Genomic DNA, 57,671 nt, shown 5'->3' with positions numbered 1-57,671 from the left:
GAATGGCGTTGATCAATGTTTTGATTGGATTTTTATTGGTTTTCTTTTTTGAAATCAGATCAAAGTTCAATCTAAAAAAGATTGTTTTGGCAGCAATTACAATTGTGGTTTTATTAGGTGGAATTTTATATTTATTTGTTCAGAAAGATCCTTACATGAAAGAAAAATATTCAACCGTAAGTTTTGCTTATATGGATAAAGTGGGAAAATTAGACGAGATTGATCATCCTGAAGCTAAGGTTTTCAATTCATTAGTAACACGAGTTTCAATCTGGAAATCGGCTTGGGAATTGTCTTTAAAAAATCTTCCTTTTGGAGTTGGAGCTTCTGATGGGAAACCGGAGTTGAATAAATATTATAAAGCTACCAATCAGAAATTTTTAGCTAAATATGAATTTCCAACACACAATCAGTTTCTTGATTTTTTATTAAAATTCGGAATTCTAGGACCTTTGGTGGTAGTTCTTTATATTTTTATGATTGGATATTTAGGTTATGATTTAAAAAATGCCATTATACTTTCGTTTTTTCTGATCTTTTTCACTTCAAATTTAATAGATGATTTTTTACTGCGCTTTGACGGAATTGCTTTTAGCGGGTTTTGGTTTTCCGTTTTCGGAAGTTATTGGTTACAACAAAAATTATTGGTTGTAAATAGCTAATAATTCTTTGAAGTTTTTGTCTTTGTCAAATAAGTCCTGACATCTCATAAAAGCGTTTTCTCCAAAAACAGCCCTTGTAGCCGGATCTTTTAAAATTTCAAAATAGTGATTTAATTCGCTAATGTCATCAAAAAGGAAACCGGTTTTATTGTGTAAAACTGCGTCTTTATTGCCAATAATGTTGGTCGCAATTACAGGTTTTTGCAATGTCATTGCTTCTAGAACAGCAATTGGCAAACCTTCCCAAAGCGATATTTGCATATAAATATCAATACCATTTAATTCTTGCAAAACCATTTTTCGATCTAGAATCCAACCCGTAATTCTTATGTTTGGTGCTGTAATTAATGATTTTAAATCGCCATCGCCAATCCATACAAAATTAAAATCCGGAAATTTGAGAGCAATTTTATTAAATAATTTTGGGTTTCTGGCAGCTGTAATTCTAGCCATAATGCCTATGGTTAATTTTTTGTTTTCATGTTGTGAAAAATGTTCATGGACAGCATTAATATCAATACCATTTCGAACAAGTTCTGAATTGCCAATTTCTTTTGCTATTTCAAATTCACTATCTCCACAAGCAACAATTGTACTACCAAATAATTGTTGAAAAAGTTTTTCAATCGTCGAATATAATTTTCGAGTAGTATTTGAAATATCAGTTCTAAGGAACGAATAGCCGTGTGGTGTGTAGAAGAGTTTCTTTTTTTTGAATAAGAAAAAATAGGCAAATCGTCCTAAAACACCGGCTTTTGAAGAATGAAGATGAATAACATCCGGGTTTATTCTTTTTAGTTCTTTCGTTAATTTATAAATCGATTTTAAGTCTTGAAGAGGAGAAAATTCCCGAACCATATTAATTTGAATCAGGTCAACTCCTTTTGAAAACTCAGATTTTATTTTTTCAGGATCAATTTCTTTTCTATTTCCACTGTATATAATAGTAGTCTGAGTGTTTTTATTTATTTCATCATCTCCAAAAAAAGTTGATAAATCTCTAAAATAAGTATAAACTCCTCCACCAAGAGCCTCTATAATGTGTACAACTTTCAAAACAGGCGATTTTTTAGGTAAAAATATGATAAAGATGCTCAATTTGAATATTGTTAAAAACAATATTTAACATAATTGTGTAAATATTAGTGAATCGTCTTGTTATAAATGACCGTAAACAGACTTATTGGTGTTAAAATACTTACATAGATGTATTTAACGTTATTTAAAAAGTAAGTTAATACTTATTTATATACATTTAGCAGATTAACTATCTAAATTATAAAAAGATGAAAAAATTATTTTTTGCAGTAGCATTATTTGCTAATACATTGTTTTGGACAAATTTATACACAATGGGGAATTACCAATGCAACAAAAACAGCAAGTGGAAATATAGGTATAGGTCAAGATAATCCTAGCGCTAAACTTGAGGTAGTTGGTGATATTTCGAGTAATGGGATAAATCAAAGAATTGGATTTGACACAAAAGACAATTTTACTAATGCGACAGGCACTATTGCACATTATGGAATGTCAATTTCTAATAACCCAGCTAAAGAACCAATAGTTTCTCACTCTGGTTATTTTGGAATGAATTTTTTTACAGAAGGGTTAGCAAGAATAAAAATTGATATTGGTGGAAATGTTGGAATTGGATCAACAAACCCGGACGAAAAACTTACTGTAAAAGGTAAAATCCATGCTGAAGAAGTTATAGTAGATCTTGCCATACCTGCTGATTACGTTTTTGAAAAATATTACACAGGAAAATCTTCCTTAAAATCTTCCTACGTAATGCCGACGTTAGCAGAAATTGAAAAATTCACTAAAGAAAACAACCATTTACCTAACGTACCTTCTGCTCAGGAAATTAAAGATAAAGGATTACAATTAGGAGAAATGAGTAATATTTTGTTACAAAAAATTGAAGAGCTAACATTATATATTATTGAGCAAAATAAAAAAATTGAAGCTTTAGAAGCCAAAGTGAATAAGAAGAAATCAACAGAAATGGATTGATTATGAGAAACTTTACATTGATATTTCTATTTCTGATTTTAATCTGTTTTTCAAATTGCGCCGAATTTCAAAATGCTGCACAAAGTGAAAGCACAACCTATGGTGTTCAATATGCATTAAAACCAAGAACTTATTGTGACGGAATTGATGGAAAATGGGAAGCTTGTAATGTTTACTCAGAAACTTATTCTAAAAAAAAGAATCAAATATGGACATTTGACAGCAATGGCACACTTACAGTTGATGAAAATACATTTACATATACATTGGAGGAAAATTGTTCAGAATTATTAATAGATAATAAATCAAGATATTCTTCTATGGAAATAAGAAAGGATACTTTGCTTATGCGTGTATATAATAGTTTTTTAGAAAAGCCCCTCACTCTTAAGTTTAAAAAATTAAATTAATTATGAAAGGTTTTAAACGAATGTTAGTTTTTCTGATTTCTATCTGTTTCTATAGTTGTGCAGAATTTCAATATTCAGCACGAAGAAAAAGTCAAGCGTATAGTATATAAAACTGTAAAGAAATTTATGGCAAATGAGAAGTCTATGGTTTTAGTCAAGTAGACAGAAGAGGGATACAAGAGGAAATCAAACCGACAATATGGATTTTTAGCAAAGACGGGACACTTGTAGTAGACGGTGAAACAGAGTCTTTTAAAATAGAAGATGATTGTTCAAAACTAATTATTGGAACCGATTCTAATTTTTATTCGATGTAGCTGACTACAGACACATTGTCTTTTTCTAAAAAATCGAAACATAATATAATGTCATATACTATTAGCCTAAAAAAAATAAATTGAGTATGAAAAAATATATAAGTATAATCATTTTTCTTTTTATAAGTACTTTATGTTATCCACAACAGTGTTTAACAGACGAGTATTTTCAAAAAAGTAAAAATAAAGATCCGCAGTTAGAGAAGAAAATTAAGAATGTCATAAGCAGTTTTAAAAACAATGAAACAAATGTGACAAAAAAATTGTCAGCGACAAATGAAATAATTGGAGAGGAAATAATTGTAATTCCTGTGGTTTTTAATGTGATTCATAGTGGAGAACCTGTAGGTACAGGAAAAAATTTATCAATCAATAAAATTGAAGAACAGATTAATATCTTGAATGAATTTTATAGTGGAAAATATGGAGGTGTAGACACTAGAATTAGATTTTGTTTGGCAAAACAAAACACCGTAGGACAAGCAACAACAGGTGTTAATCGTTTTTTTGGAAATGCATCGTATGATATTGGTATTGAAGTGAAGGGAGAATGTATTTTTAATTTTGAAGTAGATAAAGAATTAAAGAAAAATGTTTCAGCAGGCTTTCCTAGTAGTTTTTATTTGAATATCTGGACAACTAATATTATAGAATGTAAAAAAGATAATTATTTGGGCTATGGCACTTATCCATTTTACGAAGATTTTAGTGTTGATGGTATCGTTTTGGATTATCTTCAAGTAGGGATTAATGTTACAGTAAATGTTAATGACCCTAATTATTCTAATGGGAGTACATTAGTACATGAAGCAGGACATTGGTTAGGGCTCTTTCATGTTTTTGAAGGATTTGATGCTGATGAATCTGATAGTATATTGGAAAGCTGTAGAAAAAGAAGTGATATTCCGTGTGATCTTGAAGGGGATATGATTTGTGATACAGATTTAGTTCGAAGTGACGGAACTACAAACATTGCAGCTGGAAATTGTTTGGGGTATAAGTGTAACGGACAAACTACAACTGTAGTTCAAAACATTATGGATTATCAGATTCCCTCAAGATATTATTGCCAAACAAAATTTACATTAGGCCAGAAGAAAAGAATGAAAAGTATATTATCATACTACAGACCATCAATCTATAATCAGGGTATGATAATGGATCTTATTTCTTGTAAAACTACTTCTATGAGCGGCGGTGGCGGCGGTGGATGTAGTGAAGATATTACATTACCGGTACAAAAAATAATAAAACCAGCTGTCTATCAGGATTTGTCGCAATTATATGGAACATCAGTAAAATTTGGTCAAAGGCTTGAGGTAAATGATAAGTGGTTGGTAACGATATTTAATACTACAGCATATTATCCGGCAGGAACTCCACCACCAAATATACCTATCGAAAATTCTTTGGTTATTTATAAAAGGGAAGGCTGTAAATTTGCATTGCATCAAATGATAGATATGAGATTTAATAATACTCAGCAAAATACAGATTTTGGTTTATTACTTAATGGAAATGAAATTATAGTTAGTTCTGCTGTAAATGATGAAGTAAATATATGCCGCTTAAATGAATCAAAAGATAAATGGGATATAGTTCAGACTATTAAAAATATTACGGCAGAAAGTCAAGTAGGAACTAGTACTTATACAATAGGCAGATTTTTATTTGTTTTGGAAAATAATAAAAATACCAATAATATATTTAGAGTATATTATAAAAATGACAATGGAACCTATGTTTTTCATCAAAATATTGCGATATCAGGGTTTAGATTACCAAGTTTTGGAAAATATATACAATCTGGCAATTTTAGAAAAACTATTGTAAATTTTAACTCCAGTACTTTCACAGGATCTTATGACCCACCAGAACTCTTAGTTTCAAAATCTAATGGTACCGGTCTTGTTTTACTTGAATTAAATAATAATAATATGTGGACCCATACGGGTACAATACAACCCGTAGGAATGCCAACTACAGAAATTACATATGATATTGAGCTTTCAAAGGATTATATTCATATATTGACTAGTGCGAATACAACAGGAGCACCAAACCATGACGTATTGTATTTATATTCGTACAAAATTACTGACAGGTGGGGTAGTAATTTTCCATTTCAAAACGTTTATAATAAACAAGCATTAATAAATATTACGGACCGAATATATTCAGATACTAAATTGCAAGTGTTCAATGATCAGTTTTTATTTATAGATAATATAAAATCTCAACCCCTTGGGTTGTTTTATAATTCAAATTTTGGTACAACCAGTTTACCCAATTGGCAAAGAAAGGGTAGTAAAAAGATAACCTGTTCGAATTCTGATGGACAACCGGATGACTTTGAAGTTTTTGGTAATTTATTATTTTACGGATATGGAGGATCATGGATTCATATTTATAATATGTCAGATATTTTAATTAGAGAAGGTTATGATCAGACATTTATTAATAATTCAGATTTTTATAATAAAAAGATAAATGTCGTACCAGATAATTATACTACTTCGGCTCAAAAAATTACCATAAGCGAATCTCTTCCGGTAGTATTTAATTATGTAGAAAAAGAGTTTGTAGCTAACACAAGAATTATTTTAAAACCTGGAACAAAACTTTCCAGTGGTTCAAAAGTTAAATTAAAGATTTCTGATAATTATGGTCTTTGCAATACGCTTTTAACTTCTAAGAAAAGTAATGTTGAATCAGATATTATAAATGATTTTTTAAGCGAAAGAGAAGATGAAATGTATTATAAAACACAGGAAAAAACAATACTTTATCCAAATCCTAATACAGGTATTTTTACGGTATATTTAGGTAAAGAAAATAATAAACCAATTAATTGTAATATATATGATAGTACGGGACAATTAGTGTACCAGTCAATTACAGAAAAATCAACTATTGAAATAAGTTTATCAAATCTACCAAGCGGAAATTATATAATTAATCTTAGCGGAGATAACTTAAAAGAATCAATTAAATTCATAAAACAATAAATGAATTGAAATATCTTAAAAACTGCCTAATTTTAGGCAGTTTTGTTTTTATAATAGTTTTTATAATTTTCAAATCAATTACATTTGTGACGAATAATAAACCAATTATGAAAAGAATACTTATTACCGGAGCAGCAGGATTTTTAGGATCACATTTGTGTGATCGTTTTATTAAAGAAGGCTATTTTGTTATTGGAATGGATAATCTGATTACCGGAGATCTTAGAAACATTGAACATTTATTCAAATTAGAAAATTTCGAATTCTATCATCATGATATAACAAAGTTTGTTCATGTTCCTGGTGAATTAGATTATATACTACATTTTGCATCACCTGCAAGTCCGATAGATTATTTAAAAATTCCGATACAAACTCTAAAAGTTGGTTCATTGGGAACACATAATTTATTAGGATTAGCAAGAGTTAAAAAAGCCAGAATTTTGATTGCTTCAACTTCGGAAGTTTACGGAGATCCGTTAGTTCATCCTCAAACCGAAGAATACTACGGAAACGTAAATACAATTGGTCCGCGTGGTGTTTATGACGAAGCCAAACGTTTTCAGGAATCAATTACAATGGCTTATCATACCTTTCACGGCGTAGAAACCAGAATCGTTCGTATTTTTAATACCTACGGGCCAAGAATGCGTTTAAACGATGGTCGTGTAATTCCTGCTTTTATTGGTCAGGCTTTACGTGGAGAAGATTTAACGATTTTTGGAGACGGAATGCAAACCCGTTCTTTTTGTTATGTAGACGATCAGGTCGAAGGTATTTTTAGATTATTACATTCAGATTATGTATATCCGGTAAACATTGGAAATCCGGACGAAATCACAATTAAGGATTTTGCCGAAGAAATCATCAAACTAACTGGAACGAATCAGAAAGTAGTTTACCATCCATTACCAATAAACGATCCTTTACAGCGTCAACCGGACACTACAAAAGCAAAAGAATTATTGGGTTGGGAAGCAAAAGTAAATCGTGCCGAAGGAATGAAAATTACTTACGATTATTTTAAATCACTTTCAAAAGAAGAACTTTCAAAAGAAGAACATAAAGATTTTTCAAGTTACATAAAGTAATAAAAGCGTAAATCCCGAAGACATTATAATCTAATGAGTGAATTAGTATCTATTATAATCCCAACATATAATACTGAAAAGTTCATTGGGTTGACTTTACAATCAGTTCAAAATCAAAGCTATCAAAACTGGGAAATGATTTTGGTTGATGACGCATCTACGGATAAAACAGTTAAGATAATAAACGATTTTGCCGAAAAAGACAATAGGATAAAACTCTTTCAATTAGCAAAAAACTCCGGAAACGGTGTCGCCCGAAATGTAGCCTTAGAAAAAGCAACTGGAAAATACATAGCTTATTTAGACGCTGATGATTTATGGTTTCCAATGAAATTAGAAAAACAAATCCAGTTCTTAAAAGACAACAAATTACCTTTTACGTTTAGTTTTTATGATTCTATTGATGAAGAAGGAAATTCTTTGAACAGAAGGGTAGAAGCACCATTAAATCTAACATACGATCAATTGTTCTTTTGTAATTATGTAGGCAATTTAACCGCTATTTACGATGCTGATTATTTTGGAAAAATTGTAATTGAAGCTACTCAAAAAAGACAAGATTGGCGATTGTGGCTTACTATTTTAAAACAAATTCAAGTTACAAAGCCAGTTCCTGAACCTTTGGCATTTTATAGAATAAGAAAAAATTCTATTTCGTCTTCTAAATTCAAATTGATAAAACACAATTTTGGAGTTTACAGAGATTTCCATGGTTTTAATTTTGTGTTTTCTATTTTGCTGATGATTCGATTTTTATTTACACAGTTGGTTATTAAACCAAAATATATAAGGAAAGTTTAGTATTCTTTAAGGTCGCAATTTGTGACCTTAAAGAATTTCGTTCAGAATTGGAGATCACAATTTGTGACCTCCAATTTTCAAATTATGATATTAGGTTCTAATAAAACATCTTCTTGAAACTTGATGTCGCAATTTGCGACTTCAAGTTTAGAATTCGAATTCTTTAAGGACACAAATTGTGACCTTGAAGAATTTATTATTTTTTATATCCAATTTTAACTCTTTCGCTTTCGTCTTCCTTTTTCTCAGTTAGTTCATCTAAATAAGAAAAAACCAATTCAATATTTTTATCATGATTTTCTAACTTCTTCTGAATCTGAAGAATATCAACTTTAATTTCTGTTGTGTCCAAAAGCATTTGTCTCACTTTTGTGAAAATGCGCATAATTTGAATATTGGTCTGGATTGCTTTGTCGCTTTTTAGAACGCTTGATAACATGAGAATGCCATGTTCAGTAAACGCAAAAGGTAAATATTTTAAGTTCGATCCTCTCCCATTCTTCAAGGTCGCAATTTGCGACCTTGAAGAATGGTGCTCAATTTCAGTTAGTTGAAACATAAAATCTGATGGAAATCTGGATAAATTTCTTTTTACCTGTTCATTTAATCTTTTAGTTTCAACTTCATAAAGTGAAGCCAAATCGCTATCAAGCATCACTTTTTGACCACGGATAAAGTATATTTTGTTAGAAATTGTTTCTTCAGAAAGTAAAGATTGATCGGCCATAAGTTTTTAAATAAAAAACAAATGTAAGATTTTATTTATATTATAAATATGATTTAAACTGTTTTAATTTGCCTCGATTGGTTCTTTCTAAAACTGTTTTTCGGGTAAAAGTGAAGGTTAAATTAGGTTCAAGATAAAGTGCAATTGCTTCTTCAATCTTTTGAATTTGTTTAGTATTTAATTGTATTTCACTAATATATTCAATTTCAAAAGTATCTGGTTTTATTTGCTTGATAATAAATTCTTTGACATTGCCATCATCTTCAATAATGCTTTTGGTGACATAGTAAAAGGTCAAACCGGGCGACTTTTTCCCGCTTGGTAAAAAGGCAACATCATTTGTTCTGCCAATAAGTTTTTTTAAGATCGGTTTTTGAGAAGTACTTTTTTCATCTAAAATTCCGATATCACCAATCTCATATCGTATAAAAGGGTTTGCTTTATTGAATAAAGAAGTAATCACAATTCGACCTTCTTTCCCGTAAGGGAGAATATTATTATTTTCATCCAGGATTTCGACAAAAAGAGTTTCGGCGTTAATTTGCCATTCGCCTTTTGTGTTTTCAAAAGCAATCAAATCAAGTTCTGAAGCGCCATATTCATTGATTATTGGAATACCGAATTGCTTTTCTAAAAGGTTTTTATCTGATTCAAAAAGCATTTCAGATGTAACGAAACAAGCTTTTAAAGTTGGACAAATTTCTTTTAATAGAATGTTTCTTTTTTCTAGATACTTAGCAAATAAAACAATCGAACTAGTATATCCGTTTATATAATCGAATTTTTTCGTTTTGAACTTTCGTAGAAATTTCTCCAAAACTTCATCGGACAAATCAAAAACCGGAAATCGAAAACGTTGACTCAAAAAGTCTTTGAAACGTTCTTTATGATATCCAACAAAATCCATCGGGATACCATAAAAACGGGCTTGATATGAATGATTAAAATCGATGTCGAACCAACCAAAACGCATAATATTGGATGCCCACGTTAGAGCATGAGAATATTTGTCTTTGGCAAAAACAAAAGGTGTTCCGCTCGATCCGGAAGTTTTGTTGAGGTAAACATTTTTTAAAGTATAACCTTTAGAAAGTCTTTCTTCAAGCGGTTTCTGCAAATTTTGTTTGTTTAGAACGGGTAGGTTTTCCCATTTCCAATCATTTGTGTTTGCAACTAATTCCTGATAAAAAGAATTATTTTCTAAATGAAAATTGACAATTTCTTCTTTTTTATTTCGAAGGAAAACATCATAATCTTCTTTAGATAAATTCACAATTTCATTCAGTTCAGCTTTAGCCTTCTTTATCGGAAAACCATTTAATTGTAGCGAAATGTCGAAAAGAGGAATCATTTGAGGTCGAATTTTTACCAAAAATAATATTTAAGGATTACTAACAGAGAAGAATCACGAACTTTTTAAGATTTAATTATTTTTTACGTACAAAAGCAATTATTTTTGCACCACAACTAAATACAACTATACCATGACAATTTTACTATTGGGATCAGGAGGAAGAGAGCATGCTTTTGCTTGGAAAATGATTCAGAGTCCGCTTTGCGAAAAACTTTTTGTTGCACCGGGAAATGCAGGAACAGCTGCTATTGCTACAAACGTTGCAATGTCTCCAACCGATTTTGATGCTATTAAAACATTTGTACTGCAGGAAAACGTAAAAATGGTTGTTGTAGGACCAGAAGATCCTTTGGTAAAAGGGATTTACGATTATTTTAAAAACGACGAAAGTTTACAGCATATTCCGGTTATTGGGCCATCAAAATTAGGTGCTCAATTAGAAGGAAGTAAAGAATTTGCAAAAGAATTCTTAATGAAACACAACATTCCGACTGCAGCTTATGACAGTTTTACTGCCGAAACAGTTGAAAACGGATGTGCATTCTTAGAAACGCTACAACCTCCGTATGTTTTAAAAGCAGATGGATTAGCTGCCGGAAAAGGAGTTTTGATTATTCAGGATCTTGAAGAAGCTAAAACCGAACTAAGAAACATGCTGGTTCATGAAAAATTTGGTGCAGCAAGTTCTAAAGTGGTTATTGAAGAATTCCTGGACGGAATCGAATTAAGTTGTTTCGTTTTGACAGACGGAAAAAGCTATAAAATTCTTCCAACAGCAAAAGATTACAAACGTATTGGCGAAGGCGATACAGGATTAAATACAGGCGGAATGGGAGCGGTTTCTCCAGTTCCTTACGTTGATGCTGTTTTGATGGAAAAAATTGAAACTCGTATCGTAAAACCAACAATCGAAGGTTTCCAGAAAGATGGAATCGAATATAAAGGATTTGTATTTATTGGTTTAATCAATGTAAAGAATGAACCAATTGTTATTGAATACAATGTGAGAATGGGAGATCCTGAAACTGAAGTTGTAGTGCCAAGATTAAAATCTGATTTGGTTGCATTATTTCAATCAGTTGCAGATCAAAAATTAGATACTTTCGAATTAGAAGTTGATCCAAGAAGTGCGACTACAATTATGGTAGTTTCCGGAGGATATCCTGAAGATTTTGAAAAAGGAAAAGTAATTACAGGATTAGAAAATATTACAGATTCTATCGTTTTTCACGCCGGAACAAAATTAGATAACGAAAATGTCGTTAGTAATGGAGGACGCGTATTGACTGTAACCTCTTATGGAGATGATTTTCAACAGGCCATAAAAAAATCTTACCAAAATATAGATAAACTAAATTTTGATAAGATGTATTTTAGAAAAGATATCGGCTTCGACTTACTTTAAAAAAGAGTGAGCAGTAGTATCTTGGTTTTCTGTTCCAGCGTCATCAAAAAGGCGTAATTGTTTAATCCAATAAACAATTGCGCTTGCGCAGATGATCATAAAAATCCAGTTAATTGTGTTTGCACCAAACCAGGTAATTGGTTCTAAATGACGTAAAAAGTCAAGAGGAGCAAATAAAATGTTAACGAATAAGTACTGTATTCCTTCAAAAAAAGCTGTCATAATTTATAAAATTATATGTTATTTATTGTTTTGTAACGCATTGAAGTTAAAATTCAATTAATAGAATCTTTTTTCAACTTGTTGGTTTTTCCTTTTAAACAAGTATTATATTTACAATCACAAAAGTATAAAATATCCTTATGATAACAAGTGTTTTTAAAAAATCTACGCCATTAAATTATTCATTGGTCGTAATTTTAATACTGGTTTTCTTTTTTCTGTTTCAAATCCAAGAACCTTCCTGGATTAATGCTTACTTTTTGGGATTTCAAAAAGTGAGTTTATTATGCTTTATATTGGCCTCTTTTTTCATGATTAATTTCATTGTAAAAAAGAATGGACTCAGTAAAGACAATGGTTACGCAATACTTTTCTATTTATTGTTTATATTGTTTTTCCCCACGATATTTAATAATCCGAATGTAGTATATGCCAACTTTTTTCTTTTATTGGCGCTGCGACGATTGGTTTCTTTACAATCCTTAAAAGCTTCTAAAGAAAAAATATTTGACGCTTCTTTTTGGATTTTTGTAGCGTCTTTATTTCAATTTTGGTGTGTTCTCTTTATTATATTGGTATTTATATCAATTATTTTTCACGTTTCACGAGATTATAGAAACTGGGTTTTACCATTTATCGCACTTTTAGCTGTTTCGATTGTTTTTTTAATGGTGTCATTAATCTTTCATATCAATGCCATTGAATTTTTTGAAAAAAGAGCAGTAATTGATTTTAGTATTGATTATTTCAAGAATAATTATGAAAACGGAGCGCTCTCAATCTATGCTGCGGTATCGTTATTTTTTGTAGTTTCAATGATAACTACCTTATCAAACAGACCTCAAATTGTACATACTTCGTATAAAAAAGTGGTTGCATGTTTTTTTATTGCAGTGGCAGTTTATATCATTTCTCCTAATAAAAGCAATGATTTATTACTGTTTAGTATTGCGCCTTTAACGATTATGGCGGCAGGTCATATCGAATATATGCAGCAAAAACTCAATAACGAAATTGTTTTTTATGTGTTAATTTGCTGCAGTTTATTTACTTATTTTTCTCAACTATAGTTTACTTCCATAAGCAAGATCACCAGCGTCACCAAGTCCCGGAACAATATAGTTTTTCTCATTTAATTTTTCGTCTAAAGACGCAACCCATAAATGACAGTTTTCAGGAAGACTTTTTTCAAGAAAAGCAATTCCTTCAGGAGCAGCAATAACAACTACAATATGAATTTCTTTTGGAGTAGCGTTCTGAACTAATTTTTCATGAACCGCTACTATCGATTGCCCTGTTGCTAACATTGGATCAAGAAGCAAAACAGTTTTATCATTTATATTTGAAAGCGCCTGATATTCCACTAAAATCTCAAAAGCATCGTCGTTATTTGGATGATACCTACAAGCCGAAACAAAGCTATTTTCGGCATGATCAAAATAATTTAGAAAGCCATTATGCAAAGGTAAACCGGCTCTTAAGATCGAACATAAAACCAAATCACTCTCGATTTCGGTTGTTTTTTTAATGCCAAGTGGAGTCTGAATTTCGATATTTTTATAAGATAAATCCTTGCTTAATTCATACGCCATAATTTCGCCAATTCGCTCTATATTTCTTCTAAAACGCATGCTGTCGTTCTGAACATTTACATTTCTAATTTGTCCCAAAAAATGATTCAACACGCTATTATTCCTAGATATATAATGGATTTTCATAATAAAATTTTAGAATTATCAATGGTTACAGTACGATAACGAAAAAAAAATCGTTTTATTCGCACGATAAAAGTATAAAAAGTATCTTTGTAACTCTAACAAATAAAGACATGTTTTCAAAATTAGCATATTCTGTTTTCGAACAAAGCATCAAAGATTATCATCAATTTGATAATGTTGATCAACCTATAAACAATCCATTTCCAAAGGATAAATTCGAACATTTATTATATTTAAAAAACTGGATTGACACTGTTCAATGGCATTTTGAAGATATTATTCGTGATCCGCAAATTGATCCTGTAGCAGCTTTAACGCTAAAAAGAAGAATCGACGCATCGAATCAGGAACGTACTGATATGGTGGAATATATCGATAGTTATTTTTTGCAAAAATACAGTGATGTAAAAGTAAAAGATGGAGCAAAAATCAACTCTGAAAGTCCTGCTTGGGCATTTGACAGATTGTCTATTTTGGCTCTAAAAATTTATCATATGCATGAAGAAGCTAATCGTGCAGAGGCTTCACAAGAACACAGAGACAAATGTCAGGAAAAACTAAATATCCTTTTAGAACAAAGAAGCGATTTGTCTACGGCAATTGATGACTTGTTGACAGACATCGAAAATGGAGATAAATTCATGAAAGTGTACAAACAAATGAAAATGTACAATGACGATGAATTGAATCCTGTTTTATACCAAAATAAGAAATAATTTCTGGAGCTATTTCCAGCTTTCCATTTCATCCCGATAACTATCGGGACACAAAAAAATAGAGTTTCTATTGTTCAAAAAAGAGCTTCCGTTGGTCGCTTTTTTTAAACAAGAAACTTTATTTTTTTGCTCCGGGATTTTCATTTCAATCTGGGCTAAAAATCGAAAGATCGGAAAGGACCAGAAGTTTCAGAATAAAATAAGTTGTTCACAATTAATTTTTAAAAGTCAAATTTTGTCCAATAAAATTAAGCATATAGCCGTCATGAGACTATCCGCAATGGGAGATGTCGCCATGACGGTTCCTGTTTTACGTGCTTTTGTAAAACAGTATCCAACGGTAAAAATCACAGTAATTTCAAGACCATTCTTTAAACCCTTTTTTGACGGAATTCCGAATTTGGAATTTTTTGCTTTTGATGAAAAAGAACGTCATAAAGGATTCTCAGGACTTTTGAAATTATTTAGCGATGTCAAGAAACTCAAAATCGATGCTTTTGCAGACCTTCATAACGTTTTAAGATCTAAGATAGTGAGTTTGCTTTTCGCTTTAAGCGGAAAAAAAAGAGCCACGGTTGATAAAGGAAGAGAAGGCAAAAAGGAATTAACCCGTGCCGAAAATAAAATATTCAGGCAATTGCCAACAATGTTCGAAAGACACGCAAAAGTGTTTGAAGAACTTGGTTTTCCTTTAGATTTATCCTCCCGAAGCGTCGGGACAACATTCCCTGAAAAGGAAACTTTAAGTGCCGATATTCTGGAAATTATTGGAGATGAAAATCAAAAATTAATCGGAATTGCGCCTTTTGCACAATATAATTCTAAGGTTTATCCGCAGGATTTAATGCAGGAAGTTATCGCGAAATTGGCAGAAAATAAATCGTATAAAATTTTACTTTTTGGAGGAGGGAAGAAAGAAGTTGAAATTCTGGATTCATTTTCAAAACCATTTGAAAACGTAATTAATATGGCTGGAAAAATTAAATTTCAGCAAGAATTACAATTGATAAGTAATCTGGATATAATGCTTTCTATGGATTCCGGCAACGCACATATTGCGGCAATGTTGGGCGTAAAAGTGATCACACTTTGGGGAGCAACACATCCTTACGCAGGATTCCTGCCTTTTAATCAAAGTATTGAAAACGCCTTGACTTCTGATCGAAATCAATATCCAAAACTACCAACATCCGTTTACGGAAATAAAATTGTTGAAGGATATGAAGATGCAATGAGAACGATTTCTCCGGAGAAAATAGTTAACAGTATTCAGTCGCAGTTATCTTAGAAAATTCTAAATTTTATTGCATTAGAAATACGTATTCATCTTTGACAAAAGTTAATTTTCAAGGTTATACCGCGAATTTTTGTTCTTACAATTTATCTCATAAAACCTATCTTTTTATTTTTTCTCATAAACGTTCCGGAGGAACAAAACATATTGTAGGAATGGATTTCAATCCATCTTCGCAAAGTTTAGACACATTTTTTCATTTCGACCGCAGGGAGAAATCACATAAAACAGCTCCACAACATTGCGTTCTTCCCGCGTGTGATTTCTCCCTGCGGTCGAAATGACAAGATTAGGTTATTTTGTGTGAATATTTTTTTATTTTTGAAATTCGGACTTTTTAATTCAAATGGCTTTATCTTTGAGTCTTCACAAAATTGATATTCATTATGGAACAGAAAATACATCAGGGAAGAAACGTAAAACGTTTCAGAGAAATGCTTGGCATCAAACAAGAAGCATTGGCTTTTGATCTGGGAAATGACTGGAATCAGAAGAAAATTTCTGTGCTGGAGCAAAAAGATGTAATTGAAGATAATCTGCTTAAACAAATCTCAAATACGTTAAAAATTCCTGTGGAAGCTTTTCAGAATTTTGATGAGGAACAAGCGGTGAGTTTTATTTCTAATAAGTTTGATAACGGAGCAATTGGTTATCAAAATAATGATAATTGTACATTTAATGCAATTGATAAAATTGTGCAATTATATGATGAAAAAATTGCTTTATACGAGCGTATGTTGAAAGAGAAAGATGAAATGATGGTAAGGCTTGAAAAACTAATCAATAAATAATTTCGGAGTATCCTGGTAATTTCCGAAGAAAATAGTTTTGAAAATTGAGAAAATTTAAAGAACATTAAATTCCAATAAAAAAATTCCAAATCCCAGCTTTACAATTGGAATTTGGAATTTTTTTATTGGAATTTTTTATTTTCACAAAGATTATAATTCATTTTTCACAATTCAAGAAGAAGATATCCCATTGCTTTCTTTTTGTTTCTATCAACTACAACTTTAACAAAATGATTTTCTTTTTCAGTAACTAGTAAAATATGTTCAAAATCTTCGGTTGAATTTCTGTAAACTTTATGTATCAATTCAGATTCTTTAATTTTATTTGATAAAATTTTGACAGCTTTTAATTCACCTACATAAGGCCAAATATTAAATAAGCTATCATTATCGACAGATATTTCTGCCATTCCTTCCATCATTGATGCATTATACTTTTCATTTGAAAGTATTTTAGGACCTTTTTTGTTTCTTCTTTTTTTAACTATAAAGTAGATACAAAAAAAAGAGGTTATTATAAAAAGTAATATAAAAGATAGACGAAGATAGTGATGCATTGCCATAATATTTAATGTTTTAAACGTGTTGGACAATCAGATATAGCTTTACAAAGTCTATTTTTTTAAGATAAAGAGGGTGTGTCAGCTTTTATTAAAGTACTAATATAATAAATTTTTAGCTTATTTTTTATAAAATGTTTAAAATTTTATATGTTTTTTTATTTATTATTAATATGTGTTTTTAAATCGAAATTCCAAATTTCTATAGATTGAAAACAAGTAATCACCTTTGTCAAAGTTTTGCACCAAGAGTGTAAGGAACTTTTGCAAAAACTTATGTTCAAAGTTAGTTTGCGTATTTTTGTCATTTCGAGGAACGAGAAATCTTCGCAAGTAGCTCGACAATTTAGGAAAAATACTTTGTGTTAGTTTCTTGCGGAGATTTCTCGTTGCTCGAAATGACAATTATTGTGGTTATTATTTTTGAATTTTTTATTGGAATTTATCTCTGAAATTTTATCAAAGCCAAATCTTCTCATCACGACATCGGCTATAAATATAACTTTTAAGGTTCGAAATCGTAGCTTCATAATCTGGCGCTTCATAACCAAATCTGTCGTGTTCCATTTTTTCCTTTTCAATAGCATTGCAGCCTTTTATGACTTCCCTGAGCATATCCAGCATTGCCAGTTCCTTATTGTTTGTTTTCTGAAATTTGAACTCAACAATTTCGTCTTGAAGTTCTTCGCAATATTCAATAAGTTTCTCGACTTCAGGTTCTTCTAAAAGATACTCTTTGCTTTTAAAAATTTCTCGTACGGATTTCATAAAATAAAATTTTAAAATTTCAATCTTCAAATTCCATCCCGAAGCCTCGGGACCAATGCACTGACAACGTAAATTGGAATTCGATCTTTGTCAAAGTTTAAAACTTTGACAAAGATTACAAATATTTCTAATCCGACAAAAAAAATTCCAAATCCCAATTATAAAGTTGGAATTTGGAATTTTTTTATTGGAATTTTAATTTCTAAACATCATCATAATCTATATAAATAGATTCTGAAGTTGGATGCGCCTGACAGGTTAAAATCAAACCTGAAGCGATTTCTTTATCTGTCAAAATGGAGTTTTTAGTCATTTCTGCAGTTCCAGAAGTTACACGAGCCAAACAGCTGCTGCAAATTCCGCCCTGGCAAGAATATGGAGCGTCAATTCCTTGTTTTAGCGCTGCATCAAGTATGGTTTGCTTTTGAGACATTTCAAAAGAAACTTCATCATCATCAACCAAAACCGTAATTTTTGTATGACCTTCTAATGAATTATGGATTTGGTTTTCTTGCGTTGAAGAGGTGAAAAGTTCAAATTTAATAGCTGATTCTTTTACATTTTTCTCTTTCAAAACAGTAGAAACTGTATTGATCATCTCTTCCGGACCACACAAGAAAAATTTATCAAATTGAAGTTCTTTGTGTTTGTTGTTCAGCACAAAATTTACCGCCGATTTCTCGATTCTTCCAAACAAAGCATTTTCGGCTTTAGCCTGACTAAAAACATAATGCACAAAAAAGCGACCTACATATTGCAATTGTAAATCATGTAATTCCTGATAAAAAATAGTTTCTTCAGGAGTTCTATTTCCGTAAACTAATACAAATGAACTTTTTGGCTCACTTTTCAAAACAGATTTTATAATAGAAAGAACAGGCGTAATTCCGCTTCCGGCAACAAAAGCTGCGTAATTTTTTTGTCTTTCGGCATCTGGTTCAAAAGTAAATTTTCCTTCCGGATGACCTACTTCAAGAACGTCTCCAGCTTTTAATCTGGTGTTTGCAAATTGAGAAAACAAACCATTTTTAACTGCTTTGACGGCAATTCTTAATTCGCCGCTTTCTGGTGCGGAACAAATAGAATAAGCACGACGAATTTCTTGATTATCAAGTGTTAACTTTAAATTTATGTATTGTCCAGCTATGAATTTATAGTCTGGTTTTAGTTCTTCGGGAACATTAAAAAGTACAGAAACGGCATCGGTTGTTTCGCGTTTTACCTCTTTAATTATAAGTTTTAAAAATGAAGGCATGATTGTATATTTTATGCAAAAGTAGCAAACGACGATTAAATGTCGGGCACGAAATTATTTTTTTTAACTTTTTTTGTAACGTTTTCTTACATTTGGTCTCGTACTACAAAATTCAAAACCAATTAACCATGATTAAAAAGTTTATTTATCTCGAATGGAAAGCGTTTACCAGATCGGCATCGTTTGGTAAAAGTGTAGCAATGAAAGTAATAATAGGGTTTTTTATGATTTATTTTTCACTGCTTTTTATTGGCGGTGGAGTAGGAGTATTTTATGTACTTAAAAAAATGAATCTCGAACCTTTTGAAACCGTTAATAAATTTTTGATTTATTATTTCTTGTTCGATTTGATTATCCGATTGTTATTGCAGGCAATTCCGGTTTTAAATATCAAACCGTTATTGGTTTTGCCGTTCAAAAAACCAACAATCGTACATTTCTCTTTAGGAAAAACAGCTTTGTCTTTTTTTAATTGGATTCATGCACTTTTTTTCGTTCCATTTTCGATTGTGTTAGTTCTGGAAGGTTATAGTATTTCAGGTGTCATTTTGTGGAATTTGGCGATTATTGCCTTAATTTATATCAATAATTTTCTAAATATTATTCTAAGTAATATTGACAAATTGTTTGTTGTTTTTCTTGCTGTGATTGCCTTTTTAGGTGGAGCACAATATTATAAATGGTTTGACATTACGACTTTTACAACACCAGCTTTTTTAGGATTTTACAATATAGGTTGGATGTTTTTAGTCCCTGTTTTTCTATTAGCCGGTTTGTATGCATTTACATTTAAGTACTTCAAAAACAACTTATTTCTGGACGCGGGACTTTCTAAAAAAGAAGATATTGCAACAACCGAAGATCTGTCTTGGTTGAATCAATTTGGAACCTTGGGAACTTTTCTTAAAAATGATATTAAATTAATTAAGAGAAACAAAAGATCTAAAACCACTATTGTAATGAGTGTACTTTTTTTGTTTTACGGATTAATCTTTTTCGGAAATTCTCATCAACCTGAAGTAATGCAAATTTTTGCCGGAATATTTGTTTCGGGAGGATTTTTATTTGTCTTCGGGCAATTTGTACCAAGTTGGGATAGTTCTTATTATCAATTAATGATGACCCAAAACATTCCGTATCGCGGTTACATTACTGCAAAATGGTGGTTGATTGTTATTGCCACTTTTGTTTCGACAATCCTTGCTTCATTTTATCTTTTTTATGGATGGCAAACGTATTTGATTATCGTTGTTGGTGCAATTTATAACATCGGAGTAAACTCTCATATGGTGCTTTTGGGTGGCGCATTTACAAAAACTCCAATCGATCTAAGTAATGCCGGCGGTGCTTTTGGAGATAAAAAAGCATTTAATGTTAATTCGATGCTGCTTTCATTACCAAAGATTTTTTTGCCATTATTATTGTATTGGCTAGGGCTTCATTTTGCAGATAAAACCACTGGATTGGCATTAGTTGCCGGAGCTGGAGTTTTAGGATTTATTTTTAAGGACAAGGTTTTTTCTCTGATAGAAAAGAGATATAAAATCGAAAAATACAGTACGATAAGTGCTTATAAACAAAAGAATTAATTAGTCAATTTGAAAATGTGTCAATGAGATAATTTGCTTCAATTGACTAAATCTAAAATCAACAATCTAAAATCAACAATTAAGATGATACAAGTAAATCAACTTTCAAAACAATATAACGGTACAACAGTTTTAAACATTAGCGATCTTGAAATTCCAAAAGGACAAAGTTTTGGATTGGTAGGAAATAACGGAGCGGGAAAAACGACTTTCTTCAGCTTGTTATTAGATTTGATTCAGCCATCAACAGGATTTATTAAAAACAATGATATTCAGGTAAATACAAATGAAAAATGGAAATCTTTTACAGGGTCTTTTTTAGATGAAAGTTTCCTGATAGGATACTTAACTCCTGAAGAATATTTTTATTTTATTGGAGATTTACACCATCAGAACAAAGCAGATATTGATGCATTATTGGTAAAATATGAAGAGTTTTTTAATGGTGAAATTTTGAATAACAAAAAATACCTGAGAGATTTATCTAAGGGAAATCAGAAGAAAGTGGGGATAATTGCCACACTTATTGGAAATCCCGAAGTTGTTATTTTAGATGAGCCGTTTGCAAACCTAGATCCAACAACCGTTAGCCGATTAAAAAAGATTATTAAAGAGTTGGCGGAAAATCCAAATGTTACTGTTTTGGTTTCTAGCCATGATTTACAGCATACAGTAGAGGTTTGTGACCGAATTGTGGCACTTAATAAAGGAGAGATTGTAAAAGATATTCAAACTTCAAGAGAAACCTTACAAGAATTAGAATTGTTTTTTGCTGTATAAGTTTCTAAAGTTTAAAAAAAGAAGTGTATTTTTACAAGTCAATATACTAAAAATCCTTTTTAGAAGTTAATTTGATTTAAACTCTTTTCTATTGAAAAAGAATACTCTTAAATATAGTTTTGTTATCGTGATATTGCTCTTTTTGATAGCTTGTTCTACCAAAAAGAATACTTTTTTATCTCGAAATTCCCACGCTTTAAGTACAAAATACAATATTTTGTATAATGGAGGCATTGGTCTTGATAAGGGTTTAAAATCTGTTCAGGGCAATAATCAGGATAATTTCTGGAAGATATTGCCAATTGAAAAAATGCAAATTGATGAGAACTTTTCCGAAGGCGAAAAAGCTAAAAATGCAGATTTTGAAAAAGCTGAAACAAAAGCAACAAAAGCGATTCAGAAGCATTCAATGAACATTGGAGGAAGAGAAAAAAATTATCAGATTGACGAAGCTTATTTAATGCTTGGAAAAGCCAGATACTACGATCAGCGTTTTATTCCGGCTATTGAAGCATTCAATTATATCTTGTACAAATATCCAAACAGCAGTAATATTTATACGGCAAAAATCTGGCGCGAAAAAACCAATATGCGTTTAGGGAATGATGCCATTGTATTGAAAAATATTAAACTATTATTAAAAAAGACAGATTTAGATAAGCAAACATTTTCAGATGCGAATGCTTTAATGGCAGAGGCTTTTTTAAATTTAGAAGAAAGAGACAGCGCAGTAGCAAAACTTAGAATTGCTGAAATATTTACCAGGAAAAATGAAGACAAAGCGAGATACCGCTTTATTCTGGGTCAGCTGTATCAGGAAGCAGGAAAAAAAGATAGCGCAAACTATTTTTATGATGGTGTAATTGATATGAATCGAAAAGCGGATCGAAAGTACATGATGCACGCTTATGCTAAAAAAGCAGAAATGTTTGATTATCAAAACGGAAATCAGGACCTGTTTATTGAGACCTATAATAAGCTAGTTGGAGATCGTGAAAACCGCCCTTATTATGATATTCTTTTTTATGAAATGGGTGTCTTTTTTGATAAATATAAAGTACAGGATACGGCCCTTATATTCTATAATAAATCATTGAAAAGAAGATCCAAAGATCCTTATTTAGTGGCATCTACGTATAGAAATATTGGAAACATGTATTTCAAAAATACTGATTATGTAATGGCTGCCAAGTATTATGACAGTACATTAACAAAGTTGGATAAGAAAACCAGAGAATATGCTTTTATTGAGAAAAACAGAAAAAACCTTGACAACGTAATTAAATACGAAGGAATCGCAAAACGCGATGATAGCATCATTAAAGTTAAAGGTTTGTCTGATCCGGATAGAAAAATTTATTTCGAAAGTTATATTGCAGAACTTAAAAAGAAAGATGATGCAAAACGTATCTTAGAAGAGAAAGAGAAGGAAAAACTAGCCAACATTGATCGAAATACCAACAACGGTAATTCGCCAACAGCAGTTAATCCAAATTCTACAGGAATGCCTACAGATCCTGGAGTGCCAACGCTTCCCGGTGGAAAGGAAACTACAAGTACATTCTATTTTTATAATCCAACAACGGTTGCTTACGGAAAACTACAGTTCAAGAAAATGTGGGGAAATCGAACTTTAGGGGGAAATTGGAGATTAGCCGGATTAAGATCAGCTAATAATGCCGCAATGAATGATACTATAAATAGTCAAGATGCGGCAAAAGTTTTGAAAGATACTATTGTGATCGAAAAATACACAGCAGATTTTTACGAAAAACAGCTTCCAACAACTCAGGTTGCAATGGATAGTATTAATAAGGAACGTAATTTTTCATATTACCAATTAGGACTTATTTATAAAGAAAAATTTAAAGAGTATAATTTGGCGAGCGAAAAACTGGAGCAATTATTAAAAAACAATCCGGAAGAAAAATTGATTTTGCCATCAATGTATAATTTGTATAAAATTTATCAGATTACAAATCCTGCTCGGGCAGAAAGAGTAAAATCTGACATTACCGTAAATTATCCAAATTCCAGATACGCACAGATTTTAAACAATACAAATCCAGATGATTTGGCATCAGCGGATAAGGAATATCAAAAATGGTACAAGTTGTTTCAGGAAGAACAGTTTGAAACTATTCTGGATAATATAGACAATCTGATTAATCAATATTCAGGTGATGAAATTGTTTCTAAGTATGAATTGTTAAAAGCAAATACTTTAGGAAAAGTAAATGGTTTAGAAGCATACAAAAAAGGATTAGAAGCAGTTGCAGATAATTATCCGAATACGGAGGAAGGAAAAAATGCAAGAGAAATTTTAGAGAAACAAGTTCCGAGTTTAGAAAAGCTTGATTTTACTACCTTTGACAATAAAAATTGGAAAATTATATATGTGATTCCAAAAGAAGATACTAAAGCACTTAAAAAAATTGAAGAGGCTATTAAAGTGTTTTTGTTAGTTGAAAATTATGAGAGATTGACAACTTCTTTTGATAAATACAATAGAACACAAAGTTTTGTAGTTATACATGGTTTAAAATCTGAGGCTTATGCCAAAGATGTTTCAGAAGTTTTTAGAGATGATAAAAAGTATAAAATCACACAACCTGCAATTATCATATCGAGTGATAATTATAAAGTGATTCAAATTAAAAAAAATCTCGAAACTTATTTAGCCCCAAAAACCCCATAATCATGTTTGATAAAGTCAAAAAAAACGGAACAGAACTCTTAGGAAAAACAAATAGAATAGTAGAAGGAACCTCTATAATAGGTGATATAGTTTCAAAAGCTGATTTTAGATTAGACGGCGAATTGATTGGAAATTTTACTTCGCAAGGAAAACTGGTTATTGGAACATCCGGAGTTATAAGAGGTGAAATTGTTTGCAACAATGCCGATATTGAAGGCGAATTTCAAGGAAAAATAAAAGTATTGGAAGTCCTTAATATAAAAGCAACAGCTCGTATTCACGGAGAAGTTGCTGTTGGAAAATTATCGATAGAACCTGGAGCTGATTTTACAGCCACTTGTACAATGTTAACAAATAACACTAAAGAAGTTACATTAAAAGATGGAAAAGGAGCCGAAGAAGAACTCAAACAATAAATGGTTAGTTTTTGTTAATATTCCCATTCAAATGGGGATCATTATTTTTATATTTTCCTACGCGGGATTGAAGCTTGATGAGAAGTATTCGAACGGAGGTTCTTTGTGGACAATTATTTTTTCTTTATTTTCGGTCTTTTTAGCACTTTATAATGTTTTAAGACAAGTAAAAAATTTGAATAAATAATGAACAAAACTACCGATTTTCTAAAGTATTTCCTTCCTTTCTCTATTGTATTATTTGTTGCGCAATATTTTGCCATGCAAGCTCTATCTGATAAATTCGTGTTCCTGTACCCGGCATGGAGCATCTATTTATTTAATATTGTCGCAACTTTTTTGGTATATCTCTTTTTAATTTTTGTAAACAAGAATTTCGCAAATTATACGGGGTTTGCTTTTCTTGGCGCAAGCTTTTTTAGAATGATGGCAGCCATCCTTTTTTTGATTCCCCTTATAAAAGCACATGTTAAAAATCCAATCGTCGACATAAGTACATTTTTTATCCCTTATTTTTTATTTTTACTTTTCGAAACATATTTCACAATTCGCTTAATAAACAAAGGTTAATTGCTTTATTAACAATAAGATTGCCTGTTAAAAACTTAAATATTAAAAATTACATCTATAAATTTTCAATTTTCAATTTTAAATGTACCTTTGCAAAAAATTTTTGGAACCTAAAATTAGATACAGATTTAATAATGATAATTTCAAATAAACCAGTCCAGTACTTATTAGTTACCTTATTAGCACTTACTTCATCAGTAAATTTTGCTTCAACTCCTGTTGATAGTGTTTCTGTGAAACACGAAACTGTTGAGTCAGTAGAAGCAAGTCATGCAGAAGCAAGTGGTCATGAGGAAAATGTTGGTCACAAGATCGAAGAAGAATTTAACGCAAGTGATTTGATTAATTCTCACATTGGGGATTCGCATGATTTTCATATTGCAGATTGGGATGGTCATCCTGTTTCTTTTAGCCTTCCGGTTATTTTGTGGACAAAAAACGGATTGGAAATTTTTTCATCTGCAAAATTTCACCACGATAATACAGGAGAACATATTGTTGATATTAATGGTCAGAAATTAGTTCGTTATAAAGAAATAATTTTTTACGCTGATAAATTTGAAACAATGACAGCTGAAGAAAGAGATAATGGAGCTTTTGCTTTTGATGCAAGACCTTTAGATTTTTCTATCACAAAGAATGTTTTTTCTATGTTGATGTCAGCAATTATTTTGTTTTTCTTGTTTTTTGCCGTTGCAAGATCTTATAAGAAAAACCCAAATGCACCAAAAGGGTTAGCAGGGTTTTTAGAGCCACTGGTTACTTTTGTTAGAGATGAGATTGCTGTTCCTAATATTGGAACAAAAAAAGCGGGTAAATATATGCCTTATCTTTTAACTATATTTTTCTTCATTTGGATTAACAACCTTATTGGTTTAATTCCATTTTTCCCATTCAGTTCTAACTTAACAGGTAATATCTACTTTACATTTGTAATGGCATTTATCACTTTTATCGTTACAACTTTAAGCGGAAACAAATCTTACTGGGGACATATTTTCAATACACCTGGAGTTCCTGTGTGGTTGGCTCCAATTATGATTCCTGTAGAAATTATCGGAATGCTTACTAAACCATTCGCATTAATGATTCGTTTGTTTGCAAATATTACTGCAGGACATATTATCATTTTGAGTTTAGTTTCTTTAATCTTCATTTTCAAAAGTATTGCTGTAGGACCAGTTGCCGGAGCATTCGTATTGTTCATGAGTGTATTAGAAATGTTAGTTGCTGCTTTGCAAGCGTATGTATTTACTTTGCTTTCAGCATTATTTATTGGTCAGGCTGTTGAAGAGCACGATCATCATTAATCAGAGTTTTATTAATTATTAACTATATAAATTTATTATTATGGTATTAGCTGGAATCGGAGCTGGATTAGCTGTAATTGGTGCAGGTCTTGGTATTGGAAAAATTGGTGGTTCTGCAATGGACGCTATTGCTCGTCAACCAGAAGCTGCTGGAAAAATCCAGACTGCTATGATTATTGCTGCTGCACTTATTGAAGGGGTTGCTCTTTTCGCAGTAGTTGTTGCGTTAATCGCAAAATAATTAAAATCTAAAACTTCCTGTAGCGGTTGGCTTCAGGAAGTTTTTTAAAAAACGATAAACAATTTTTAAATATATACTGTTATGCAATTAACTTCACCAGAAAGTTTAATTTTTTGGACAACAATTATCTTTATTGTTTTCTTCATTCTTTTGGCAAAATTTGCTTGGAAACCTATTTTAGGAGCTGTAAAAAGCCGTGAGGAATCTATCAACAATGCTTTAGCATCTGCTGAAGCTGCACGTTTAGAAATGCAGAATTTAACTGCAGATAATGAGCGTATCTTGAGAGAAGCTCGTGCGGAACGTGATGCAATGTTAAAAGAAGCTCGTGAAATGAAAGAGCAAATTATTGCTGATTCTAAAAACGAAGCACAAGAACAAGGTCAAAAATTAATTGAGCAGGCAAAAGTAGCTATCCAAAGTGAAAAAAATGCAGCTATGGCAGAATTGAAATTACAAGTTTCAACTTTATCATTAAGCATTGCTGAAAAATTATTGAAAGATGAATTATCTAACAAAGAATCTCAAACTAAATTAGTAGAGAAAATGTTAGGTGACGTAAAGCTAAACTAAGATTATGGCAAGTACAAGAGCAGCAATTCGTTATGCAAAAGCAATTCTGGACTTAGCAAACTCTAAAGGTGTTGCCGAAGCGGTCAGTAACGATATGAAATCAATTGCTTCAACAATTGGTTCCAATTTAGAATTGAGTACCTTTATCCAAAGCCCAACTAAAGTTGAAGTTAAAGAAAGTGCTCTTTTAGAAGTTTTCGCAAATGTAAATGGCATAACCAAAGGGTTGTTTCATTTATTGTTTGAAAACAAAAGATTTGAAATTCTTGAGACGATTGCTCTGGAATACAATAAATTATTTGATGAAAGTAATGGTGTTGAAGTAGCGAAAGTTACAACCGCTATTCCTATGGATGCTGCTTTAGAAGCTAAAGTTTTGGCTAAAATTGCAACTTTATCAGATAAAAAAATAACAATAGAAAATATAGTAGATCCATCAATTATTGGAGGATTTATTTTAAGAATAGGTGATCAACAATACAATGCTTCTGTTGCAAACAGATTGCAGGTATTAAAAAGAGAGTTAAGTAATTAGTTTTATTACACATAAAAGTGTCTAAATTATAAATTTAAGATGGCGGAAATCAAACCTGCTGAAATTTCAGCAATATTAAGAAAGCAAGTAGAAGGTTTTGAATCTGGTGCTACGCTAGAGGAAGTAGGAACGGTACTTCAAGTTGGAGACGGTATTGCTCGTATTTACGGGCTGTCTAATGTACAATACGGTGAGTTAGTTGAATTTGAAAACGGACTTGAAGCTATTGTATTGAACCTTGAAGAAGACAATGTTGGTGTGGTACTTTTAGGACCATCAACTGGAATCAAAGAAGGATCAATAGCAAAAAGAACACAGCGTATTGCTTCTCTTAAAGTAGGTGAGCAAATGGTAGGACGTGTAGTTAACACTCTTGGTTTTCCAATTGATGGAAAAGGACCAATTGGTGGAGATTTATACGAGATGCCTTTGGAAAGAAAAGCTCCTGGAGTTATCTTTCGTCAGCCAGTAACTGAGCCATTACAAACAGGTATTAAAGCAGTAGATGCTATGATCCCGGTTGGTCGTGGACAACGTGAGCTTGTTATTGGTGACCGTCAAACAGGTAAATCAACTGTTTGTATCGATACAATCTTAAATCAAAAAGAATTTTACGATGCAGGAAAACCTGTATTCTGTATATATGTTGCAATTGGGCAAAAAGCTTCAACTGTAGCAGGAATTGCTAAAATGTTAGAAGAAAAAGGTGCAATGGCTTATACAGTTATTGTTGCAGCTAATGCTTCTGATCCAGCTCCAATGCAAGTTTATGCTCCTTTCGCAGGTGCTGCAATTGGAGAATATTTTAGAGATTCAGGTCGTCCGGCTTTAATTGTTTATGATGATTTATCTAAACAAGCTGTAGCTTACCGTGAGGTTTCTCTTTTATTAAGAAGACCACCGGGACGTGAGGCATATCCTGGAGACGTTTTCTACTTACACTCTCGTTTATTAGAGCGTGCTTGTAAAGTAATTGCAGATAATGGAATTGCTAAGAACATGAACGATTTACCGGATTCTATTAAGTCTATCGTAAAAGGTGGTGGTTCTTTGACTGCTTTACCAATTATTGAGACTCAGGCTGGAGACGTTTCTGCATATATCCCAACAAACGTAATTTCGATTACAGATGGTCAGATTTTCCTTGATGGAGATTTGTTCAACTCTGGAGTTCGTCCTGCGATCAACGTAGGTATTTCTGTATCTCGTGTTGGAGGTAATGCTCAGATTAAATCTATGAAAAAAGTTTCTGGAACTTTAAAATTAGACCAAGCTCAATTCCGTGAATTAGAAGCTTTCGCTAAATTTGGTTCTGACTTAGATTCTGTTACTTTAAATGTAATTGAAAAAGGAAGAAGAAACGTTGAGATCTTGAAACAAGGTTTGAACGATCCTTATCCAGTAGAAAATCAAGTAGCTATTATTTATGCAGGTTCTAAAAACTTATTGAAAAGTGTTCCTGTAAATAAAGTAAAAGAATTTGAAGCTGATTTCTTAGCTTACTTAAACAGTAAACATAAAGATACGCTTAATGCGTTGAAAGCTGGTAAGTTAGATGACAACATTACTGATGTTATCGAAAAAGCAGCAAAAGAAATTTCAGCAAAATATATCTAATTAGATAATTCGTAAATTAGATAATTAGAAAACATCTCAGGAGACTTTCTAATTATCTAATTTTCAAATTGTCACATTTTTTAATCGACAAATGGCAAATTTAAAGGAAATCCGTAATAGAATTACTTCCGTTTCATCGACGATGCAAATTACATCGGCTATGAAAATGGTTTCTGCAGCAAAGCTTAAGAAAGCACAAGATGCAATCACTGCGATGCGCCCTTATGCCGAGAAATTAACGGAGTTGTTGCAAAATCTTTCTGCTACACTTGATGGTGAAGTTGGAGGAGATTATACAACACAACGTGAAGTAAAAAAAGTATTGCTTGTTGCTATAACTTCAAATAGAGGTTTATGTGGTGCATTTAATACTAACGTAATTAAAGAAGCAAAAAATCGTGCTCAGTTTTACGCAGGAAAACAAGTTGACATTTTTCCTATTGGAAAAAAAGGGAATGATGTTTTAAGTAAAACGTTCAAAGTTCACGGTCACCATAATGCAATTTTTGATCATTTAACTTTTGATAATGTTGCTGGAATTGCAGATAATTTAACTGAGAAATTTTTATCAGGAGAATACGACAGAATTGAATTGATCTACAATCAGTTTAAAAATGCAGCTACGCAAATTGTTCAAACAGAGCAGTTTTTACCGTTAGCTCCAATTAAATCTGATGTACCGGTTTCTGGCGGAGATTATATTTTTGAGCCTTCAAAAGAAGAAATTGTGTTGACTTTGATTCCTAAATCATTAAAAACACAATTGTATAAAGGTATTCGTGATTCATTTGCTTCAGAACATGGAGCGCGTATGACAGCAATGCACAAGGCAACTGACAACGCAACTGAATTGAGAAACCAATTGAAATTGACTTACAATAAAGCACGTCAGGCATCTATTACTAATGAGATCTTAGAGATCGTTGGTGGAGCTGAAGCCTTGAACGGATAAAGAATAGTTTTAAAATTTTTAAAAAGCCAACATTAATTTGTTGGCTTTTTTTATGCGAAAAAATTAAATTGTTCTGAATCAGTACTTTAAAATAGGGAAATTTCAAAAATAATTAAATACTTACATTTAAGTAAATACTTACAAAATTAAACAAATTATGCTGTAATTGATTTTTTATTAAGTATTTTTGCGATTCTGTTTTACAGCTATGTTTTACAGGGAAGTAAAATAAGTAAAGATTTTTTTTTAATATAGATTACAATTAATCGATCTGATAATAAAATAGTTACGTTATATTTTTAAAAAAGTATATATTTATATTTTTAAAATGAGTAACTTTTTAACACTTTCTGCGTATAACATTTAACAACCAAAAAGTTATTAAAAAATAGATCACCTACAAACATGGCAAAAGAAAGTTTTAATTGGAAGAGTCTTTTCATTAATGACGAGACAGATCAATCAGAGGGCAAAGTTGCAACTCAACCATCGGCTCCCATTTTACCAACCACAGAAAATAAATTTCCGAATCAAATTACAGAATCATTTCCAACAAATTCATCGACAAACCCTTTTTTAAACGAAATTTTTGAAGTTTACAACAAAGGTTTTGAGTCATTGAATGAAGCTGGGTTTGACTTTTTTGAACTTTATAAATCGGTCATGGCAGTTGGAGTTACAAATCCGCAAAGTTATCAGATGGCTTTTGCAATGGGAAAATCAATTCAATCTGATTTGACTAAAGATTTTCTTTTGCAAAAAGGGAGTTTTTATATTACAGAAATTGAAAAAGTACATACAAAATATGATACTATTGGAAAAAACAAAAAAGCCGAATTAGATAATACAATTACAAAAGAGAAATATAATTTATCCAAGAGCATTTCTGATTTAGAAGCCAAAATTATTGAACTTCAAAAAGAATTAGAAGCTAAAAAAATAGAACTTCAAAAAATTGATCCTGTTAATATGGAACAGCTTTCAGAAATTCAATTGAAAATGGAAGCGAATAATCTGGCAAAACAAAAAATATTAACATCAATCAATACTGTAATAACAGGAATCAATCAATATTTACAATAATGGATAAATTTGAACAAGAAAGAAGCACACTTTTGACGCTGCCAATACTTAAACATTTTGACGAGTCTAAAGGAGAAATTGCTTTAAAATCAGGCGCGCTTAAAAAAGGAGAGAAGTCATTGTTTTTGGCTTTGGCGTTAGGTTTACTAGGAGTTGGAGGATATTTAATCTGGACCTATATTATTCCGCCATTATTTACAATGTTGGGTCAGGCAATAGCTTTATCAGCGACAGGAGTATTTTTAGTTTTTCTGGTTATGATGGCTCCCGTTATAATGAAAAGTCTTCGTTTTGCAACAAAAAATATTCATAAAGCATTAATTCAAAGTAATCCTTTTAATGAGTTGGAAGAGCAAAAACAGAAAATGGTTAAAAACCGTGAAGTTTTTAAGAATACTAAAGCGAAGCTAAAAGGTCTTAAAAATGAAATGGAAATTGAAGCCAGCAAATCTGAAAAAGAAGCCAAAGGATTTCAGGAAGATGTGTTGAGTTTACAGCGTCAGTCAGAAAAATTGAAATCGGCGATGGATGAAATGGTGAAACAAAATGGCGTTGCGGCAAAAGATACGGATGAGTATGTAGCCCTGCAAAGTGAATTAGCCAGAAAGTTAAGCGATTCTCAAAGAGTTTCAACTCAATACGAACAAAGCAAAAGTTTTATCCAAAAATATGGTGTTCGTGCCAATGTTTTAGGAAAAATGGATCGTAAACTGACATTGGCTGGAACGGCTATTGACATTAAAATTGCTGATTTTGATGTTACTGTTAAGATGCTTCAGAAGGAATATGAATTTGCCAAAAATGCAAAAGAGGCAACAGAAAGTGCAAAAAGTGCGATGATGTTTACTAAAGACTGGGAATTAGAATATGCTCTTGAAGTGGTTACATCTACTATTGCATTAGATATTGCCAGAACTTCAGAAAACTTAATCGACATTGATGCATTAACTTCTAAATATTCTGTTGATAATGATGAACTTTATTCAAGACTAGATTCATTGGCTGATGAAATTAAAACAGGAGATAATACAATTCCGGACTCAACAAAATATACAAGTCCAAATTATAAAATGACCAAAGACGATAAATTATCTAGCGGTGGTTTTGGAGATATTTTTTAATACAATTAAATTTAATTTTTAGATAAAAATGGGAAAAATTTTAAGAACAGAAAAATTAACAACTTTTTCTGAGTTACTTATCGTTATTGCTGGAATTGGTGCAGTTCTAGGTGGGGTTTATTATATCTCTCCGGGAATTAAGACTGCAGTTTCAAAACAATTAAATGGAATTGAGCTGAATCAAACGGACGTTAATAATGTTACCAATGCTGCAAAAATTGCACTTCCGTCAACAGAAATATCTACAGAGGTTGCAGACAAACCTTTAGTGAAAATTGGAGCGTATGCCTGGAATGCTCAGTCTGGAATTATTGTTTCTAACGGTGGTCCAAAAACAACAAAAGGATCATTGATGGAAAAAAACGGAGTTAATCTTGAAATTATTCGTCAGGACTGGCTTTCGGAATTGCGTAATATGCAAATGAAATTTATCGAGGAATTTGATAAAGGTGAAGCTTTTCCTTCTTCAGATAAAAGTGTTTTTGCAGTTATGATTATGGGTGATGGTGCGCCATTTTATATTAGTTCAGTTCAAAAATCATTAGACGAAAAATACGGAAAAGACAAATACCACTTACAAGTTATGGGTGTTGTAGGTATGAGTTATGGTGAAGATAAATTGATTGGGCCTCCAAGCTGGAAATCAGATCCAAAATCTATGAAAGGTTCTGTGATATCTGCAGTTCTTGGAGATGGTGACTGGGTTACTACTGTAAACTATTGTTTTGCAAACGGATTAAAAGTAAATCCTGATCCAACAACTTATGATGCAGAAGCAGTAAATATTTATCCATCAGAAAATGACGATTATATTAAATCAGCAGAAGAATTAATCAAATCTCAAACAACAGGATGGACTGTTACTTTGAAAGAAGTTGTTGATGGAAAATTAACTGGAAAATCTGTTAACAGAAAAATCGATGGTTGTGCAACATGGACGCCTGGAGATAAAACAGTTTTTGATAAATTGACTGGTTTTGTTGATATTGTTTCTACAAAAGAATTCAACAACCAAATGCCAACAGCTCTTATTGGAGTGAAAGAATGGGCAGTGAAAAATCCTGATATTGTTTCTAATATTTTGAAATCGGCATTGACGGCTTCAAACCAAATGAAAAACTACGAAGATTGGAAAGTAAGAGCTTCACAAGCAGTTGCTGATACTTACAAAATTGAAACAGCGGATTATTGGTATAAAATGTTCAAAGGACAACAAGGAACAAAAGCTGGATTGACTTATAATATGGGTGGTTCAAAAGTATTTAACTACGCTGATGCAATGCAATATTTTGGATTATCAGATGGTGTAAACAGATACAAATCTGTATACAATCAGGTTTCAGGATATTTGACAGAATTGAATCCGTTTGGATTTAATGAAAACGTAGGAGCAGTTGTTCCTTACGATCAGGCAGTAAACTTGTTCTTCTTAAAAAACATCAACGACATCGAATCTACTTCTGCAGATAAAGCAGATTATAGCGCTGAAGCAAAAGAAGTAGTAGCTTCTGGAGAATGGAAAATTAATTTCAATACAGGAAGTGCAGATATTTCAAACTCATCCAGTAAAGAAGTAGAGAAAATTTACAACCTTTTAGTACAAGCAGAAAATACAAAATTAACGGTTGTTGGACATACTGACAATGTTGGAAATCCAGATTCTAATTTAGCGTTATCAAAAAGCAGAGCGCAAGCAGTTGTAGATTACCTAAAACAAAAAGGAATTCCTGCAAGTCGTTTTCAATTAGTTGATGGAAAAGGTCAAAACGATCCAATTTCAGATAATAATACTGCTTCTGGAAAAGCATTAAACAGACGTGTTGTTATTACTTTCTTAAAATAAAAATAATTAAAGGCTATCTTAATAGATAGCCTTTTTTACAATTATCATGATAAAAATTTTAACTCCCTTTGAAAAAATATCAAAACTAAACAAAACACTTATTTTAGTTGGTTGGTTAGTTCTTTTGATTATTATTTGGTTTGCAACAACATCTGGCGAAAAACATCTTTTTCCTTCCCCAGCTCAGGTTTTAACAGGTTTTTCAGATTTGTACAGAGAAGGTTTGGTTGTACACATTTTCAATTCGTTGAAATTGTGTTTTATTTCGATTTTTTTAGCCACAATCATTTCTTTGTTCTTTGCTTATGCATGGCCAATTCCGCTATTAAAATCAATTTCTGAATTTATTACAAAATTTAGATTTTTGCCTTTTACCGGACTTTCATTTTATATCACAATGGTAATTCATGAAGCACGAATGATGCAGGTTTGGATTCTGGTAATTTTCTTAACTACATTCTTAACTACATCCTTAATTGCTGTTATTAAAGATATTCCGCAAGAAGAATTTGATCATGCAAAAATGCTAAAATGTAATCGTTGGGAAGTTCTTGTGCAGGTCATTATTTTAGGAAGAATAGATTATGTAATTGATGTAATCAGACAAAATCTTGCCATTACCTGGATGATGCTTGTTACGGTAGAATCTATTGTGGTAGCTTCTGGAGGTTTAGGGTTTTTAATTAAAAACTCTGATAAGTTTATGAATACCGGAAGAATTATTGCACTTCAAATCATCATTTTATTAATAGGTCTTGGCTTAGATGCTGGAATAAATTATTTAAGAAAAGTAGTATTTAGATATTCAAAAATATAATTATGAAACACGAATATAAAGAGACGCTTTTGTATGTAGAAAACCTAAGCGTTGGTTATGATGATACTATTATTATAAAAGATATAAGTCTAATTGAAAAAGATGTAGTAAGAGAAGGAGTTGATTGTACAGGGCAAGTTATAGCTTTTGTTGGAAGATCTGGAAGAGGAAAATCAACTTTTTTTAAAGCATTGACGGGACTAATTCCAACGAATTCCGGAAAAATATTAATTAGAGATTTTGAAAACAAAGAACCTAACGCAGCTAAATCTGTATGTGAAGGCGACATTGGTTTTGTAGATCAGAAATATACTTTGTTCAGACATAAAACAGTTACTGAGGCGTTGAAATTTTCGTTGAGAAAAACAACACTTTCGAATACTGAAAAAGACCAAAAAATAAAGGAATATCTAAAGGAATGGGGATTAGAAAACTGCAAAGACAAATATCCTAACGAACTTTCCGGAGGACAAAGACAAAGAACAGCGATTATAGAACAATTGTTTTCATCTGATCAATTTATTGTTTTGGATGAGCCTTTTTCAGGATTAGATGTTGGAAATATCGAAGAAGTTAAAAAATCTTTTGAGTTATTAGGAAAATCATCGGAGTCTAATACCGTTATTTTTTCTACACATGATATCGAATTAGCGATAGAATTAGCACAGACTATTTACGTTATTGGGCATCCAACGATTAATGGAAAAAAAGAAAACTACGGAACCATAGTAGCAAAATACGATCTAAGAGACATGGGACTTTCGTGGAAAGATTATTGTGATGATCACTTAAAATTATCAAAAGAAATTATTCACCAAATGATGATTTCTTAAATTAGAATATGTCAAAAAAAAACAATCCAATATCGATTATTGAAGACTCATTTTTGTCTCTAAAAAAATATTTAGAAACAAATATATCTACTAATGAAGCCGTTTTTACGGCTTCATTTATTATAGAACTGCAAAAAGAAACCAGGCAGATTCTTGAAAGTTGCAATCTATTAAATCAGGATATAGATTTTATTCAAAAATTAAACGAAGCAGTAAATCCCGTTTTTTCTAAAGGGTTATTGTTTAAGGCAGAGCATTTTTTTCTTTCGGATATTATCGATCTTTATGAAAGAGAGCCCGGAGCGAAAAATGAAAAGCAAGAATTTGTACTGGCATATTATTATGATGCTTTGCGCAACAAACATTTTGCAGATGAAAATTCTATAAACGAATTGAATCAGTTGATTTTTACAGAGAATTTTAAAAATCTTCTCATAAAAATAAAGAAAGAGAATAAGATTATAACGTCAAACGCACAGCAAAATCAGTATTTGTTGCCGGAAGCTTTATCCGAAAAGAAGAATAATAAATTAGAAGCAATTCTAATCACGTATCAAAATTTCATTCATTTTACATTTGGTAAAAAATTTGAAAACACAACAACTTTCAGCAACTATTTGGGTTTAAATTTAGACAAATCAAAAACTGATAAAAAAGAAATAGACAATCTGCCGGAAGAAGATACGCTCGAAAAAGTTCTGAAAGAATTAAACGATCTTGTTGGTTTGGCAGAAGTAAAAAAAGATGTTTCGGAACTGATTAATTTGTTAGAAATACAAAAAAAACGTTCGAAGCAAGGATTAAAAAATGTTGAAATTACTTTACATACTGTCTTTCTTGGACCTCCGGGAACAGGAAAAACATCTGTGGCAAGACTTCTAAGCAGGATTTTTAAACATTTGGGATTTTTATCCAAAGGTCAAATGTTTGAAACAGACAGAGAAGGTTTAGTCGCAGGTTATGTTGGACAAACGGCAACAAAAGTAAATAATGCTGTAGAATCAAGTCTTGGCGGAGTATTATTTGTTGATGAAGCGTATGCCTTAACCCAAAATGCTTTTGGAAACGATTACGGTGCCGAAGCTGTAAATACGCTTTTAAAAAGAATGGAAGATCATCGCGAAGATCTGGCTGTCGTAGTTGCAGGATATACAGAACCTATGAAGATTTTTATAGAATCGAATCCGGGATTGCGTTCCCGTTTTAATAGATATTTTCATTTTGATCATTTTACTCCTGCAGAATTGCTTCAGATTTTCGAAACATTTTGTAACAAATCTGATTTTATTCTTTCTGATGATGCCAAAGAAAAACTAACAGACACTTTTGATTTGCTTTATGAAAGTAAAAATGAAAGTTTTGGAAATGCCAGAGTCGTTAGAAATTTATTTGAAAAATGCGTTCAGAATCAGGCAAACAGAATTGTTAAAATAAAAAAAATCACAAATAAAGTTTTAAAAACACTCACAGAAGAAGATATTCCGGAACCAAAAGAAACGGAACAAAATGTTAATTTTGAAATGAAAAGCAAAGAACTTTAAAAGGAAAAGAGCCAACAAAAAATTGTTGGCTCTTTTTATATATAGGGTTGTTATTTTTGAAGTTAACTTACAAAATGGAGATTCTCAATTTATCCAAAAACTGAGAATCTGGACCATTTTATAAAATTATAGATACAGATTTATCACTCTGCAGTGCTTTGTCTTTCATGGGAACAAACTAGCTTTATTAATCCCAATGCTCTGTTTTTTTGAGGGTTACATTTCAGCAGAATCACTCCCTTTGCTTTGTCTTTTATGGGAACAAACTAGCTTTATTAGTCCCAATGCTTTGCTTTTTTTAAGGGTTGTATTTTAGCTTTGCTCATTCCCTTTGATACAAAGTTACAGTAGAAGTACTTGTAGAAATTTATATAATTTTCATTGTTTGTTATAGATTTTTCACATCAAGATGTTTTTGCTTATATAACAGGACAATAAAAAAATGAGTATTTTTGAAATCTTATCTTTTTACTACAATGGAATTACAAATACAAGAACTTACTACAGTCGAAGAAATGTTGGCTCAAATTGAAACAATGCGATTTCTTTACCCCAATATATCTGTCGAAAAATATAAAGCTTACCTTTCAGATATGATTCCTCACAATTACATTCAGATTGGTGTTTTTGAAAACGGAGTTTGTTTGGGTATCACCGGCTGCTGGTCTTCAACAAAATTGTGGACAGGAAAGTATCTTGAAATAGATAATTTTGTCGTAAATCCCGAAGTTAGATCTAAAGGAATTGGAAAATTGCTGACAGATTATATCGAACAAAAAGCTATAGATTCAGATTGCAGCAGTATCGTTTTGGATGCTTTTACAGGAAATTTTGCCGCACATCGTTTTTATTATAACCAGGGATATGGACCAAAAGGTTTTCATTTTGTTAAAATATTAGATGAAAACAAAATGACGCACTAAATTTAGGGGCAAGTTTTTTTATTGAACCTATAAAATCAATATAAAACCAAAGAATTGGTTATTTTTGCTTTATAAATTTTATTACACACATATATTTTGGGATTATATAAAAATCTATTCAAACAAACTGCTATATACGGATTAGCTACGGTTTTACCACGAATGCTAAGTTTTCTACTGGTGAGATTATATACAGGTATTTTACCAACCGCAGAATACGGAGAAGTTTCGATCGTTTTGTCCTGGATGGTTTTCTTTAACGTTGTACTTTCTTATGGAATGGAAACCGCTTTTTTTAGATTTTATAGCGCCGAAGAAGACAAGAAAAATGTAATTGCAACTTCGACAATATCCATATTTTGGTCGTCGATAATTTTCTTATTTGTAGCCTTAATTTTCAGGAACACACTAGCAAATCTTGCAGAAGTTGATGTACAATATGTTACGTACACCGTTTGGATTTTAGTTTTGGATGCCTTGGTTTTAGTACCATTCTCTAAACTAAGGGCGAACCAGAGACCAATGGTTTATGCAGCAATTAAAATTGGTAATGTCTTTATCAATTTATTACTGAACATATTCTTCTTAGTATATTTACCTAAACTTGCTGCTTCAAATCCAAATTCGGTTTGGGATAATTTATATGTAGAGAATTTCCAGATTGCTTATATTTTCATTGCAAATCTTTTGGCGAGTTTAGCCACTTTTATAGTGCTTTCGCCGAATTATCTTTCTTTAGGAAGAAAATTTGATCCCGTACTTTGGAAAAAAATGATGAAATATGGTTTGCCAATCTTGGTTGCAGGACTTGCATTTGCCGTTAATGAACATTTCGATAAAATTCTTTTAGGATATTTATTACCGGAAAATTTGGCAAAATCAGAAGTTGGTGCTTATTCAGCTTGTTATAAATTAGGATTGTTTATGGTCTTGTTTGCAACAGCTTTCAGATTAGGAATTGAACCTTTCTTTTTTAGTCATGCTAAAAATGAAAACGCACCACAAACCTATGCCGTAATTACAAAATACTTTGTTATTCTCGGATCCTTAATTTTATTGGGCGTTATTGTTTTTGCAGATGTTCTGAAATATCTTTTGCTTGACAATAAATCATATTGGGAAGCAATGAAAGTGGTTCCTTTAATTATTCTGGCAAATTTCTTTTTAGGAATTTACAACAACTTATCAGTTTGGTATAAATTGACAGATCAAACAAAAATTGGAGCCTATATTTCGATTGTGGGCGCTATTGTAACGTTGGTTTTAAACTATTTTTTAATTCCAAAATACAGTTATTATGGTTCTGCAATTGCAACTATTTCTGCTTACGGAAGTATGATGTTGATTTCTTATGTTTTAGGAAACAAATATTATCCAATACCTTATGATATGAATAAAATTGGAGCTTATTTAGGGATTTCTATTGTGTTTTCGGCTATATCTTTTTACGGATTTAGAGAAAATTATTTTGTTGGAGTACCGTTATTTTTAGCGTTCATCTATTTTGTTTATCATAACGAAAAAGACACAATCAAAGGAATTATGAATAGAAAGTAGTTTTACTTTTTAATCTTTTAAAATAAAAAATGAAAATACAAATTATCAATAAATCACAACACGCTTTACCAAACTACGAAACAATTGCTTCGGCAGGAATGGATTTGCGCGCCAATTTAACTGAAGTTATTACGTTAAAACCATTAGAAAGAGCCATTGTAAAAACAGGACTTTTTATTGAGTTGCCAATTGGTTACGAAGCACAAGTTCGACCAAGAAGCGGATTGGCTGCAAAAAGAGGAGTAACTGTTTTAAATTCTCCGGGAACCGTTGATGCAGATTATAGAGGAGAAATAGGTGTAATTTTAGTAAATTTATCAAATGAAGAATTTGTAATTGAAAACGGAGAAAGAATTGCACAATTAATTATTGCCAAACACGAAAGAGCAGAGTGGATAGAAGTTGAGGAACTTTCTGAAACTTCAAGAGGCGAAGGCGGATTTGGAAGCACGGGAGTGAAGTAGTTTTTAGTCGCAGTTTTCAGTTTTCAGTCGCAGTAATCAGTTTTGCACTTTGCGACCTTAAATTGAAATGAATAACCTTTGCGAACTTTGCGGTAAAATAGTTTTCAGTGGCAGTTTCAGTTTACAGTCGCAGTAATCAGTTTTCAAACTTTGTGACCTTAAATGAAATGAATAGACTTAGTGAACTTTGCGAATAACCTTTGCGAACTTTGCGGTAAAATAGTTTTCAGTGGCAGTTTAGAGGTTACAGTTTACAGTCGCAGTAATCAGTTTTGCACTTGTGACCTTAAAATGAAATGAATAAAACGCAGCGAACTTTGCGGTTAAATAGTTTCAGTCACAGTTACAGTAATCAGTTATTGTACTTTGCGACTATAAAAATGAAATGAATAAACACAGCGAACTTTGCAAATAACCTTTGCGAATTTTGCGGTTAAACAAAAAATACAAAAATGAAAATAATCGTTCCAATGGCAGGTCGAGGATCAAGACTTAGACCACATACTTTAACAGTTCCTAAACCGTTAATTCCAGTTGCAGGAAAATCAATTGTTCATCGTTTAGTTGAAGATATTGCCCAAATATTAAAAGAACCTATTGAAGAGGTTGCTTTTATTTTGGGAGATCCGGCTTTTTTTGGCGATGATCTTGTAGCAAGTTTAGAGGAATTGGCAGGAAGTTTAGGCGCTAAGGCATCAATCTATCGTCAGGATTTACCTTTAGGAACTGGTCACGCTATTATGTGTGCCAAAGAATCGTTGTCCGGACCGGCAGTAATTGCTTATGCAGATACTTTAATCAGAGCTGATTTTCAATTAGATCCGGAAGCAGATGCTGTGATTTGGGTAAAACAAGTAGAACAGCCGGAAGCTTTTGGTGTTGTTAAATTAAATGCCAATAATGAAATTATAGAATTGGTTGAAAAACCAAAAGAGTTTGTTAGTGATTTAGCCGTAATAGGAATCTATTATTTTAAGGAAGTTGGAGATTTGAAAAAAGAACTTCAGGGAGTTTTGGATAATAATATTCAGAATGGCGGAGAGTATCAGATCAACGACGGAATCAAAGCGATGATGGCTAACGGTAAAGTTTTTAAAACCGGCAGCGTTGACGAATGGATGGATTGTGGAAACAAAGATGTTACCGTAGAAACGAATTCAAGAATGTTAGGATTCTTGCACAACGATGGAGAACATTTGGTAGATTATGATGTAAAACTGGAAAATTCTACAATTATCCCTCCATGTTATATTGGCGAAAATGTAGTCTTAAAAAATACAACAGTTGGTCCAAATGTATCTATTGGAAAAGGATGCCACGTTACTGACAGTATTATTAAAAATAGTTTAGTTCAGACTTTTTCTCAAATAAAAAATGCTAACTTAGATAATGCAATGATCGGAAATCATGTTGTTTATGATGGAAAATTTACAAGCATAAGTATTGGAGATTATTCTGTTTTAGAATAAAAACGATACTTTAAACAGAAATTATGTAAAAGATGAAAAAGAGAGTTTTAATACTTTTATTATTGGTTTTACTTGGTAATACAACTTTGGTAATGGCGCAAACCGAACCGGAAGATATTGCTATGGCAACGGATGAATATCAGGACTCTTTTTATGAATCTTTAAAACAAAAAGGAATTGAAAATTACGATAAAGCCATCGTTTCATTAGAAAAATGTATTAAACTGAAACCTAATGATGCTGTAGCTTATTTTGAATTAGGAAAAAATTATCTGGCGCTAAAACAATATGGCAATGCTCAACCAGCTTTTGAAAAAGCAACTCAACTAGATCCAAAGAATAAATGGTATTGGTTAGGAATTTATGATGTAAGTTATGAAACCAAAAACTATCCTTTGGCAATTGAAACGATTCAGAAAATAATTGTTTTTGATGAAGAGTATAAAGACGATTTGATTTCGTTGTATATGATTACCAATCAATATGACAAAGCACTTTTGACGATCAATGAAATGAATGATAAATTCGGAAAATCAGAAGATCGAGACCGATATAAAATGCAAATTATGTCGCAGGGAAAATATCAAAATGCAGAAATCACGAATCTTATCGATCAGATAAAAAAGAATCCGAAAGAAGAATCGAATTATGTAAATCTAATTTTTTTATATTCGAAAGCAGAAGAAACAGATAAAGCGGTAGAAGTTGCGAAACAATTAGCAAAGGAAATTCCAAATTCTGAATGGGGACAAGTAAGTTTGTTCAAAGGATATTTGGATGCAAATCAAGCCGACAAAGCAATTAAGTCGATGAATATGATTTTGTCAAGTTCAAAAATTGATACAAAGATTAAACATCGTACCTTAAATGAATTTTTGATTTATGTGAATAAAAATCCGCAATATGCACCGGATTTAGAGAAAGCAATATCATACTTTGATAATGATCCGAATGTTGATGTTGCAAAAGAAATTGGAAAGTTTTATCACAGTAAAGGACAATATGAAAATGCTATTAAATATTATGAAAAAGATTTAAAAGCAAATTCAGATACAGATCGCGAAACTAACTTGCTTTTGCTTGAAGCGTATGTTCAGGCAAAACAATTTGAGCCAATGACTAAGCGCGCCATGAATATGATTGAAGTTTATCCGAGTCAATCACAGTTTTATTATTACGCAGGTTTAGGAAACAACAAGTTGCAACAATTTAAGAACGCAAAAACCGTTTTGGAAATGGGACTTGATTATGTTGTAGATGACAAAACGCTTGAAGCAAATTTTAATATTCAGCTAGGAGAGGCTTACAATGGTTTGGGAGACGCGAAGAAAAAAGAGGAATACTTTTTGAAGGCAAATGAATTATTAAAACAAAAAAAGTAGATTTCAGATGAAAAAATATATTACAATACTATTGATGTCGGTTTTTGCGATTTCTTGTAAATCAAAAATGCCTGCTGCTCAAAATGGTACTGGCAACGCCGAAGTTGTAACAAAAGAAGATAAAAAGGTAGTAGAAAAACATTATAACAATAAGTTGGACTTTTCTACTTTATACATAAAAGCAAGTGCAAAATATGCTGACGAAAAACAAAGTCAAAATGTTTCGGTTGAAATTAAAATAGAAAAAGACAAACAGATTTTAGTGAGCGTTCGTTTTCTGGGAATTACAATGGCAAAAGCATTGATTACACCAACGACAGTAAGCTATTATGAAAAAATAAAAAGCACTTATTACGAAGGCGATTTTACAAGTTTGAGCGAATGGTTAGGAACAGAATTAAATTATTCTAAAGTTCAGAATCTATTGGTTGGAGAAGCTTTGGATGATTTAAAAAAGGGAAAATATACACAGACAATTGTAGAGAATTTGTTTCGTTTAGACGATGAAAAAGACAACAATGTGAAGAAATCATTTTATATTGATTCAGAAAAATATTTGTTGCAAAAAGAGGAGATTTCTCAGCCTGCAGAAAACAGAATGTTACAAATTAACTATTCTGACAGCAAAGTTTTTAATCAGGGAACACTTCCAACAAGCATTGAAATTAATGCTATTCAGCCAAAAGGAAAAACCAATATTAATTTAAATTACAACAATATTTCGTTTAATGAAGAACTTTCTTTCCCATATAGCGTGCCTGGTGGTTATAAGAAAGTTATAATTAAGTAAATTTGCAAAAAGAAAAAAGAAACATGCCAAAATTTCTCCTAAGCCTAATTTTTATTTGTGCGACTACTTTTATGTGGGCGCAAGATTCGCAACAAGAAAAACTGGAGCAGCGTAAAGCCCAGATTCAGCAGGAAATTAGAGATAATGAAAAGATGCTGCAATCTGTAAAGAAAAAAGAAAAATCAGCAGTAAATGTTTTTTTAATTCAGGCGAATAAAATTAAACTGAAAGAGAAACTGATTAATACGACCGCAAAACAAGAAAAACTTTTAAGTAATGACATGTATATTAACCAGGTTAAGGTTAATAAACTAAAAAAGGAACTGGAAATATTAAAAGCAGATTACTCAAAAATGATTCTGAAATCATATAAAAGTCGCTCTGAGCAAAGTAGAGCGATGTTTATCTTGTCTTCAGAAAGTTTTTTACAAGCTTATAAAAGAGCACAATACTTAAAACAATACACTAATTTTAGAAAAAATCAAGGTTTAGAAATTCAATCAAAAACGACTGAATTAGTTGATTATAATGCGAAATTGAATGGGCAAAGACAAGTTAAGAAAAAGATCATTGCGGAAAATGAAAAGGAAAAGCAAAGTTTAGAAGTAGAAAAGAAAGAACAGCAAAAATTAGTTAATTCGATTAAGAAAGATAAAAATAAAATTATTGCTGATACAAAATCGAAACAACAGGAATCGAGAAGAATCGACGCTAAAATTAAGGATCTTATCCGTGAACAAATTAGATTAGCCAATCAAAGAGCCGAGGAAGAGAGACGTAAAAGAATCGCAGAAGGTAAAGCCAGCGAAGCAGAGAAAGCAGAGGCGGCAGCACCTAAAAGTTATTCATCAGATAGAATTACATTAACTCCGGAAGGTAAAATTTTGGCTGCCGATTTTAAAGCAAACAGAGGAAAACTCCCTTGGCCGGTAGAGAAAGGATTTATATCGCTTGGTTACGGAGATCAGCAGCATCCTTTATATCCAACACTGACTGTTCACAACTCCGGAGTAGAGATTACTACAGAACAAGGAGCAAGTGCACGCGCCGTATTTGAAGGAGTAGTATCAAAAGTTATAGCCTTATCTCCTGTTAACAGAGCTGTTTTTATTCAGCATGGGGATTACTTTACAGTATATCAAAACTTAAGTCAGGTATCTGTTGAGCAGGGTGACAAAGTAAAAGTTAAACAAGTTATTGGAAAAGTAAGAACAAGTGGAGACACGGGAAAAACAATCATTAAGTTTTTAATTCTTCAAAATACAACAAATAACAATCCGGAAGGATGGTTGCAAAATAGATAAAAAAAGGGAGCTGATTAGCTCCCTTTTTTTATAATTAAACTTTATTTATCATGAGAATCAAGAGTTGAAATATGCCTAACGGTACAATTATAGACTTTCAACTCCTGATTGTCATTAATCATATTGTTCTAAAAAGTATTTTACAACATCCGTAGTTGTAACAATACCTTTTAGTTCACCATTATCTACTACAGGCAAAGCATGGAATTCTTCTTTCACAAAAATTTCGGCTAAATCTCTTATGATAGTATCAGATGAAACTGTTTTAGGTTTTGAAGTCATAACCTGAGAAATAGTTAGCATTTCCAGGATGGCTTCGTCAGCACCTTCCTGACCTTCAAATAAAGCTCCAAAAGTTAATCGGTTTATGTCCGTACGACTAATAATACCAACAACTTCTTTGCCTTTAACGATAGGAATGTGACGAATCGTATTTTGTTTTAACTTTTCTACTACTTTTCTAAGACCATCATTTTCGTTTGCTGTAATGACGCTTTTAGTCATAATGTGACTGATTGGTTCTCTCTTTTTCATAATAAATGTGTTGTTAAATGTTTATCAAATATGGAGAATAAACGGCATGAAAAACATGACTTTTATCACCCATTAAATCAAGAAGAAATGGTAGAGTAGTGATCTGGGTTGTTGGATATTTATTAGAAAAAGCACTTAAAATGGAGCAAAAGTTGCCTGAAACGCAAAAATGATTCTATTGTTCATTTGAAATTGTATTGATTGAAATTTAAAAATAGTATTTTTGCATTATGGAAACAAATAGACAGAAAAAAATAGGCGGTGTCATCCAAAAAGATTTGGTTGATATTTTGCAAGGTGAAGTGCGAAAAAACGGAATTAATAATTTGGTAATTTCGGTATCCAAAGTTAGTGTTACTTCAGATTTATCTGTGGCAACAGTTTATTTAAGCATTTTTCCTCAGGAAAAAGCAAAAGAAACCTTAGAAGGAATAAAATCAAACTCTACATTAATCAAACACGATTTATCTCAACGTGTACGTTTGCAATTGCGTCGTGTCCCAAACCTGGTATTTTTTATCGATGATTCTTTAGATTATATCGAAAAAATCGACAATGCTTTATCAAACAGAGAAAACCCAATCGAGAATCGTGATCTTTTAGATAAAAGAAGAAAATTATAAATTGAATTTCCCCCTTTACATAGCCAAACGTTATATTTTTAGCAGAAGTAAAAACAATGCTATAAATATTATTAATCGCATTGCCAGCATGGGAATTATTGTTGGCACAATGGCTTTGTTTGTGGTTTTGTCCGTTTTTAGCGGACTAAAAGTATTCAGTCTTTCGTTCACCAATGAAATAGATCCGGATTTAAAAATCACCAGTACTTTAGGTAAATCTTTTTTGATTACGCCAGATCAGGAAAGTCAGATAAAGAAAATTGACGGTATTATTTCATACACTAAAATTATTGAGGAACGTGTTTTGTTTTTATTCAAAGACAAACAAAAAGTAACTTATCTAAAAGGTGTTGACCGTAATTATCCTGTTGTCAATGATATCAGGAAAAAACTTTTTAACGGGCAATGGCTAAAACCGGATACGTATCAAGTCGTAATTGGCTATGGAATTTCTCGTGATTTTTCTTTGGGAATTCTTGATTTCGAAAATCCGCTGCAAATATTTGCTCCTAAACCAGGAAAAGGAACTATTGAAAATCCCGAAGAAGCATTCAATAAAACAGATGTTCTGCCAGTTGGGGTTTATTCTATCAGTGAAGATTTGGATTCGAAATATGTTTTTGCCGATTTGGGTTTAGCTCAGGAATTATTGATGTACAAACCTAATCAGATTTCCGGAGTGGAATTTAATTTGAAAGATAATGCAGACGAAAATGCTATTGATGCAAAACTTAAGGCAATCTTTCAAAATAAAATCACAATTAAAAACAGAGCACAGCTTAACGAGTCTTTGTATAAAATGCTCAATACCGAAAACATTGCCGTTTATCTGATTTTTACTTTAGTAATTATCGTAGCGCTTTTTAATTTGATTGGTGCTTTAATAATGATGATTTTAGAGAAAAAAGGAAACCTAAAAACCCTTTTTAATCTGGGAACTGAAATCAATCATTTGAGAAAAATATTTTTACTTCAAGGAACGTTATTAAGTGTTTTTGGCGGCTTAATTGGACTTCTTTTAGGAATCATTCTCGTAGTGCTGCAACAGAAATTTGAGATGATTATGCTTACGCCAACTTTGGCTTATCCGGTAGTTTTTACCGTAGAAAATGTTCTTATTGTTATGGGAACTATTGTTTCACTTGGTTTCGTCGCATCATTAATTGCCAGTAGCCGGGTAAGCAAAAAGCTGTTAGATTAGTATTTCTACTAAAAAAATAATACTTATATTTATCATCTCAAAAAACTACAGAGTATGATTGTTTCTGCCTAATCCTATTTTATTTTTTCAAATAATTAGGATACTTACGTTTATTTTCATGAGTTCAGATTATTAAATCTGGATCAGTATTATCATTTATCCTAACATATCATGACAGAAACTACCATAAAGAAAAGTCTATTTTCTAAAATTTTTACCACATTAAAACAAGCAATCAAAGGGGATGAATCTTTTGATTACACAATAGGAAGTATCAAAAAAGCAGTTATTCTATTGGCCATTCCTATGGTTTTAGAAATGATGATGGAATCCGTATTTGCCTTAGTCGATTTATATTTTGTGGGACATCTTGAACACAGTAGTTTTGCAATTCAAACCGTTGGTTTAACCGAGTCTGTACTTGCAATTATATATTCGTTAGCAATTGGGATGAGTATGGCGGCAACAGCAGTTGTAGCAAGACGAATTGGAGAAAAAGATCCTGTCGCTGCCGCGAAAGCTGGAATGCAGGCTATTATCGTAGCTTTTGTTATCAATAGTATAATGAGCGTTTTAGGAGTTATTTATGCCAAAGATATTCTGCTGTTTATGGGAGCATCGGCTGATGCTGCAGAACATGGGTACAGATTTACCCAAATTATGATTGGTTCAAGTTTGTGTATTATGCTTCTATTTTTAGTCAACGGAATATTTCGTGGAGCAGGAAATGCGGCCATAGCAATGAAAAGTTTGTGGTTGGCGAATATCTGCAACATTATTTTATGTCCGATATTGATTAACGGTTTTGGACCAATTCCGGCTTTCGGATTAATTGGTGCAGCTTTGGCAACTACCTTAGGAAGAAGTATTGGAGTACTATATCAAGTCTATCATTTGTTTTCCGGAAACGGAATTTTAAAAATTAAGATCTCTTATTTTATTCCAGATTTTAGACAGATAAAAGCATTGGTAAAAATTGCAGCTCCTGGAATTTTACAGTTTGTAATCGCGTCTTGCAGTTGGATTTTTCTGGCACAATTGGTTGCTACAACCGGTGGAGATCATGGTTCAGCTGGTTATCAAACGGCTTTGAGAATTATGATGTTTTTCATACTTCCGGCTTGGGGATTAAGTAATGCCGCAGCAACTTTGGTTGGACAAAATCTAGGAGCAAAACAAATTGATCGTGCCGAAAAATCAGTTTATACAACGGCTAAATACAATGTCATTTTTATGGCAACCATTATGGTAATCACATTGTGTTTTGGTCAATATATAATTTCGTTTTTTACAAACGACGAAATGGTAAAAACCATTGCGGTCGAAGCTTTGCAAATCATGAGCATCGGATTTATATTCTACGGAATCGGAATGGTTTTGATAAATGCATTCAATGGAGCAGGAGATACCTGGACGCCGACGGGAATTAATTTCTTTGGGTTTTGGTTGTTCCAAATTCCGTTAGCGTATGTATTAGCCAAACATTTTAATATGGGACCAACTGGTGTTTTCATTGCAATTCCGGTTGCAGAAACCGCTATAACTCTTGCGGGTATTTTCTTTTACAAAAGAGGAAAATGGAAACGTATTCAGGTGTAGATTTTGGTTTTGTACAATATTTCTTAAACAGATTCGTTGGAATGGGTAACCATAAATCAAATTTACAGATGAAAACAAATATTAGAATTTCGTTAGTTTTGATTACAGCATTATTTGGACTTTATGCTTTTAAACCTTTAGACAAAAAGATTATCGTAATTGATGCAGGACATGGAGGAAATGATTTGGGAGCAACATTAAATGATTTGCAGGAGAAAACGATTGTAGAGAACATTGCTAAAAGGATCAAAAGTCAGAATAAAAGCGAAAATCTTGAAATTGTTTTACTTCGTGAAGGAGATCATGAAATGGAATTAAGTGAAAGGATTTCAATTATTAATAATCTTAATCCGAGTTTTGTAATTTCGTTACATGTTAATTCTTCGGAGAATTTTAGCAGAAATGGAGTAGAAGCTTATGTTTCTGCAAATCCAAAATATTGCGACGAATCCAAAGCAAATGCTGAAATTGTAATTGACAAAGTAGCAGGTAATTATTTTTCAAAAGGAGAAGTTACAAAAGCTTCTTTCTATATTCTGAAAAATTCGAATTGCCCAGCAATGACTTTAGAAATTGGATATCTGTCTAATATAAACGACAGAACTTATATTATCAGCGAAAAAGGACAAGCCGAAATTGCGGATAAGATATTGGAAGCTGTAAAATAAAATTTATTATAATAGAAAAGACCTTCAAATTTGAAGGTCTTTTTTTATGTAGAAATCTTTGTCAAAGTTTTAAACTTTGACAAGATAAATATCTAATATTTTTGTACCTTTGAATGTACAAATAAACGTACGTAATTTTTTAATTATATGAAAGCAGTAACCATATCAACTCTGAGAAAAAACATTAAAAATTACTTTGATGAAGTAGCTGAGTCATCAGAAGTTATTGTAGTTCCGAGAAATACAGAAGATGATGCAGTTGTAATAATTTCGATGAAGGAATATAATTCTATTTTAGAAACACAACATTTATTATCAACTAAAGCAAATAGAAAAAGACTTGCAGAATCTATAGAACAAATGGAAAAGGGAAAACTTACGAACTATAATTTAGATGAACTGTAAGTATGGATATTTGTTTTACAAAAAATGGCTGGGAAGAATTTGAATATTGGATCGAAAATGACACAGATACTGCAATAAAAATAAAAGAATTAATTAAATCGATCAGAGAGAATCCATTTAAAGGAATTGGAAAACCAGAACCTTTACGACATGATTTAAAAAGCTTTTGGTCCAGAAGAATTAATGTTGAACACCGATTAGTTTATAAAGTTTCCGGAACAAAAGGAATTGACCAAAAATGTGTCATCTTGCAATGTAGATTTCATTATGATGATTAATCGAGATAAAAAAAGAGCTTCAATTTTTGAAGCTCTTTTTTTATGTAAAGATCTTTGTCAAAGTTTTAACTTTGACAAAGATTAAGTTTTTTAAGCAAATTCATATCCAGCATAAACTTGCTCAATTTCTTTCATAATGGCAAACAAATTTTCCGGTTCATCAGTAGTAACCAGTTTTTGTTTGTATTCTTTAAACGAATGAATTCCTTTGAAATAATTGGTATAATGACGACGCATTTCAACAATTCCTAAACGTTCACCTTTCCATTCCATAGACCACATAAGGTGATTTCTGGCGGCTTCTACACGATCAGCAACCGTTGGAGCAGGTAAGTGTTCACCCGTTTTAAAATAATGCTTGATTTCGTTAAAAATCCATGGATAACCAATTGCGGCACGACCAATCATGATTCCGTCAATACCGTATTCATTTTTATATTTTAATGCTTTTTCAGGACTGTCGATATCGCCATTTCCAAAAATAGGCATGGTAATTCGAGGGTTGTTTTTTACACGTGCTATATGCGACCAATCGGCGTGACCTTTATACATTTGGGCACGGGTTCTAGCGTGAATCGTTAGAGCTTGAACTCCAATATCCTGAAGTCTTTCAGCAACTTCATCAATATTAATCGAGCTATCATCCCAACCCAAACGTGTTTTTACAGTAACTGGTAAATCAGTACTCCTGATAACTGCTTTAGTAAGACGTACCATCAAATCGACATCTTTCAAAACTCCCGCTCCGGCACCTTTACAAACCACTTTTTTTACCGGACATCCAAAGTTAATATCCACTAAATCGGGTTTTACAGTAGAAACAATTTTTGATGAAAGCGCCATTGCTTCTTCATCTCCACCAAAAATTTGAATTCCAACCGGACGCTCGTAATCAAAAATATCCAACTTCATTCTGCTTTTGATAGCATCACGAATCAATCCTTCCGACGAAATAAATTCAGAATACATCATATCAGCGCCATGCGTTTTGCATAATCTGCGAAACGGCGGATCGCTCACATCTTCCATCGGTGCGAGTAATAAAGGAAATTCGGGTAATTCTATGTTGCCAATCTTGACCATCTTCAATATTTTGTGCAAAATTACAACTTTTTAGTTCAATTTGTACCAAATTGAGGTTCAAAGGTTCAGAGCGACAAAGGTTCAAAGGTTTTCACGATATAAGTTATATAAGTTCATTTAATGAAAATGGTTGGTTTTCATAAATTTAAAAACAATATTGTCTTTTCGATTTCTATGATAAAACCAAATTTTAAAAGAGTTCCGAAGGAACAAAATATATTGTAGGGATGGATTTTAATCCATCTTTCGCATTGTAACCACAATCTTGTCATTTCGAGGAACGAGAAATCGCAGGCGGGAAGAACGCACTGTTGTAGAGCTACTTTATGTGATTTCTCGTTCCGAAATGATAAGATTGTGTAAAAAACGAAAAAGAACCTTTGTTCTTCTGTCCCGAAGCTTCGGGATTGTAACTTTGTACCTTTTTTATTGAACTCTAAAATCAAAAAACCGAATTGGTTTTCTACTCATCGGATTAAAAACTAAAGGATTTAAAGTTTCTTTTGACGCAAATTCAATCTTTGGAGTTACTCTTAATTTGGCTCTGAAGTGATCTTTTATTTCCTGTAGAAATTCAGAAGATTGATTTTTAACAGCAATTTTTATYAGAATTTCATCTGTTCCTAAATCGTTGGTAGAGATCTCGATGATATGATTTTCGATATTATCAAAACCGCTCAAGACATCGTTCATTGCTGGCGGATAAAGTGTTGTGCCTTTGTATTTTATCATTTGTTTTTTGCGTCCAATTACCGGACCAACGCGCAAAGTATTTCTTCCGCAAGCACAAGGTTCATTATGTAGCTGAACAATATCTCCGGTTTTAAAACGTAATAATGGCATGGCTTCGATACCCAAAGTAGTAAAAGTCAGTTCGCCAACCTCTCCATTTTTTACAGGAATATTATTTTCATCAAGAACTTCGACAATAATCAATTCCGGATGATGGTGACCACCAATTCCGTGTTCACATTCTGTAAAAGCTGTGCTCATTTCTGTAGAAGCGTAAGTTGAAAACAACTTAATATTCCATTTTTCAGTGATTTTTTGAGACAAAATATTCATTGAAAAATCCTGATTTCGCAAAGATTCTCCAATACAAATGGCACCTTTTATGCTCGAATTATTATAATCGATTCCATGAATTTCAGCGTATTCAATTAATTTCAAAAGAAAAGAAGGAACTGTAATTAAATAAGACGGTTTGTATTTTAAAATCGAATCCCATTGCAATTCGGGAATTCCGGCACCAACGCGAATTACACCAACTTTCAGTTTTCGCAATCCAAGAAAATAAGCCAGACCAGCCATGAATTTTCTATCGATTGTAGTCATTAATTGTACCACATCGCCTTCAGCAATTCCGGCGCAAGCAAAGGAAATAGCTTCATTATAAGCTAATCGATCTAAATCAGAATCGGTTAAACCAAAAGTTACAGGATCTCCTAAAGTACCTGAAGTTGAGGCATAATCTATGATTTTATGTTGCGGAACACACACAAAATCATCGTTGCATTCTTGTAAATCTTCTTTTGTTGTTACCGGTAAATATTGTAAATCTTCGAGTGTTTTAACTTTCGAAATATCAATATTTCTTCCTGCAAAAAGGCGTTTGTAAAAAGGGGAATTTTGACTGATATAGTGTAAAAGTTCGGCTAATTTTTGTTCCTGAAAAATTTTAATTTCTTCTAAAGAATCTTTTTCTATTGCTGGAATCATTGTAATTTTCTTTTGAGTTTTTTTAAATATTTTTCAATTTTTGCTTTATCAGGAACCGTAGCAATTTCTTTGGTCAATGCTTTTTCAAAATTAGTCCGGGCAAGCAGATATTCTTTTTTTTGATAAAAGTACAACCCTGCTTTGTAATATACAACCCAATAATCAGGGTTTAAGGATTGATAGTTCTGTATAAATTCTTTGTTAATGATTTCTTTTTTATCGAGATACAAATCTATTTTATCATCTTTAATTCTAAATTTTTGATAGTTCTGATAAGCGATAGTTTTCAGAAAAGGATCTTTGGCAATATTTAGATTTTCCTGTTGAAATGAAATTACTTGATTTGTTTTTCTTTCTTTAAAAATAGAATCCAGATTATAGCAAACAAATTCACCTAATTGATACGGATTTGCCGAAACCCAAACCAATTTTTCTTTAGGTTTAAAAATAATACCGTGATGCGCCATTAACTGATTCAACGCTTTTTCGTTACCATAACCCAAAGAAATGTTCTGCAAACCTTCTTTATTTCGTAAAATTTCAGAAGCAATTTCGGGATTTATTTTAGGGCTTTCTGCAAAAAGTTCCTCCATTCGTTCCATTCGATATTCTGAATGGCTGTTGGCAATTTGCAATTGGTTTCGTTTTTCGTTTTTTAAATCTTCCCCTTGAAAATGATTGGAACAAATTAATTGATTACTATTTGGAACGTCATAAATGTCCATTTTCTTTGGAGAAACTTCAATTATAACGGCTTTATTATCATGTGCGCTTCCTACCATAATCGATTCTGAGACAAAAACTTCTCTTTTTTTGGCGATTGCAATTGCTTCATCAATATTTTGAGCATGTTGCAAAATTTCGCGCGTCAGAATTGAAATTGGCGTTTTTGCGATCATCGGGATTTTAGATTTTGATGCATTAATCGTCACCGTCAAACCTTCCTGATTCATGCCGGAAACAGCTCCAATCATTCCGGGCCAGGTAACCATCATAAATTTATAACCCTCTTTCGGATTTATAAACGCAACGATTTTATTTTCCGCGAAAGCGTCATTTACGTAAAAATCAAAATTGCGTCCGAGGATCAAATTCCCATTTTCAGATTTTTCTCCCCACGCCGCAAAAGAAGAACAACCAACCAAAGCCAAATCTTGCAAAGCGTGACCAATATCATGCGCCGCGTGCAAGTATAAACTTCGTTGATATTGTGGTGCGATGTTATCGAAATCAAGAGATGTATATTGTGAAACACCATAAATTTCCGATTGATATTCCGGAGTAACATTCGAATATAATTTTCGATTGTACCATTTTAGAAAATAGCGAAGCATTTTTTGCTCAAATTTTGAGGGAATTAAATCCTTTATTTTAGAAAAAAATATCTGCTCTTGTTTTTTCAGAAGAGAATCAGATAAAGCACCGGTTGTTAATCCAATTTGTAACGGATCACCTTCGACATACAATTCCCAAAGACCTTGTTTGTTTTTTAAAAGAGAATTTTTTCCGGAGACAAATATACTGTCAGATTGTTTTGTTACTACAGGTTTTGTGACATTATAATTTGTAACATCTGGTAGATGACGTATTGATTTTGACGTACCACAAGAAGCAAGTATCAATAAAAAATCAACGAAAAAAAATAAATTAATTCGGCTTTTCATATCTACATCTATCAAGAATAATAGACTCATTCATTGTTATCTTTCTCATAACCTTCATAGTAATAAGACTGTTCGATTCCTTTAAAAATAACTTCTCTATTGTTAACTTCGTCAGTTAGATTTTCCTTTAGTAAAGTTCTTAATTCCAAATCGTTAATGGGACTTCTTTCCATTGACTGCAAATAAAGAGTTTTGTCAGCGAATTGCCAATTAACCACTTTATTGAGTTGTTTTTTTAGAATCATATCCAACCATATTCTCATGGATCTGCCATTGCCTTCCATAAAAGGATGAGCAATATTCATCTCAACATATTTAGCAATAATTTCTTCAAAACTGTTTTCTGGCATTTGCTCAATCTTTACTAGAATTTCATTAAGATATAATGCATTTGCAAATCTAAAACCGCCTTTTGAAATATTGAGTTTTCTTATTTCTCCGGCAAAATCATATAAATCATGAAATAGATAATGGTGAATTGCCTTCAGACCTTTGGTTGTGCCGATTTCTATTTTGTCTATATCATTCGATTCAAATAATCGATATGCATTTTCTAAACTGTTCTTGTCAATATTTTTCATAGAGATTTTGTACCAAATTTAAGTCGAAACCAAAATTACAATTTAATTCCTAAAATTCTGAGTTTAATGTTTTCATTTCGGAGTCATGTTCTGATGAATTACATATCAGAAACCTGATTAATTTTAGTAATCAAATATTCTTTTCCAACAATTTCTGAACACGTTACCACAGCTCCAATAGTTACACCCAAAACGCCGTGCATGTTAATACTTTGGCCCGTAAGATACAAATTATCAAGTTTTGTTTTTGACGGAATCAGGGTTTTCATCGGATTACCTGAATCCTTGACATAACCGTACATATTGCCATTGTGCCCGCCAATATAATCGCGATAGGAAAGAGGAGTAGAGGTATGAATCGACTGAATACAATCTTTTATACCCGGAAATTTTAGTTCAATTTCCTCTAGAAATCTAGCTGTTTTTCTTGATTTGAATTCCTCATAACTTTCGCCGCGGTCATTTTCTTCGACAGTGGTATTAAAAGTATCGATCCAGGGCAAAACATCGTCATATTTCATGTAGGTAATAAAAGTCATTCCCTCAGACCATTTTTCCTGTTTTTTTGAAGCATTCGTAGAAGCCATAAAAGCTTTTGGCCAGGAAGTTTCATCGTAGTCATGCGCGCTCCAAACTTCACTGCTTTTCTTGAAATGATAATAATTATGATTCAGATACTTGAAAGTTTCAGGCTTAAAAACAATGTATAAGCTAAATGCCGAAATAACACCTTCGAGACTCTGAATGCGGCTAAAAAAAGCTTTTCTGAAATTCTCTTCACCGGCTAGTTTCAGCGTAGTTTTTGGATCTATATTAGAGATAAAACGAGTTCCGGAAACTTGAGTTCCGTCTTTCATTTCGACCGATGTTACTTTGTTATTTTCAACATTAAACCGAGTAACTTCTTTGTATTTATAAAATTCGCCACCGTGTTTTTTGAGCTGTTTTAAAAGTTGTTTTGTAATCTGACTTCCGCCATTAATACATCGCCATGAACTTTGAATATAAGAATTGACCGAAAGGGCATGAACGTAAAAAGGCGATTTATCAGGAATCCCCGCATACAGAAAATTTGAACCCGCCAAAACTGCTTTTAGTTTTTCATTTTCAGTAAATGATTCTATAGTTTCCTTTGCGTTGAGCTCTAAAATTTCGTTATTATATTTTCCTTCCCAGTTCACATTATAAAGTGGAAAAGAGTCACAGATTGTTTTTAGTTTCTCGCAATATGCTGTAATGTTCGCTTTTTCATCAGGGAAATAAACACCTAATTGATCAACGAAATTTTCATAACCTTGTGCGTGTGGATATTCGTTTTTATCATCTTCAAAAGAGATAATATCAAAACCATTTTGATCTAATTTTTTTAGATTTAAATGGTCAATAATACCCAGATATTTAAAATACTGATAAAGATTCTGACCTTTTTCAAGACCTCCGATGTAGTGAATTCCGGTATCAAAAATGGTTTTGTCGCGTACAAAAGTCTGCAGATTTCCGCCATATTGATTGTTTTTTTCGAGCACACAAACGCTGTAACCTTCTTTGGCCAGAATAATAGACGAGACTAAACCGCCCAAACCGCTGCCTACAATTACAACATCATAATGCTCTTTCATCCTAATTTTTCTTTAATATAATTATAGAATTTTCGTCCAAAACACAATCAAAACCAAAGTTAATCAAACTGGTTTTTAAATTAGGGCTATTCATTAGAATAACGCTGGAAGTTGTAGAAACGATTTTTTCAAGATCATTTTTATAACTTTCATCAGAAATTAAAAGAACAT

Annotated in this window: 56 protein-coding genes (2 of these 56 cut by a window edge); 41 read left to right on the top strand and 15 right to left on the bottom strand. The window is 32.1% G+C overall.

Annotated features, from left to right (window positions below; genetic code table 11):
- A protein-coding gene (locus tag EAH81_RS04105; RefSeq protein WP_140504037.1) for an O-antigen ligase family protein crosses the window boundary here: on the top strand, positions 1–662 show its 3' portion. Its footprint begins 631 nt before the window's first position; the window shows 662 of its 1,293 coding nt (coding positions 632–1,293); its start codon lies off the left edge, out of view; its stop codon occupies positions 660–662.
- On the opposite strand, the gene EAH81_RS04100 is transcribed toward EAH81_RS04105, so the two are convergent.
- Positions 642–1,718, bottom strand: a complete 1,077-nt coding sequence (locus tag EAH81_RS04100) for a glycosyltransferase (protein ID WP_140504034.1) — start codon at positions 1,716–1,718, stop codon at positions 642–644. The genes EAH81_RS04105 and EAH81_RS04100 overlap by 21 nt on opposite strands.
- Before the next feature lie 261 nt (positions 1,719–1,979).
- Here EAH81_RS04100 and EAH81_RS04095 point away from each other — a divergent pair, with 261 nt between their 5' ends.
- From EAH81_RS04095 to EAH81_RS04075, 5 genes are all read left to right on the top strand, one after another.
- Positions 1,980–2,681: a hypothetical protein gene (locus EAH81_RS04095; RefSeq protein ID WP_140504032.1), complete on the top strand. Its 702-nt coding sequence runs from the start codon at positions 1,980–1,982 to the stop codon at positions 2,679–2,681.
- 2 nt (positions 2,682–2,683) lie between these two features.
- Entirely contained in the window at positions 2,684–3,091 is a 408-nt protein-coding gene (locus EAH81_RS04090) for a hypothetical protein (RefSeq protein WP_140504029.1), read from the top strand.
- 403 nt (positions 3,092–3,494) lie between these two features.
- Positions 3,495–6,416: a zinc-dependent metalloprotease gene (locus tag EAH81_RS04085; protein WP_140504026.1), complete on the top strand. Its 2,922-nt coding sequence runs from the start codon at positions 3,495–3,497 to the stop codon at positions 6,414–6,416.
- Positions 6,417–6,523: 107 nt separating this feature from the next.
- On the top strand, positions 6,524–7,507 hold the full coding sequence (locus EAH81_RS04080) for a UDP-glucuronic acid decarboxylase family protein (protein WP_089354144.1): 984 nt from the start codon (positions 6,524–6,526) through the stop codon (positions 7,505–7,507).
- 33 nt (positions 7,508–7,540) lie between these two features.
- Positions 7,541–8,308: a glycosyltransferase family 2 protein gene (locus EAH81_RS04075; RefSeq protein WP_140504024.1), complete on the top strand. Its 768-nt coding sequence runs from the start codon at positions 7,541–7,543 to the stop codon at positions 8,306–8,308.
- A 196-nt stretch (positions 8,309–8,504) separates the two neighbouring features.
- Here the strand turns inward: EAH81_RS04075 and EAH81_RS04070 are convergent, their stop codons facing one another.
- A complete protein-coding gene (locus tag EAH81_RS04070; protein WP_140504021.1) occupies positions 8,505–9,035 on the bottom strand; it encodes an ORF6N domain-containing protein in 531 nt (176 codons plus the stop codon).
- A 40-nt stretch (positions 9,036–9,075) separates the two neighbouring features.
- Positions 9,076–10,386 (bottom strand): phenylacetate--CoA ligase family protein, encoded by a 1,311-nt coding sequence (locus EAH81_RS04065; protein WP_140504019.1) that lies wholly within the window; start codon positions 10,384–10,386, stop codon positions 9,076–9,078.
- A gap of 133 nt (positions 10,387–10,519) precedes the next feature.
- Here EAH81_RS04065 and purD point away from each other — a divergent pair, with 133 nt between their 5' ends.
- Positions 10,520–11,794 carry a phosphoribosylamine--glycine ligase gene (purD, locus tag EAH81_RS04060; protein ID WP_140504017.1) on the top strand — a complete coding sequence of 425 codons (1,275 nt, stop codon included), beginning with the start codon at positions 10,520–10,522 and terminating at the stop codon, positions 11,792–11,794.
- On the opposite strand, the gene EAH81_RS04055 is transcribed toward purD, so the two are convergent.
- Positions 11,786–12,016: a DUF6341 family protein gene (locus tag EAH81_RS04055; protein WP_140504015.1), complete on the bottom strand. Its 231-nt coding sequence runs from the start codon at positions 12,014–12,016 to the stop codon at positions 11,786–11,788. The two genes, purD and EAH81_RS04055, sit on opposite strands and share 9 nt — an antisense overlap.
- A 140-nt stretch (positions 12,017–12,156) precedes the next feature.
- On the opposite strand from EAH81_RS04055, the gene EAH81_RS04050 reads away from it, so the two are divergent.
- The gene (locus EAH81_RS04050; protein WP_140504013.1) at positions 12,157–13,086 is read left to right on the top strand and encodes a DUF6427 family protein; all 930 of its coding nucleotides are present in this window, start codon (positions 12,157–12,159) and stop codon (positions 13,084–13,086) included.
- Here EAH81_RS04050 and upp read toward each other — a convergent pair.
- Positions 13,081–13,734, bottom strand: coding sequence for a uracil phosphoribosyltransferase (upp, locus tag EAH81_RS04045; protein ID WP_140504011.1), 654 nt, complete (start codon positions 13,732–13,734; stop codon positions 13,081–13,083). The genes EAH81_RS04050 and upp overlap by 6 nt on opposite strands.
- A 110-nt stretch (positions 13,735–13,844) precedes the next feature.
- Here upp and EAH81_RS04040 point away from each other — a divergent pair, with 110 nt between their 5' ends.
- From EAH81_RS04040 to EAH81_RS04030, 3 genes are all read left to right on the top strand, one after another.
- A complete protein-coding gene (locus EAH81_RS04040) occupies positions 13,845–14,450 on the top strand; it encodes a DUF4254 domain-containing protein (protein ID WP_140504009.1) in 606 nt (201 codons plus the stop codon).
- A gap of 265 nt (positions 14,451–14,715) precedes the next feature.
- Entirely contained in the window at positions 14,716–15,738 is a 1,023-nt protein-coding gene (locus tag EAH81_RS04035; protein WP_140504008.1) for a glycosyltransferase family 9 protein, read from the top strand.
- 392 nt (positions 15,739–16,130) lie between these two features.
- Entirely contained in the window at positions 16,131–16,535 is a 405-nt protein-coding gene (locus EAH81_RS04030; RefSeq protein ID WP_140504007.1) for a helix-turn-helix domain-containing protein, read from the top strand.
- Between the two features lie 164 nt (positions 16,536–16,699).
- Here the strand turns inward: EAH81_RS04030 and EAH81_RS04025 are convergent, their stop codons facing one another.
- The 3 genes from EAH81_RS04025 to EAH81_RS28060 form a co-directional block, all read right to left on the bottom strand.
- Positions 16,700–17,098 carry a hypothetical protein gene (locus EAH81_RS04025; RefSeq protein ID WP_140504006.1) on the bottom strand — a complete coding sequence of 133 codons (399 nt, stop codon included), beginning with the start codon at positions 17,096–17,098 and terminating at the stop codon, positions 16,700–16,702.
- A 456-nt stretch (positions 17,099–17,554) separates the two neighbouring features.
- Positions 17,555–17,863, bottom strand: coding sequence for a hypothetical protein (locus tag EAH81_RS04020; RefSeq protein WP_140504005.1), 309 nt, complete (start codon positions 17,861–17,863; stop codon positions 17,555–17,557).
- Positions 17,864–18,065: 202 nt separating this feature from the next.
- Positions 18,066–19,118, bottom strand: coding sequence for a ferredoxin--NADP reductase (locus EAH81_RS28060; RefSeq protein ID WP_140504004.1), 1,053 nt, complete (start codon positions 19,116–19,118; stop codon positions 18,066–18,068).
- 128 nt (positions 19,119–19,246) lie between these two features.
- On the opposite strand from EAH81_RS28060, the gene EAH81_RS04010 reads away from it, so the two are divergent.
- The 24 genes from EAH81_RS04010 to EAH81_RS03890 all read left to right on the top strand — a co-directional run bounded on the left by EAH81_RS04010 (position 19,247) and on the right by EAH81_RS03890 (position 45,526).
- Positions 19,247–20,707, top strand: coding sequence for a DUF5687 family protein (locus EAH81_RS04010; protein WP_140504003.1), 1,461 nt, complete (start codon positions 19,247–19,249; stop codon positions 20,705–20,707).
- An 84-nt stretch (positions 20,708–20,791) separates the two neighbouring features.
- Positions 20,792–21,487 (top strand): ABC transporter ATP-binding protein, encoded by a 696-nt coding sequence (locus tag EAH81_RS04005; RefSeq protein WP_140504002.1) that lies wholly within the window; start codon positions 20,792–20,794, stop codon positions 21,485–21,487.
- Between the two features lie 91 nt (positions 21,488–21,578).
- Positions 21,579–24,185, top strand: coding sequence for a tetratricopeptide repeat protein (locus tag EAH81_RS04000; protein ID WP_140504001.1), 2,607 nt, complete (start codon positions 21,579–21,581; stop codon positions 24,183–24,185).
- 2 nt (positions 24,186–24,187) lie between these two features.
- Entirely contained in the window at positions 24,188–24,601 is a 414-nt protein-coding gene (locus tag EAH81_RS03995; protein ID WP_140504000.1) for a polymer-forming cytoskeletal protein, read from the top strand.
- Complete coding sequence (locus EAH81_RS03990; protein WP_140503999.1) at positions 24,567–24,788, top strand: AtpZ/AtpI family protein; 222 nt, start codon at positions 24,567–24,569, stop codon at positions 24,786–24,788. Before EAH81_RS03995 ends, EAH81_RS03990 begins: the two co-directional genes overlap by 35 nt.
- A 517-nt stretch (positions 24,789–25,305) precedes the next feature.
- Positions 25,306–26,481, top strand: coding sequence for a F0F1 ATP synthase subunit A (gene atpB / locus EAH81_RS03980; RefSeq protein ID WP_140503995.1), 1,176 nt, complete (start codon positions 25,306–25,308; stop codon positions 26,479–26,481).
- A 40-nt stretch (positions 26,482–26,521) separates the two neighbouring features.
- On the top strand, positions 26,522–26,722 hold the full coding sequence (gene atpE / locus EAH81_RS03975; protein WP_031453874.1) for an ATP synthase F0 subunit C: 201 nt from the start codon (positions 26,522–26,524) through the stop codon (positions 26,720–26,722).
- Positions 26,723–26,803: 81 nt separating this feature from the next.
- Positions 26,804–27,295, top strand: a complete 492-nt coding sequence (locus tag EAH81_RS03970) for a F0F1 ATP synthase subunit B (RefSeq protein WP_140503993.1) — start codon at positions 26,804–26,806, stop codon at positions 27,293–27,295.
- 4 nt (positions 27,296–27,299) lie between these two features.
- A complete protein-coding gene (gene atpH / locus EAH81_RS03965) occupies positions 27,300–27,830 on the top strand; it encodes an ATP synthase F1 subunit delta (RefSeq protein ID WP_140503991.1) in 531 nt (176 codons plus the stop codon).
- 39 nt (positions 27,831–27,869) lie between these two features.
- Positions 27,870–29,447 (top strand): F0F1 ATP synthase subunit alpha, encoded by a 1,578-nt coding sequence (atpA, locus tag EAH81_RS03960; RefSeq protein WP_140503989.1) that lies wholly within the window; start codon positions 27,870–27,872, stop codon positions 29,445–29,447.
- 91 nt (positions 29,448–29,538) lie between these two features.
- Positions 29,539–30,399, top strand: coding sequence for an ATP synthase F1 subunit gamma (gene atpG, locus EAH81_RS03955; protein ID WP_140503987.1), 861 nt, complete (start codon positions 29,539–29,541; stop codon positions 30,397–30,399).
- Between the two features lie 405 nt (positions 30,400–30,804).
- Entirely contained in the window at positions 30,805–31,482 is a 678-nt protein-coding gene (locus EAH81_RS03950) for a hypothetical protein (RefSeq protein ID WP_140503985.1), read from the top strand.
- Positions 31,482–32,603, top strand: a complete 1,122-nt coding sequence (locus EAH81_RS03945; RefSeq protein WP_140503982.1) for a hypothetical protein — start codon at positions 31,482–31,484, stop codon at positions 32,601–32,603. Before EAH81_RS03950 ends, EAH81_RS03945 begins: the two co-directional genes overlap by 1 nt.
- A gap of 28 nt (positions 32,604–32,631) precedes the next feature.
- Positions 32,632–34,446, top strand: a complete 1,815-nt coding sequence (locus EAH81_RS03940) for an OmpA family protein (protein ID WP_140503980.1) — start codon at positions 32,632–32,634, stop codon at positions 34,444–34,446.
- A 46-nt stretch (positions 34,447–34,492) separates the two neighbouring features.
- Positions 34,493–35,263 (top strand): ABC transporter permease, encoded by a 771-nt coding sequence (locus EAH81_RS03935; protein ID WP_140503978.1) that lies wholly within the window; start codon positions 34,493–34,495, stop codon positions 35,261–35,263.
- A 2-nt stretch (positions 35,264–35,265) separates the two neighbouring features.
- Complete coding sequence (locus EAH81_RS03930; RefSeq protein ID WP_140503976.1) at positions 35,266–36,096, top strand: ATP-binding cassette domain-containing protein; 831 nt, start codon at positions 35,266–35,268, stop codon at positions 36,094–36,096.
- Between the two features lie 8 nt (positions 36,097–36,104).
- A complete protein-coding gene (locus EAH81_RS03925; protein ID WP_140503975.1) occupies positions 36,105–37,637 on the top strand; it encodes an AAA family ATPase in 1,533 nt (510 codons plus the stop codon).
- A 476-nt stretch (positions 37,638–38,113) separates the two neighbouring features.
- Positions 38,114–38,560: a GNAT family N-acetyltransferase gene (locus tag EAH81_RS03920; RefSeq protein WP_140503974.1), complete on the top strand. Its 447-nt coding sequence runs from the start codon at positions 38,114–38,116 to the stop codon at positions 38,558–38,560.
- Between the two features lie 96 nt (positions 38,561–38,656).
- Positions 38,657–40,117, top strand: coding sequence for a lipopolysaccharide biosynthesis protein (locus EAH81_RS03915; protein ID WP_140503973.1), 1,461 nt, complete (start codon positions 38,657–38,659; stop codon positions 40,115–40,117).
- A gap of 29 nt (positions 40,118–40,146) precedes the next feature.
- Entirely contained in the window at positions 40,147–40,581 is a 435-nt protein-coding gene (dut, locus tag EAH81_RS03910) for a dUTP diphosphatase (RefSeq protein WP_140503971.1), read from the top strand.
- A 452-nt stretch (positions 40,582–41,033) separates the two neighbouring features.
- On the top strand, positions 41,034–42,050 hold the full coding sequence (locus EAH81_RS03905) for a sugar phosphate nucleotidyltransferase (protein ID WP_140503969.1): 1,017 nt from the start codon (positions 41,034–41,036) through the stop codon (positions 42,048–42,050).
- 32 nt (positions 42,051–42,082) lie between these two features.
- A complete protein-coding gene (locus EAH81_RS03900; protein WP_140503967.1) occupies positions 42,083–43,432 on the top strand; it encodes a tetratricopeptide repeat protein in 1,350 nt (449 codons plus the stop codon).
- Between the two features lie 7 nt (positions 43,433–43,439).
- Entirely contained in the window at positions 43,440–44,222 is a 783-nt protein-coding gene (locus EAH81_RS03895) for a DUF4292 domain-containing protein (RefSeq protein WP_140503965.1), read from the top strand.
- Between the two features lie 23 nt (positions 44,223–44,245).
- On the top strand, positions 44,246–45,526 hold the full coding sequence (locus tag EAH81_RS03890) for a murein hydrolase activator EnvC family protein (RefSeq protein ID WP_140503963.1): 1,281 nt from the start codon (positions 44,246–44,248) through the stop codon (positions 45,524–45,526).
- A 114-nt stretch (positions 45,527–45,640) separates the two neighbouring features.
- Here the strand turns inward: EAH81_RS03890 and EAH81_RS03885 are convergent, their stop codons facing one another.
- On the bottom strand, positions 45,641–46,060 hold the full coding sequence (locus EAH81_RS03885) for a CBS domain-containing protein (protein ID WP_140503960.1): 420 nt from the start codon (positions 46,058–46,060) through the stop codon (positions 45,641–45,643).
- Positions 46,061–46,290: 230 nt separating this feature from the next.
- On the opposite strand from EAH81_RS03885, the gene rbfA reads away from it, so the two are divergent.
- The 6 genes from rbfA to EAH81_RS03855 all read left to right on the top strand — a co-directional run bounded on the left by rbfA (position 46,291) and on the right by EAH81_RS03855 (position 50,834).
- Positions 46,291–46,683: a 30S ribosome-binding factor RbfA gene (gene rbfA, locus EAH81_RS03880; protein ID WP_140503958.1), complete on the top strand. Its 393-nt coding sequence runs from the start codon at positions 46,291–46,293 to the stop codon at positions 46,681–46,683.
- 1 nt (position 46,684) lies between these two features.
- Complete coding sequence (locus tag EAH81_RS03875) at positions 46,685–47,884, top strand: ABC transporter permease (RefSeq protein WP_140503956.1); 1,200 nt, start codon at positions 46,685–46,687, stop codon at positions 47,882–47,884.
- Between the two features lie 171 nt (positions 47,885–48,055).
- The gene (locus EAH81_RS03870) at positions 48,056–49,483 is read left to right on the top strand and encodes an MATE family efflux transporter (RefSeq protein WP_140503954.1); all 1,428 of its coding nucleotides are present in this window, start codon (positions 48,056–48,058) and stop codon (positions 49,481–49,483) included.
- On the top strand, positions 49,462–50,151 hold the full coding sequence (locus EAH81_RS03865) for an N-acetylmuramoyl-L-alanine amidase (protein ID WP_140503952.1): 690 nt from the start codon (positions 49,462–49,464) through the stop codon (positions 50,149–50,151). The genes EAH81_RS03870 and EAH81_RS03865 overlap by 22 nt, the downstream gene beginning before the upstream one ends.
- Before the next feature lie 147 nt (positions 50,152–50,298).
- Complete coding sequence (locus EAH81_RS03860; RefSeq protein WP_140503950.1) at positions 50,299–50,556, top strand: type II toxin-antitoxin system Phd/YefM family antitoxin; 258 nt, start codon at positions 50,299–50,301, stop codon at positions 50,554–50,556.
- Positions 50,557–50,558: 2 nt separating this feature from the next.
- Entirely contained in the window at positions 50,559–50,834 is a 276-nt protein-coding gene (locus tag EAH81_RS03855; RefSeq protein ID WP_140503947.1) for a Txe/YoeB family addiction module toxin, read from the top strand.
- Positions 50,835–50,924: 90 nt separating this feature from the next.
- On the opposite strand, the gene dusB is transcribed toward EAH81_RS03855, so the two are convergent.
- The 6 genes from dusB to EAH81_RS03825 form a co-directional block, all read right to left on the bottom strand.
- Positions 50,925–51,917 (bottom strand): tRNA dihydrouridine synthase DusB, encoded by a 993-nt coding sequence (dusB, locus tag EAH81_RS03850; RefSeq protein WP_140503945.1) that lies wholly within the window; start codon positions 51,915–51,917, stop codon positions 50,925–50,927.
- A 426-nt stretch (positions 51,918–52,343) separates the two neighbouring features.
- Positions 52,344–53,636: a phenylacetate--CoA ligase family protein gene (locus EAH81_RS03845; RefSeq protein ID WP_140503943.1), complete on the bottom strand. Its 1,293-nt coding sequence runs from the start codon at positions 53,634–53,636 to the stop codon at positions 52,344–52,346.
- A complete protein-coding gene (locus EAH81_RS03840; protein ID WP_140504177.1) occupies positions 53,633–55,300 on the bottom strand; it encodes a C45 family autoproteolytic acyltransferase/hydolase in 1,668 nt (555 codons plus the stop codon). Before EAH81_RS03840 ends, EAH81_RS03845 begins: the two co-directional genes overlap by 4 nt.
- Before the next feature lie 26 nt (positions 55,301–55,326).
- Positions 55,327–55,881, bottom strand: a complete 555-nt coding sequence (gene fic, locus EAH81_RS03835) for a protein adenylyltransferase Fic (protein WP_132011729.1) — start codon at positions 55,879–55,881, stop codon at positions 55,327–55,329.
- A 98-nt stretch (positions 55,882–55,979) separates the two neighbouring features.
- Complete coding sequence (locus EAH81_RS03830) at positions 55,980–57,500, bottom strand: phytoene desaturase family protein (RefSeq protein WP_140503941.1); 1,521 nt, start codon at positions 57,498–57,500, stop codon at positions 55,980–55,982.
- 1 nt (position 57,501) lies between these two features.
- A protein-coding gene (locus EAH81_RS03825) for a 1-acyl-sn-glycerol-3-phosphate acyltransferase (RefSeq protein ID WP_140503939.1) crosses the window boundary here: on the bottom strand, positions 57,502–57,671 show its final stretch. The gene runs 3,511 nt beyond the window's last position; 170 of the gene's 3,681 nt are visible here — the last part of the coding sequence; the start codon falls outside the window, past its right edge — the gene reads right to left on this strand; the stop codon is at positions 57,502–57,504.

Origin of the sequence: Flavobacterium pectinovorum, assembly GCF_006438875.1 — a bacterium.
GTDB classification, from domain to species: Bacteria; Bacteroidota; Bacteroidia; order Flavobacteriales; family Flavobacteriaceae; genus Flavobacterium; species Flavobacterium pectinovorum_A.
The sequence above is the reverse complement of the archived record's forward strand: the minus strand, read 5'-3'. Positions and strand labels throughout refer to the sequence as shown.

Excerpts from the sequence above, each read along its gene's own strand:
- EAH81_RS04090 (WP_140504029.1), top strand. The coding sequence starts at position 2,684 with ATGAGAAACTTTACATTGATATTTCTATTTCTGATTTTAATCTGTTTT.
- EAH81_RS04085 (WP_140504026.1), top strand. The coding sequence starts at position 3,495 with ATGAAAAAATATATAAGTATAATCATTTTTCTTTTTATAAGTACTTTA.
- EAH81_RS04080 (WP_089354144.1), top strand. The coding sequence starts at position 6,524 with ATGAAAAGAATACTTATTACCGGAGCAGCAGGATTTTTAGGATCACAT.
- EAH81_RS04075 (WP_140504024.1), top strand. The coding sequence starts at position 7,541 with ATGAGTGAATTAGTATCTATTATAATCCCAACATATAATACTGAAAAG.
- EAH81_RS04070 (WP_140504021.1), bottom strand. The coding sequence starts at position 9,035 with ATGGCCGATCAATCTTTACTTTCTGAAGAAACAATTTCTAACAAAATA.
- EAH81_RS04065 (WP_140504019.1), bottom strand. The coding sequence starts at position 10,386 with ATGATTCCTCTTTTCGACATTTCGCTACAATTAAATGGTTTTCCGATA.
- purD (WP_140504017.1), top strand. The coding sequence starts at position 10,520 with ATGACAATTTTACTATTGGGATCAGGAGGAAGAGAGCATGCTTTTGCT.
- EAH81_RS04055 (WP_140504015.1), bottom strand. The coding sequence starts at position 12,016 with ATGACAGCTTTTTTTGAAGGAATACAGTACTTATTCGTTAACATTTTA.
- EAH81_RS04050 (WP_140504013.1), top strand. The coding sequence starts at position 12,157 with ATGATAACAAGTGTTTTTAAAAAATCTACGCCATTAAATTATTCATTG.
- upp (WP_140504011.1), bottom strand. The coding sequence starts at position 13,734 with ATGAAAATCCATTATATATCTAGGAATAATAGCGTGTTGAATCATTTT.
- EAH81_RS04040 (WP_140504009.1), top strand. The coding sequence starts at position 13,845 with ATGTTTTCAAAATTAGCATATTCTGTTTTCGAACAAAGCATCAAAGAT.
- EAH81_RS04035 (WP_140504008.1), top strand. The coding sequence starts at position 14,716 with ATGAGACTATCCGCAATGGGAGATGTCGCCATGACGGTTCCTGTTTTA.
- EAH81_RS04030 (WP_140504007.1), top strand. The coding sequence starts at position 16,131 with ATGGAACAGAAAATACATCAGGGAAGAAACGTAAAACGTTTCAGAGAA.
- EAH81_RS04025 (WP_140504006.1), bottom strand. The coding sequence starts at position 17,098 with ATGGCAATGCATCACTATCTTCGTCTATCTTTTATATTACTTTTTATA.
- EAH81_RS04020 (WP_140504005.1), bottom strand. The coding sequence starts at position 17,863 with ATGAAATCCGTACGAGAAATTTTTAAAAGCAAAGAGTATCTTTTAGAA.
- EAH81_RS28060 (WP_140504004.1), bottom strand. The coding sequence starts at position 19,118 with ATGCCTTCATTTTTAAAACTTATAATTAAAGAGGTAAAACGCGAAACA.
- EAH81_RS04010 (WP_140504003.1), top strand. The coding sequence starts at position 19,247 with ATGATTAAAAAGTTTATTTATCTCGAATGGAAAGCGTTTACCAGATCG.
- EAH81_RS04005 (WP_140504002.1), top strand. The coding sequence starts at position 20,792 with ATGATACAAGTAAATCAACTTTCAAAACAATATAACGGTACAACAGTT.
- EAH81_RS03995 (WP_140504000.1), top strand. The coding sequence starts at position 24,188 with ATGTTTGATAAAGTCAAAAAAAACGGAACAGAACTCTTAGGAAAAACA.
- EAH81_RS03990 (WP_140503999.1), top strand. The coding sequence starts at position 24,567 with ATGGAAAAGGAGCCGAAGAAGAACTCAAACAATAAATGGTTAGTTTTT.
- atpB (WP_140503995.1), top strand. The coding sequence starts at position 25,306 with ATGATAATTTCAAATAAACCAGTCCAGTACTTATTAGTTACCTTATTA.
- atpE (WP_031453874.1), top strand. The coding sequence starts at position 26,522 with ATGGTATTAGCTGGAATCGGAGCTGGATTAGCTGTAATTGGTGCAGGT.
- EAH81_RS03970 (WP_140503993.1), top strand. The coding sequence starts at position 26,804 with ATGCAATTAACTTCACCAGAAAGTTTAATTTTTTGGACAACAATTATC.
- atpH (WP_140503991.1), top strand. The coding sequence starts at position 27,300 with ATGGCAAGTACAAGAGCAGCAATTCGTTATGCAAAAGCAATTCTGGAC.
- atpA (WP_140503989.1), top strand. The coding sequence starts at position 27,870 with ATGGCGGAAATCAAACCTGCTGAAATTTCAGCAATATTAAGAAAGCAA.
- atpG (WP_140503987.1), top strand. The coding sequence starts at position 29,539 with ATGGCAAATTTAAAGGAAATCCGTAATAGAATTACTTCCGTTTCATCG.
- EAH81_RS03950 (WP_140503985.1), top strand. The coding sequence starts at position 30,805 with ATGGCAAAAGAAAGTTTTAATTGGAAGAGTCTTTTCATTAATGACGAG.
- EAH81_RS03945 (WP_140503982.1), top strand. The coding sequence starts at position 31,482 with ATGGATAAATTTGAACAAGAAAGAAGCACACTTTTGACGCTGCCAATA.
- EAH81_RS03940 (WP_140503980.1), top strand. The coding sequence starts at position 32,632 with ATGGGAAAAATTTTAAGAACAGAAAAATTAACAACTTTTTCTGAGTTA.
- EAH81_RS03935 (WP_140503978.1), top strand. The coding sequence starts at position 34,493 with ATGATAAAAATTTTAACTCCCTTTGAAAAAATATCAAAACTAAACAAA.
- EAH81_RS03930 (WP_140503976.1), top strand. The coding sequence starts at position 35,266 with ATGAAACACGAATATAAAGAGACGCTTTTGTATGTAGAAAACCTAAGC.
- EAH81_RS03925 (WP_140503975.1), top strand. The coding sequence starts at position 36,105 with ATGTCAAAAAAAAACAATCCAATATCGATTATTGAAGACTCATTTTTG.
- EAH81_RS03920 (WP_140503974.1), top strand. The coding sequence starts at position 38,114 with ATGGAATTACAAATACAAGAACTTACTACAGTCGAAGAAATGTTGGCT.
- dut (WP_140503971.1), top strand. The coding sequence starts at position 40,147 with ATGAAAATACAAATTATCAATAAATCACAACACGCTTTACCAAACTAC.
- EAH81_RS03905 (WP_140503969.1), top strand. The coding sequence starts at position 41,034 with ATGAAAATAATCGTTCCAATGGCAGGTCGAGGATCAAGACTTAGACCA.
- EAH81_RS03900 (WP_140503967.1), top strand. The coding sequence starts at position 42,083 with ATGAAAAAGAGAGTTTTAATACTTTTATTATTGGTTTTACTTGGTAAT.
- EAH81_RS03895 (WP_140503965.1), top strand. The coding sequence starts at position 43,440 with ATGAAAAAATATATTACAATACTATTGATGTCGGTTTTTGCGATTTCT.
- EAH81_RS03890 (WP_140503963.1), top strand. The coding sequence starts at position 44,246 with ATGCCAAAATTTCTCCTAAGCCTAATTTTTATTTGTGCGACTACTTTT.
- EAH81_RS03885 (WP_140503960.1), bottom strand. The coding sequence starts at position 46,060 with ATGAAAAAGAGAGAACCAATCAGTCACATTATGACTAAAAGCGTCATT.
- rbfA (WP_140503958.1), top strand. The coding sequence starts at position 46,291 with ATGGAAACAAATAGACAGAAAAAAATAGGCGGTGTCATCCAAAAAGAT.
- EAH81_RS03870 (WP_140503954.1), top strand. The coding sequence starts at position 48,056 with ATGACAGAAACTACCATAAAGAAAAGTCTATTTTCTAAAATTTTTACC.
- EAH81_RS03865 (WP_140503952.1), top strand. The coding sequence starts at position 49,462 with ATGGAAACGTATTCAGGTGTAGATTTTGGTTTTGTACAATATTTCTTA.
- EAH81_RS03860 (WP_140503950.1), top strand. The coding sequence starts at position 50,299 with ATGAAAGCAGTAACCATATCAACTCTGAGAAAAAACATTAAAAATTAC.
- EAH81_RS03855 (WP_140503947.1), top strand. The coding sequence starts at position 50,559 with ATGGATATTTGTTTTACAAAAAATGGCTGGGAAGAATTTGAATATTGG.
- dusB (WP_140503945.1), bottom strand. The coding sequence starts at position 51,917 with ATGGTCAAGATTGGCAACATAGAATTACCCGAATTTCCTTTATTACTC.
- EAH81_RS03840 (WP_140504177.1), bottom strand. The coding sequence starts at position 55,300 with ATGAAAAGCCGAATTAATTTATTTTTTTTCGTTGATTTTTTATTGATA.
- fic (WP_132011729.1), bottom strand. The coding sequence starts at position 55,881 with ATGAAAAATATTGACAAGAACAGTTTAGAAAATGCATATCGATTATTT.
- EAH81_RS03830 (WP_140503941.1), bottom strand. The coding sequence starts at position 57,500 with ATGAAAGAGCATTATGATGTTGTAATTGTAGGCAGCGGTTTGGGCGGT.